Consider the following 57,349-nt stretch of genomic DNA (forward strand, 5'->3'; position numbering starts at 1 on the left):
CCGACGTCCGCGTCCTAGGCCGCCCCAGGGAAGAGGGAGCGCCGCCCCGCCCGCTCGACACCGTCCGCGCGTGGAGGAGTTGCTGCGCCGCCGGCGCGGTGGCGCGTTCGCCGGCCGGCGAGGGCGGCCGGCCCGGGGCCCTGGACGACCCGGGCGACGGCGCCGTCGAGCCGCCGCCACCTGGACCAGGCGGCACCGCCACCCCGGTGAATTACCCGCCAGGACACGGCGCCGCCGCCCCCTGTTCGCGGCCCGGTACCGCCCTTGATGATGAACTCCACTGAGAAACAGGTGAGTTACTGAGCCCTTTGGGGGAGATGTGGCGCGCAGCGGCGGGCGGGCACGGGTCAGGACCGGCGCGGCGGCGGCCGCGGCGCTGGGTGTGCTGGGCGGCGCGCTGGCCGGCGCCACCGGCGCGCGGGCCGACAGCGGCGGCATGCCGTACGACCGGGTGGAGCGCCTCGCGCACGGCGTGAGCTACGGCGAGTTCACCGTCACCGCGCACGGTGCCGCCGTGCACGGCGACGTGCTCACCGTGGACCTGCGCGACCCACGGGTCGGCGTGGACCTGCTGACGCCCGGCGCGGTCGCGGCCCGCGCGACGGTCTCGGGGATGGCCGACGCGCGGCACGCGGTGGGCGCGGTCAACGGCGACTTCTTCAACATCAGCGAGGAGCACCCGGGGGTCGCGCCCACCGGCTCCTCCGACGGCCCCGAGATCTCCTCCGGCCGGGCCCTGAAGGCCGCGGTGCCGGACGCCCAGCGGTTCGGGCCGGCGATGCCGCCCGGGGGGAGCACCCAGGACGTCATCGGCGTCGGCGCCGACCGCAGGGCCCGGCTCGACCGCCTGGTGCTGCACGGCGTGCTCCGCACCGACCGGGGCAGCACCGCGCTGGGCGGCTTCAACCAGTACGCGCTGCCGGCCGGCGGCATCGGCGCCTACACCGCGGGCTGGGGCGCCGTCTCCCGCGAGCGCGCGGTGTGCGGCTCCGACACCTCGCGCGCCGCGCCGTGCAGCACCGACACGTACGAGGTCGCGGTGCGGCGCGGCCGGGTCGTCGCGGTCGCGGACGCCCCGGGCCAGGGGCCGATCGCGTCCGGCACCACCGTGCTCGTCGGCCGCGACGGCGGGGCCGACACCCTGCGGGCGCTGCACGTCGGCGACCGCGCCCTGGTCGGCGAGCGCCTCGCGCCGACCTCCAGCCGGGTTCCGTACGTCTTCGCCGCCGGCGGCTTCCCGGTGCTGCGCGACGGCGAACCGCTCCCGGGGCTCGACGCGAAGACCGCCGCGACCAGGACCGCGGCCGGCTTCGGCGACCACGGCCGCACCCTGTACCTGCTGGCGCTGGACGGCGCCGCGGAGACCGGGGCCGGCCTGACCGTCGCCGAACTCGCCGCCGTCATGCGGCAGATCGGCGCCGACGACGCGGTGAACCTGGACGGCGGCGGCTCCACCACGCTCGTCGCCCGCGCCCCCGGCGACCCGGCCGTGACGGTGCGCAACCACCCGTCGGGCGGCGCGGAGCGGCCGGTCGCCAACGCCGTCGGAGTGTTCGCCGGCGGCAGCTGAGCCGCCCACAGCCGTGTCACAGCAGCCCAACGGCCCCCTTCCGCTCCGCGCCTGGTCGGATATCGTGCTCGCCGAGAACGGGTTCGGATCGGGGGATGATCGAAGGGGACCGCTTTGACGGCTGTCTGGGGACGGGCGCAGCAGCAGGACTTCCGCAGCCGTGTCCGCGGTTGTCTGCTCGGTGGCGCGATCGGCGACGCCCTCGGCGCGGGCGTGGAGTTCGAGTCGCTTGAGGCGATCAGGACCGCCCACGGCGCGGAGGGCGTCACCGACTACGTTCCGGCGTACGGCCGGCGCGGCGTGATCACCGACGACACCCAGATGACGATGTTCACGGTGGAGGGGCTGATCCGCGCCCAGGTCCGCCGCGACACCGGCGCCTGGCACCCGCCGACCGACGTGCACCGCGCCTACCGCCGCTGGTCGGCCACCCAGACCGAGTGGGGGCCCGACGAGCGGCGCAAGGACAGCGGCTGGCTGGCCCGCGAGGAGTGGCTCTACGCGCGGAGGTCGCCCGGCGGCGCCTGCCTGAGCGGGCTGGCCGACGACACCATGGGCACCCTGGAGGCGCCGAAGAACCCGGGCTCCAAGGGCTGCGGCACCGTGATGCGCTCGGCGCCCTTCGGGCTGCTCGTCGGCTGGGAGCCCCAACTGGTCTTCCAGCTCGCCGTGGAGTGCGCCGCGCAGACCCACGGCCACCCCACCGGCCAGCTCGCCGCCGGAGCCTTCGCGGTCATCGTGCACGGGCTGGCCCGCGGCGAGGCGCTGGACGGCTCGGTGCAGCACGCGCTGGCGCTGCTCGGCGCCCGCCCCGGCCACCAGGAGACCACCGACGCGCTGCAGAGCGCCCTCGGCGCGGTACGGCAGGGGCTGCCGTCGCCGCAGCGGGTCGAGGCGCTCGGCGAGGGCTGGACCGCGGAGGAGGCCCTCGCCATCGGCGTCTACTGCGCGCTGGTCGCCGAGGACGTCCGGCACGGGCTGCTGCTCGCCGTCAACCACTCGGGGGACAGCGACTCCACCGGCTCGATCTGCGGCAATCTGCTGGGAGTCCAGCACGGCGAGACGGCGCTGCCGCCGGCGTGGATCGCCGAGCTGGAGGGCCGCGCCACCCTCCTGCAGCTCGCGGACGACTTCGCCATGGAGATGACCCAGGCGCCGGCCCTGCACGGCCCGGCCGGCGCGAGTCCGGCCTGGCTCGACCGCTACCCCGCGGCGTAGCGGCCACGACGCCGCAACACGCCGCGACGGCCGGGCGGCGGGCGCGTGCTGCCCGCTCCCGCCGCCCGGCTGGCTTCCTCCCGCCGCGGCTACTCCGCCGCCGAGGGCCGCAGCACCGCGTCCCCGGCCGCGGCCGGCTCCGGCAGCTCCACCGAGGCGGCGCCGGGGCCGGGGCCGTCGGAGTTGACCTTCGCGATCAGCGCGTCGCGCTCCGGGGTGTCCTCCGGCTTGATCCAGCCGATGACGATGTAGAGGAAGAGCGAGATCGCCACCGGCAGCGAGATCTGGTACTCCAGGTTGACCCCGCCCGAGATCGCGTCGTTGATCGGGTAGTTGAGCAGGTAGAAGGCGAGCAGGCCCATCGCCCAGCTGGTCAGCGCCGCGGTCGGGCCGGACTTGCGGAACCGCGGGATCAGGCCGAGCAGGAACGGGATGGCGATCGGGCCGACCAGTCCGGCCACCCACTTGATGACGATGGTGATGATGTCCTTGAACGTCGGCGAGTTGACCTGCGTGGCCACCGTCATCGACAGGCCCAGGAAGAGCAGCGTGGTGATCCGGGCCGCGATCAGGCCGATCCGGGCGCTCCAGGAGCGGGCCGTGCGCGAGAGCGCGGGCGCGATGTCGCGGGTGACGACGGCGGCGATCGCGTTGGCGTCGGAGGAGCACATCGCCATGGTGTGCGAGAAGAAGCCGACCACGACCAGGCCCAGCAGGCCGTGCGGCAGCAGCTGTTCGCTGAGCAGCGCGTACGAGTCCGACGCGTCGGGCTTCTTGGCGTGCACCAGCAGCGGGGCGATCCACATCGGGAAGAACAGCACCAGCGGCCAGACGAACCACAGCACGGAGGACAGCGTCGCGCTGCGCCGCGCCTCCTTGGCCGAGCCCGTCGCCATGTAGCGCTGGGCCTGGTTCCACATGCCGCCGTTGTACTCGAACGTCTTGATGAACAGGTAGGCCAGCAGGAAGATCGCGGTGTACGGGCCCGCGGTCGGGTGGTTGTGGTGCTGCAGTGCGGGCTCGTCCCACACGTTCCAGATGCTGCTGACGCCGCCCAGCTTGGACAGCGCGGCGACCAGCATGGCCAGCCCGGCCACCAACTGGATGACGAACTGGCCGAGTTCGGTCAGCGCGTCCGCCCACAGGCCGCCGACGGTGCAGTACAGCGCGGTGATCGCGCCGGTGATGATGATGCCCTGCGTGATGGTGATGCCGGTGAAGACCGACAACAGGGTCGCGATCGCCGCCCACTTGGCGCCCACGTCCACGATCTTGAGCAGGACGCCCGACCAGGCCAGCGCCTGCTGGGTGGGCAGGTTGTAGCGGTCCTTCAGGTACTCCAGCGGCGAGGCCACCTGGAGCCGCGAGCGCATCCGGTTCAGCCGCGGTGCGAAGAGCTTGGCGCCCAGCCCCACGCCGACGGCGATCGGGAACGCCCAGGTGAAGTAGGAGGTGACGCCGTAGGTGTAGGAGATGCCCGCGTAACCGGTGAACAGCACGGCGCTGTAGCCCGACATGTGGTGCGAGATGCCGGACAGCCACCACGGCATCCTGCCGCCGGCGGTGAAGTAGTCGCCGACGTCGTCGACGCGCTTGTGGGACCAGACGCCGATCGCGACCATCACGCCGAAGTACGCGATGAGCACGGTCCAGTCGAGACCATTCATGTCCCCTCCAGGGGGTCCGCCTTGTGAACGTGGGCGCACTTCGCTGTGACGCTCCATCGGGCGGTCGTCCCCGCGCGGGAGTGGGGACTTCCCGGGGATTGAACCCTGTCGCTCGGGAGTGGTCAAGGCCTCATCGTTCAAGAGTCTGAACTCGAATCAGAAAGCAGAACGATTTTACTTGCTCTTTACTGGACTTGGCATTGTGATGACCCGAGCCGCGACCCCACCATGAGCGGGCACTTCGCTGGACGTCCGTCCATCGCACGGGCACGACGAACGGCCGTACGGGATGCGGGATTCCGTACGGCCGTCATGAGGAGGAGCAAGGGACACCGAGGAGCGGGCGCGTGGCCGCCCGGCGCCGTCAGCCGAAGATCCGCGACAGGCGGACCAGCCCCTCCGCGATCTCCTCTGGCGTGTGCGTGGTGAAGGACATCCGCAGCGCCGCCCGGTCCGGGTCAGCCGCGAAGAAGGGCGCGCCCGGCACGTACGCCACATCGTGGCGGACCGCCTCGGGCAGCAGCGCGGTCGCGTCATGGCCGTCCGGCAGCCGCACCCACACGAACATGCCGCCCTGCGGGCGGTTCCACGAACTGCCCGCGGGCAGCGCCGAGTCCAGCCCTTCGACGAGCGCGTCGCGGCGGGCCCGGTAGGCGCCGCGCACCTTGGCCAGGTGCGCGTCCAGGTCGTTGTCGGCGAGGTAGCGGGCCGCCGCGGCCTGGTCCACCGTCGAGGTGTGCAGATCCGCCGCCTGCTTGGCGATCACGCACGCGCGCCGCAGCGCCGCCGGCGCCCGCAGCCAGCCCAGCCGCATGCCCGGCGCCATCACCTTGGAGAAACTGCCCAGCAGCGCCGTCCGGTCGGCGGCCTCCGCCAGCCCGGCGATCCACGGCTGCGGCTCGCCCTCGAAGCGCAACTCGCCGTACGGGTCGTCCTCGGCGATCCACAGCCCGTGCCGGCCGGCCACCGCGGCCACCGTGCGACGGCGCTCCAGCGGCAGCGTACGGCCGGTCGGGTTCTGGAAGTCGGGCACCAGATAGAGGAGCTTCGGCCGCTCCCGCAGCACCAGCTCCTCCAGCGCCGACGGGATCACGCCGTCCGCGTCGGTCGGCACCGGCACCACCCGAGCGCCCGCGAAGCCGAAGCACTGCAACGCCGCCAGATAGGTCGGGTTCTCCACCAGGACGGTGTCCCCCGGTTCGAGCAGCGCGGTCGCCAGCAGCGCCAGGCCCTGCTGCGAACCGCCGGTCACCAGCAGGCTGTCCGGGTCGGTCGGCAGACCGCGCACGGTCAGCCGGCCCGCCACCGCGGCCCGCAGCCCGGGATCGCCCTCGGTCGTCGAGTACTGCAGCGCGGTGCGCGGCTGCTCGGCGAGCACCCGGTCGTACGCGGCCCGGATGCCCGCGGCGTCGAACAGCTCGGGCGCCGGCAGCCCGCCGGCGAAGGAGATCACCTCGGGCCGTGCGGTCAGCGCGAGGATCTCGCGCACCGGCGAGGCGCCGACACTGCGCGCACGGGCGGCCAGCGGCGGCAGCGCCGCGAGGACCGGCGGCTCGGAAGCGGCCGGGGACGTCGTCGTCATGGACGCAGCCTACGGAGAATCGTTGCAGTGTCCAGGTACTTTTCACGATACGGGCGGCGAGCGGCGGAAGCGGGCAGCAGTGAGCCCCCTCGGCAGGGACGGCGGCCGGTCGAGAGGGCTTCTGCGTGCGGGCGGGGAGGCCGGTCAGCGCAGGTCGAACGCGCCGTGCTCCACACCGGTGACGAAGTCGGACCACGCCTCGGGGGAAAAGCTCAGGACAGGACCGTGCGGGTCCTTCGAGTCGCGGACGACCACCGACGCGAGGGCCGGGGACTTCACTTCCACGCAGGCGCCGTTGCCCGTGGACCGTGAGGACTTCTTCCACATCGGGGTGCTGCCCAGCTTGATTGCCATCTCTGCTCCGGTCTGTGCTGGTGGCTGCGGCGCACTCGGCGGGCTGCCCGGCGGCCGGTGGCGATGCCACGTGACCGTCCGACATGCGCCCATGCACCCTTGACTGAACGCCTCGACGCTACTCGCCAACATCACGTACCGGAGCGCCACTTCACCCAAGTGGATGGCATATTCCTTACCGCCCTTCCCTGTTCGACAGGGCGAGGTGTACTCTCCCGCCCGCACGCTGCGCCGGGCGGGCAGGATCGGGTGGGCCGGTTCGGGGCCCTACCGGATCAGACGTAGCGGTCGGCGGCCTCCTCGATGAAGTGCCGGGTCAGCTCCGCGCTCAGCGCCTGCGCGCGCAGGTGCTCGTACATCACGCTGTACGCCTGCACGTCGGTGTCCTTCTCCAGGTAGAGGTCGCTGTTGACACCCTCCAGGTACACCACCGTCGCGTCCGTGGCGTCGGTGAACTCCAGCACCGCGAACTGCCCGCTCAGACCCGGGTGCGCGCCCGCCTCGAACGGCAGCACCTGAACGGTGACGTGCGGAAGATGGCTCAACTCGACCAGATGCAGCAGCTGTTCGCGCATGATCTGGTTGTCGCCGACCTTGCGGCACAGCGCGGCCTCGTCGATCACCGCCCACATCCGCAGCGGGCCGTCCTGGTCGGTGATCCGCTCCTGGCGGCGCATCCGCACGCTCACCCGCTTGTCGACCTGCTCGGTGGTCGCCTCCGGCAGATTGCCCGCGATCACCGCGCCGGCGTACCCCGGCGTCTGCAACAGGCCCGGCACCACCTGGGGTTCGAAGACCCGCAGGCTCGCCGCCTCGGTCTCCAGACCGATGTAGACGCTGTACGGGATGTCGCCGAAGGCGTGCCACCAGCCCTGCTGCCGGGACTCCTTGGCCATCTGCATCAGCGAGTCGACGATCCGCACGTCCTCCACGCCGTAGACCCCGCACAGGTCGCGCACGTCGCGCTGGCTGATGCTGCGGCGGCCGTTCTCCAACCGGCTGATCTTCGACTGTGAGACCAGCAGTCGCGCCGCGACCTCTTCGGCCGTCATGCCCTTCTGCTCGCGGAGCTTGCGCAGCTCCGACCCCAACCGGCGCCGCCTGACGGTGGGGTTGACGTTGGCGACCACAGGAAGACCTCCACGCTGAACCGTACTGATGGTCAGCAGCCTGCCACCACCGGTCATCGCCGCGCTGGCGAATGAACGGAACAAGCTTGCCCGGGACGGGAAGTGTCGCCCCGGCCGCCGCGGCCCGGCCGACCCGGCCCGGAATGCGCGACGCGCGGAGCGCCGGCCCCGGCGGAGGATCTCCGCCGGAGTCTTCGCCCCGCGCGCCGCAGCGGCTCCCGGAGGGAACTCGTCGGGACGGACACCGCCGCGGCACCCTGTCCCTGCCGACGGGTGCCGCAGCGTCGTGCCGCCCGCTGCTCGTGTTGCTTGTCCTGCTTGCCTTCTCTGTCTCCTACGCGGTGCCTCTGTGTGCGATCTCTTTCCCGCACCGTGCGTCCGGCCCACCCTCAGGCGGCGCCGGGCACGGCCTACCGCACGCCCGCGCGCGCCATCGTGCCGTGGCCCGCCGGACCCTGCTGTGCCGGGACCGGTGGGCGTTTCGGCTGCGCCGCCACCCCGTTCTGCACGTCCATCACGGCGTGCGCGACGAGGCCGCCCATCGGGTCGTACCGGATCAGGTCACGCAGGCGCGATCGCGAGGACCGGCCCTCGTTGCCCGGGTACAGGTGCTTGCCGAGACCCACGGCGTGGGCGAGCGCGGCGAGCGCCGCGGTCCGCGGGTCCGGCGGAACGCCGGTGCGGATCGCACTGTCCAGCCGGGTCCTGATCTCCCGGCTGACGGCGCTGTCGGTCGCCTGATACCGCGTCGTCGGCAGCACCCCGCACATCTGGCCCGGCACGGCATGCACCATGCCGCACCGCTCCAGGTGCGCGAGATACGTCTGGCGCAGCCCCAGCCGGGGCCCGCCGATCCAGTGGACGGCGCGGACCGGGCTGCCACGGCGGCGCAGCAGCTCGAGCGCGGAGTCCAGAGTCGGATCTCCAGTCGGCCGTGGGTGCACCACGGCGATACGATCCCCGTCAGGGGCTATCCGTCCGGCCAGGGCCAGCTCGACGAGCTGCGCCCCGGCGAGGCCGAGGTCGAGCGACTGCGGTTGCGCCGTGGTCCCGGTGGTCGGGTCCAGAGCGAGCAGCAGCAGCTCTTCCGGAATTGTTCTGCGGCTCTTGCCCATCCATGCCTCCCCGCGTGGATGAATGACAGGGTGACGCCTCTCACACCGGCCTGTCGAGAGCGCCTTCTCCATATCGGCGGGAACCGGGTGGTATGTCGTTCTCGTCTACGGGGTGGGTGGGGTGTCGCAGACGGGCCGCGGGCCTGTCGCGGGACACTTGCCAGTGTCCGTGAGGACGGGTAGAGGTGCCATTCGGCCGCGGCCCTCACCATGTGTGCACGATCGTTGACGATGTGTGGAGGAGGTCTGCGTGGCGGGCGAGTCCCCCGGCAGGGAGCAGCAGCACGAGACGTCGGGGGAGGTGGCCGACCGTATGGCCCCCGATCCGAGGCTGGGGGTGTTCCGGGCCACCACCGGGACGCGTGAGGCGCCTGAGGCGCGCCTGACGGCCGATACGCGGGAGGAGCACGCGGGGCCTGCCGCGGCGCCCTCCGATCTCTCGCCCACGGCGGCGGCGCTGGTGGAAGACGGTGCGGCGGGCTCGTCCGCCCGCCCTCATCCGTCTCCTCCTGTCACGCATCCGTCCGAGTCCGCTACGTCCGGTGACGTGGACGGCGTGGACGCCGACCCCGAATCCGCTACGCCTGATGGCCCGCCGGGCCCCCGCGCCCCCTCGGCCGGCAACCGGAAAACGGAATCGAATCGTGACCGGGAAGAAGCGCCGGAGGAAGCCCCTGCGGCGCGCGACGCCGATGCCGATGACGGGGCGAAAGCGGTTTCCGGGGAGGAGCCGGACGAGTCGGTGGAGCGGGACGAGCCGGGCGTCGCGGACGAGCCGGGCGTCGCGGACGAGCCGGGCGGCGACGCCGGACCGGCCGAGCCGGACGCGGTAGCCGCCCCCGACTCCGCCGCCACCCCTTCGGCCGAAGGGGGTGACCGGACGGGCGACGGCCAGGACGGTACGGATCGTGAGGCCGCCGGGGAGATCGAGGCCGCGCCTAAGGACGCCGCGCCGGCGGCTGAGGACGCCGCGCCAGAGAAGGCCGCGCCTGAGGACGCCGCGCCGGCGCCTGAGGACGCCGCGCCCGCGGGCCCGAGCACCGGCGCCGGCGGTGGCGCGACGAAGGACCGCCTCCTACGCCCGCTCGTCTCCGACATCCCCGAGCCGCGGGTGACGTACGGGACCCCCGGGACGCCCACGAAGGCCGACACGGGCCCGCAGGCGCCCGCGCGGCGGGAGTCCTCCACCGCGGCGTCCAGGGCCGCCACCGCGCCGCGCAAGCCCGCCGCGGCCGCCGTGCCGCTGCCGCCCGAGGCGCGGCCCGCGCAGGACACCGGCGAAGGCGAGGCCCTCGGTCCCGAGGGGACGCGCGCGATGCCCGTCCCGCCGGTGGCCGACAGGCAGCCGCTGACGCTGCTCGCCGAGCTGACGAACACCCCGCCCCCGCCGCAGACGCCACTGCGCAGCATCGTCCGCCGGTTCAAGATCTGGACGCCGCTGGTCCTGCTGCTGGCGATCGTCTTCGTGATCGTGCAGGCGCTGCGGCCGCTGCCGTCGCCCACGCTGGAGTCGACCGCGGCCGCCACGTTCACCTTCGACGGCGCGGCGCTGCCGCAGTCGATGCCATGGCCCACGGAGGGCCAGTCCGTGGCCGAGGTGGAGGGCCTGGGCTCGCTCGGCGTGCACGGCGCGCAGACACCGGTGCCGATCGCGAGCGTCACCAAGGTGATGACCGCCTACGTGATCCTCCAGGACCACCCGCTGAGCGGAAAGCAGGAGGGCCCGGTGATCCGCGTCGACAAGCAGGCCGCGCAGGAGGCCGGTTCGGAAAACGAGTCGACCGCGCCGGTCCAGGAGAACCAGAAGTTCACCGAGCGGCAGATGCTCCAGCTGCTGCTCATCCCGTCCGGCAACAACATCGCCCGGCTGCTGGCCCGTTGGGACTCCGGCACGCAGGAGGCGTTCGTCGCCAAGATGCAGGCGACGGCGGTGCGGCTCGGCATGGCGCAGACCACGTACACCGGCGCGAGCGGCTTCGAGTCGACCACCAGGAGCACCGCGGTCGACCTGCTCAAGCTGGACCGGGTCGTGATGAAGAACGACGTCTTCCGCTGGGTCGTCGCCCAGCCGAACGTCACGCTGCCCGGCGTCGGCCGCATCTTCAACAACAACCAGGACCTGGTCCACCCGGGCGTCATCGGCGTCAAGACCGGTTCGAGCACCCCGGCGGGCGGCGCCCTGATGTGGGCGGCGCAGAAGAAGGTCGGCGGCAAGGAGCAGCTGATCCTGGGCGTCACCCTGCAGCAGCACGGCGGCAGCACCGTCAACGACAGCCTCAAGGCGGCGCTGGACCGCAGCCTGGCGCTGATGCGGTCCGTCCAGGGCGGCCTGACCACGGCGACGATAGTGCGCAAGGGCGAGGTCGTCGGCCGCGTCGACGACGGTCTCGGCGGCACCACCCCGGTGGTCGCGTCGAAGGACCTCACCGCGATCGGCTGGCCCGGCATGAGGACCGGCCTGTCCCTCGACCCGATCGCCTCCGGCGTGCCGCACAGCGGCAAGGCCGGCGCCCAGGTCGGCACGCTCAGCTTCGGCACCGGCTCGGCCCGCACCTCGGTGCCGGTGGTGCTGCAGTCCGCCCTGAGCGAGCCGTCGTTCGGCACGAAGCTCACCCGCCTGGGCTGAGCGGCGCGGCCGCGGGCGCTCAGTCCGCGGCCAGTTCGCGCTCCAGGGGCGTACGGAACCGCGGAGTGATCCGTACGCCCCCGAGCCGCGTGGTCAGTTCGGCCGCCTCGCGCTCCACCGCCCGCGCCGCGTCGTCGCCGCGGTCCGCCAACTGCCGCCAGACGACGGTCCCGTCGGCCCGCTGCCCCCAGCCGCCGATGACCTCGCCGCCCCACCACACGGTGGGCCCGACGTTTCCGGTGCCGTCGAAGAGCGCGGCCCGGTGCTCCTGCGGCAGGTACCAGTCCCGGTACCGCCAGCCCATCGGCGCGGGGTCGAGCGCCGGCAGCAACGCCGCCGCGGGCGCCCGCTCCGGCACCGGCTCCGCGCCGCCGGGCAGCACCAGCCCGGGGCCCTCCGGCAGCGGCACGCTCTGCGCGCCCACCGCCGCCAGCGCCTTCCTGACCTCCGCGAGCGTCCAGCCGGTCCACCACTTCACGTCCGCCTCGGTGCCGGGTCCGTAGGCGCCCAGCCACGCCCGCACCACCGCCGCCCGCGCCTGCGCGACCGGCACCTGCGGCAGCGGCTCGCCCTTCGCCCACCGGAACTGGCTGCTCGTCCACGACCCGGCCGGCCTGCGCCGCTCGATCAGGTTCTCGGCGGCCATCACCCGGATCACCCGGCTCGCCACGTTCTGCGTCGCCTCGTACGGCTTGCCGCGGGCGACCGTCACCTGCTCGCGCAACTGCGGCACCAGCCGCGAGAGTTCGGCGCCGCTTCGGTCACCGTGCGCGGCCAGCGCGTCCTGCACCGCGGCCTCCGCGCCGGCCAGCCACCCCGCGTCCCAGCCGCCGCCCTCGGCGAGGTACGCCAGCAGCTTCTGCCGCTCCTTCGCCGCGATCTGCTGCCCTGCCGCCGCACGGAACACAGCGGCGTCCCGCCGCGGCACCACGAACATCGTGCGCCGCATCGCCAGCATCCGCACGAGGCTCCGGCCCTCCCCGTACAGCGCCTCCTCCACCCCCGCCACCGTCTGCCCCGGCTCCGCCAACCGCGCCCCGACCGAAAGGAACACCGTCGCCGGATCCGTCGCATGCAGCGCCACCAGCCCCTCCACCACCCGGGCCGCATCCCCGGCCCCCCGCCCCACCAGCCCCGCCACCCGCCGCCGCCGCTCCTCCAGCCACCTCATCCCGCCATCCTCACACCCCCACCGACGCGCGCGCGGGGCGCGCGCCGCGCGCGGTTGCTGTGACGGCGCGGCCGACGCCGCCGGGGGCTGGCCTGCGTGCGCGCGTCAGCGGGTACCGCTGCGCGGGGCGTGGGGGCCGGGCAGGCGAGGGCAGTTGGGGGCGCACACCTGGCCGTGCGGGGCGGGAGCGGCGCCGGGGCAGGCGCGTGGGGGCGCTGCGGTGTCGCCAGCTCGCGCGGGCGGTCGGCGTTGCGGCCGGGCCGAGGGGTCGGCAGGTGCCGCCGGGCGGGGGCCGCGGCCGCAGGGCGGTCGGCGGCGCTCACGGGGCCGACCCCGGGTGGCGCGCCGGCGTGCCCGCGGAGCGGTTCGCGTCAGTGCGGCAGAGCCGCGAACGTGCGCAGCCGGAGGCTGTTGGCGACGACGAAGAGGGACGAGAAGGCCATCGCGGCGCCCGCGATCATCGGGTCGAGGAGGCCGGCCGCGGCCAGCGGAATGGCGGCGACGTTGTAGGCGAACGCCCAGAAGAGGTTGGCCCGGATGGTGCGCAACGTGCGCCGCGCCAGGCGGATCGCGTCGGCAGCGGCGCGCAGGTCGCCGCGGACGAGCGTCAGGTCGCCCGCCTCGATCGCGGCGTCCGCGCCGGCCCCCATGGCCAGGCCGAGGTCGGCCGCGGCGAGCGCCGCCGCGTCGTTGACGCCGTCGCCGACCATCGCGACCACCCGGCCGCGCGCCTGGAGCGCCCGCACCACGGCGACCTTGTCCTCGGGAAGGACCTCGGCGTGCACGTCCTGCGCCGCGATGCCGACTTGGGCGGCGACGGCGGCGGCCACCGCCGCGTTGTCGCCGGTGAGCAGCACCGGCCGCAACCCGAGCGCGCGCAGCCGCCGTACGGCCTCCGCGCTCGTCGGCCTCACCGCGTCGGAGACGACGAGGACCGCGCGGGCCGCGCCGTCCCAGCCGGCCACGACAGCCGTGCCGCCGCGCGCTTCGGCCGCGGCCTTCGCCTCGGCCAGCGCGGCGGGCAGCGGCATCCCCGCCTCGCGCAGCAGCTGCTCGCGCCCGGCGAGGACGTCGTGTCCGTCGACCGTGCCGCGCACGCCGAGCCCCGGGAGGTTCACGAAGTCCGCCTCGACCGGGGGAAGTTCGCCGCCGAGACGGTCCGCCGCCGCGGCGGCGACAGCCCGCGCGACCGGGTGCTCCGAGGCGTGCTCCAACGCGCCCGCGAGCCGCAGCACCTGCTCCTCGGTGGCGTCGGGCCCGGCCGCGGCGCCGCCGCCGGCAAGGATCACCTCGGTGAGCGTCATCGTCCCGCTCGTGACCGTGCCGGTCTTGTCCAGCACCACCGTGTCGACGGCCCGCGTCGACTCCAGGACCTCAGGCCCCTTGATGAGGATGCCCAGTTGGGCGCCGCGCCCGGTGCCGACCAGCAGCGCGGTGGGCGTGGCCAGGCCCAGCGCGCACGGGCACGCGATGATCAGCACGGCGACCGCCGCGCTGAACGCCGTGCTCGCGCCCCCGCCGAGCGCCAGCCACACGCCGAGCGTGCCGAGCGACAGGCCGATGACGATCGGCACGAACACCGCCGAGACCCGGTCGGCGAGCCGCTGCACCGCCGCCTTGCCGTTCTGCGCGTCCTCCACCAGGCCTGCGATGCGGGCGAGTTGGGTGTCCGCGCCGACACTCACCGCCTCGACGACGATCCGGCCGCCCGCGTTGACGGTGGCGCCGGTGACGTGCGAGCCGGGCGCGACCTCGACCGGCACCGACTCGCCGGTCAGCAGCGACGCGTCCACCGCGGAACCGCCTTCCCGCACCACCCCGTCGGTGGCGATCTTCTCCCCGGGACGTACGACGAAGCGGTCGCCGACTGCCAACCGCCCCACCGGCACGCGGACTTCACGGCCGTCGGGGCCGAGTACCGCGACGTCCTTCGCGCCCAGTTCCATCAGCGCGCGCAGCGCCGCCCCGGCCCGCCGCTTGGCACGCGCCTCGAAGTACCGCCCGGCCAGGATGAAGGCCGTGACGCCCGCCGCGGCCTCCAGATAGATGTCGCCGCTCGCGTCGCCGCGGGAGACGGCGAAGGAGAAGGAGTGCTTCATGCCGGGCATGCCGGCCGTGCCGAAGAACAGCGCCCACAGCGACCAGCCGAAGGCGGCGAGCGTGCCGACCGAGATGAGCGTGTCCATGGTCGCGGCGCCGTGCCGGGCGTTCGCCCAGGCGGCGCGGTGGAACGGCCACCCGGCGTAGCCGACCACCGGCGCGGCGAGCGCGAGCGACAGCCACTGCCAGTCGGTGAACTGCAGCGCCGGGATCATCGACATCGCCACCACCGGCAGGGCCAGGACGACGGCGACGGTCAGCCGCCGGCGCAGCGCGGCCGTCCCGTGGTCGGCGGGGGCACGGGTCCCCTCGCCGGGCCCGGCCTGCGCCGGACCGGCGCCGGCCGGGGGAGCGGGCACGGCGGGCGCGTCGGCGACGGGTGCCGCGGCGGGCTCGGGCAGCGCGGCGCTGTAACCGGTCGCCTCCACCGTCGCGATGAGGTCGCCGACCGCGACGACCCCTCCGTAGGCCACCTTCGCCTTCTCCGTCGCGTAGTTGACGGTGGCGCTGACGCCGTCCATGCGGTTGAGCTTCTTCTCGACGCGCGCGGCGCAGGACGCGCACGTCATCCCGCCGATCGCCAGCTCGACCTGCCGCTGCCCGACCGCGCCTTCCGTGTGCGTCGTCATCGCGCCGCACCCGCTTCCGTCTCCTCCACCGCGTTCCCCTCTGCTCTGCCCGTCAGCCTCTCCCGCTCAGCCTGGCCCCGCTCAGCCTCTCCCGGTCGGTCTCGGTCCGACGGTCAGGCCGGGCCGACCAGTTCGTAGCCCGCCTCGTCCACCGCCACGCGCAGCGACTCCTCGTCCAGCGGTGCCTCGGACGCGACGGTCAGCAGACCGGTCTTCGCGACGGCGGTCACGGAGGTGACGCCGGGGATGGCGGTGACCTCCTTGGTGACCGCGGACTCGCAGTGACCGCAGCTCATGCCGCTGACGGAGTAGACGGCCTCGCTCATGGTGCGCTCCTCGTCGATTGCCCTGCCGAAGGGGACGGCTTCCCCCTCACCTCACGTCAACCTTATACCCCTAGGGGGTATTCCCACGCGGAGGCGCGGGTTCACCGTGCCGCTTGCCGGGTCAGCGCATAGCCCACTCGGCGGTACGGCTACGGCTACGGGTGCGCGTAGGGCCGACGGGGCCGGACGCCGCGCCGGCGGGCGCGCCGTTCAACCGTCGGCGGCCAACCGGTCCAGCAGCACCGCGGCCAGCCGGAGCACCTCGCGCTCGGTGTCGTTGAGTTCCGCGTCCATCCGCTCGCGCAGCCACGCGTCGCTGTGCGCCACGTCCCGCGCCATCGCCTCGAACCCCGACCGCGTCAGCTCCACCCGCTGCTGCCGCCGGTCCGCGGTGTCCCGCACCCGGACCACCAGCCCGTCCTGCTCCAGGGCGGCCAGCGTCCGGGTCAGCGACTGCGGCTGTACGTGCAAGGCCGCCGCCATGGCCCCGGGAGTGCCGGGGCCCGAACGGTAGAGGTGGCTGAGCGCCGCGAGCTTCCCGGTCGGCAGACCGTCCGGCAGCCGCTCGGCGCGCATCCGTCGGCTCAGCCGATGGACCGCTCGTCGGATCACCGCGGCGGAGTCGAGGGGCGGGGGAGGAAACATAGCTGCCATTTTCTAAGGAAGGCGTACTATCGGAGAACTGATAGACGTACGTATGCGGGCAGAAAGCGTTCCGCCGCACCGATAGTCGTACGCAAGGCGTATGACGATCGCACCGCTCATCGAACGATCACAACGACGGGGAGTGCAAGGGTGGCCGTGGCGGGGCGAGAACACGGTGAACGCCGGGCGGCGGCATCCCGCCGGCCGGACGACCTGGTGATCGGACTGCGCCGGCTCGACCCCGGTCGGGTGAGGCTGCACGCCGCCGTTCGTACGATCGTCGCCGCCGCGCTGGCCCTGCTCGCCTCGGACGCGGTATGCCGATCCGCTGATCTGCCCGGCGGCATGGTGGTGATCGCCACCGTCGTGGCCGTCCTCGTCTCCCGCTCCCTGCACGCCACCAGCCTCGCCCATCGCCTCTCCGCACTCCTCTACGTCCCCGCGATCGGCGTCGCCGCCGCCTTCGTCGGCCGCACCATGCTGCACCACCCGTGGCTCGGCTCGGCGCTCTTCGTCGCCGGGGTCGGGACCTCGCGCTATCTGATGCGGTTCGGCGGGAAGGTGCGCCGCTACGGCCGGCTCGCGCTCACCCCGCTGATCTCGGTGCTCGTCGTCCCCGTGCCGTCCAGCGCCGCCCAGGCGACCGGGCCGCTGTGGGGCGGCGTCGCTGGGCTGATCGCGGTGACCTGCGTCGTCGTGGTGCAGGCCGCGCTGCCCGTACGCCCGGCGCGGCAGGCAGCCGCCGCCGCGGTGGACTTCACCCGGGCCGCCGCCCGGCCGGCCGCGCTCCCCCCGCACGCGCCCGCCCGCACCGCGGCCGCCCGGACCCTGCACCGCATCGCCCTGACCGTCGAAGACCGGCTCGACGCCGCCCGCCTTCCCGGCTCCGCCCCGCGCACCGCCCTCGACGCACTGGCCGACGCCGTCCTCAAAGCCGAGGTCCTGGCCACCACCACACCCACCAGGACACCCACCACGACCCCCGCCCCGACCGCCGGCGAGACTCCCGCCCACACCGCCGCCGGGGCCGACCCGCTGGCCGTCGCGCTCACCGAGGTGCGCCGGCAGGCCGCCGCCGTTCGCCGGCTCCCTGCGGCCGAACGTCCGACTCCCGACGTGCCCGCCCCCGAGCGCCGCGCCCGCGGCCGCTTCGACCCGCAGCCGCAGACCCGGCTGGCCGTGCAGCTCGCCGTCGCGATGGCCGCCGCCTTCGCGGTCGGGCACCTGCTCTTCCCGCGGCACTGGGCGTGGACGGTGATCACCGCGTTCGTGGTGTGCAGCGCCGCGCGCAGCCGCGGCGACGTGGTGCACCGCAGCGGGCTGCGCATCCTCGGCGCCTTCGTCGGGGCGCTGTCCGGCACCCTGATCGCGCACACCGTGGCCGGCCATGCCGCCGTGGCCGTCCCCCTCATCTTCTGCTATTTGCTGCTGGGCCTGTGGCTGCGCGATCTGACCTACGCCGCCTGGGCGTTCTGCGTCACCGGCCTGCTGTCCGTGCTCTACGGCCTGAACGGCGAACGCGGCTCCGCGCTGCTCCTCCAGCGGCCGGAGGGCATCCTGGCCGGTTCGGCCTGCGCCGTCGCGGCCGCCTGCTTCGTCCTGCCGCTGCGCACCGAGACGCTGCTGCGCGGCAGGACCGCCCGCGCCCTGCGGGTGCTCCAGGACCTGCTCGCTGCCGCCCGCGCACCCGAACCCCGCCCGACCGCCCTCCGCCGGCTGTCCCGCCGCTTCGACCAGGCCGTCCGCGACCTGACCGACGCCGCCGCACCCGCCCGCGCGCACCGCATGCTGCTCCGCGCGGCCGCCCGCCGGAAGGCCGCCCCGCACACCGCGGACTGGCCGGACTCCGTCGCCGCGTGCGCCGACGCCGCCCGCGCGCTGGCGGCCGCCGACACCGCGGACCTGGTCGCCGCCGGGCGCCCGCTCGGCCTGACCGCGCTGAACCTCGGGCAGGTCCGCCGCCGTCTCGGCCACCGCCCCGACGCCGCGCCGCCCCGGCTCTCCGGCGCCGGCCCCGCCGCCCTGATCCAGCTCAACGCCGTACTGGCCCGGCTCTACGAGGAACTGCCCGCTCCCTCCCCCTCCGCTCCCAGCCCGGCGCCGCCCGCACCGCCCGGACCCCCCGTATCGGAGGCCCCGGCGCCGGCGGCCGGCTGAGATCTTCCGCACTCCCTGCCGCCCGCCGGTTCCACCTCGCGGCGCCGGCCCTACCCTGGACGCGTCGGCGCGTACCCCTCAGGGACGCGACCAGCTGATCCGCAGGAGGCGGCAGAGTGCTGCGCACCATGTTCAAGTCCAAGATCCACCGGGCCACCGTGACCCAGGCCGATCTGCACTATGTGGGCTCCGTGACCGTCGACGCCGACCTGATGGACGCCGCCGACCTGCTGCCGGGAGAACTCGTCCACATCGTCGACATCACCAACGGCGCCCGCCTGGAGACGTACGTCATCGAGGGCGAGCGCGGCTCCGGAGTGATCGGCATCAACGGCGCCGCCGCCCACCTCGTCCACCCCGGCGACCTGGTCATCCTGATCAGCTACGCCCAGGTCGACGACGCCGAGGCCCGTGCGCTGCGTCCGGCGGTCGTGCACGTCGACGCCGCCAACCGGATCACCGCACTCGGCGACGACAACGCCGAGCCCGCCCCGGGTTCGGACGCCGTCCGCCCGCCGCACGCGGCGACCCGCGCGACCGCCCACGTCTGATTCCCACCGCCCGCAGGCCGTAGCCGGCCCGGGGCCGGCCGGTGGCCACTGCCGCGCCGGCCGTGGACTGCCGGCCGCGGGCCACCCGCTGCGGGCCGGCGGCCGCGAACCGCCGGTCGGAAACAGCGAAGGCCGTGCCCGGCAGGGCACGGCCTGGGACTCACTCGTCCCTTCAAGCGGCCGCCACCACCGCCGAACCCGTCACCGGGCCGGAAGCCGTCCCGGGCACAGGGCGTATCTCCACGCGCACACCGCGGGCAGCTGCAGTCCACTGGGCGCGCAGCCGCGCCAGCTCCGTGAGCTCCTCGGCCGTCCACGGCCGGTCGCCGTGCTCCTGCACATATGTGCGCAGAGCCGCGTTCGCCTGATCGAGATCTCCCCCAAACATGTGAACCACACTAGACGGCGCCACTGACAATCCCGAATCGGTAACGGCACGGCGTGTGCACGCCCCACCACGCGCGGAGAACGCCCCGGACCAGCCACGACCCGCATCCGGACGGCGATTGTCGGTACCGGCTGCCATGCTGAGTGTGAGGGAGGACACAGCGCGCGAATCCGGCAGACCACACAACTCGCGCACAGCTCCCGCCCGCCCCAGGCCCACCTCGCACCCCAGTTCCCGGAGGACGGCACCATGCTCACCAACGACTACGTGCCCGGCGCGCCCGACTGGATCGACCTCGGCAGCCGTGACACCGCCGCCGCGGCGGCGTACTACAAGGAACTCTTCGGCTGGGAGTTCGTCTCCGCGGGCCCGGACGCCGGCGGATACGGCCTCTTCCAGCTCGCCGGCCAGACCGTCGCCGCGCTCGGCCCGCTGCAGGACGACAACGCCAAGCCGGGCTGGACCGTGTACTTCGAGACCGCCGACGCCGAGGCCACCGGCAAGGCCGTCGAGCAGGCCGGCGGCAGCGTGCGCTTCCCCCCGATGGACGTCTTCGACCAGGGCCGCCTCGCCGGATACACCGACCCGGGAGGCGCGGAGTTCGCCGTCTGGCAGCCGGGCACCAACAAGGGCCTGGACCGCGTCGGCGCCGGCGGGCTGTGCTGGACCGAGCTGTACACGACGGACGCCGAGCAGGCGAAGACCTTCTACACCACGGTGTTCGGCTGGGACACCGAAGGCATGCCGCTGCCCGGCGACTCCGGCACCTACACCGTCGTCTCCCGCGCCGGCGGCGGCCAGGAGGGCTCCCACGGCGGCATCATGCAGCTCGGCGCCGACATGCTGCCCGACGGCGTCGGCTACTGGCAGCCGTACTTCGCGGTCGCCGACTGCGACGCGGTGGCCGCCAAGGCCGCGGCGCACGGCGGCAGCACCGTGATGCCCCCCACCGACATGGCGGGCGTCGGCCGCATCGCCCTCTTCAAGGACCCCGAAGGCGCCTACTTCGCCCTGCTCACGCCCGAGGAGTCGATGGCCTGACCTCCCCCGACGCCCCCGACCACGCCGCCAGCTCGCGGGCGCTCTCCCAGCGCACCGTGCGCCCGGTCAGCGGATCGGTGAACTCCATTGCGCGCGCGAGCAGTTGCAGCGGCCGCCCGAAGTCGTCCGCGGGCGCCTCGGGCAGCAGCAGCGGATACACGGGATCGTTCAGCAGCGGCAGCCCCAGCGCGTTCATGTGGACGCGCAGCTGGTGGGTCCTGCCGGTCGCGGGCAGCAGCCGGTAGCGGGCCAGGCCGGCGCGGTGCGCCAGCAGTTCGACACGGCTCTCGGCGTTCACCGGCCCCGGCGCCTCCCGCGCCGCGATCACCCCGCGGTCCTTGACGATCCGGCTGCGCACGACCCGCGGCAGCTCCACCCCCGGATCGTGCCGCGCCACGCCCTCGTACTCCTTGCGGACCCGGCGGTCCCGGAAGAGCGTCTGGTACGCGCCGCGGTCCTGCGGACGTACGACGAAGAGCACCAGCCCGGCGGTCAGCCGGTCCAGCCGGTGCGCCGCGGACAGCTGCGGCACCCCCAGCTCGCGCCGCAGCCTGGCCAGCGCGGTCTCGGTGATGTGCCGGCCGCGCGGCACGCTCGCCAGGAAGTGCGGCTTGTCGGCGACCACGATCCGCTCGTCCCGGTGCACGATCCGCAGCGCGAACGGCACCGGCTGCTCGGCGGCGAAATCCCGGTGGAACCAGACCCAGCCGCCGCCCTCGTACGGCGTCCCCGCCCGCACCGGGCCGTCCGCGGTGACGAACCGGCCGGCCGCGAGCATCGCCTCGACCCGCTCCGCGCCGATCGCGGCGCCGTACCGATCGTGCAGGAAGGCGCCGACCGTGGCCCACGCGCCGTCGCCCGGCAGCCGCACCCGCACCGGGTCGACGCCCTCGCGCTGCCCGAGCGGCGCGGACGGCGCCTTGCGTCCGGGCCTGCGCGCCACCGTCTCCGCCGCCTTCCCTCGCCCCGCCCGGCCCGCCCCGGGCCTCCCCGAAGGCTACGCGGCGCAGCCCCACCGCCACCGCGCCACAGCGGACGCCGCCCGCGACCGCACCGTGCCCCCGCAGGGCGGCTAGGCTGCCCGCCGGGGAGGGGGCGGGCATGGGGATGTCGCTGCTGTACGAGGTGCTGGAACCGCTGCCGGACGCGCACGCCGCGCTGGCCCGCGCCCGCGGCCTGCTCGCCGAGTTCGCCGACTACGCGGAACCGCCCTACAGCCCCGACCTGGGGCCGGTGGTGACGGCCGACCAGTTCCGCCACTCGCTGCGGTACTTCAGCCGGGGATGGTTCACGCCGCGCTCGGGCGGGCCCTTCCCGCCCGAGGGGCTGCCCGAGTTCTGGGCGCTGCTCCACCGCACGAACACGCTGCTCGGCGGCGACACGTACGCCGTCGAGGTCGCACTGCACCCCGACATGGCCGACCTGTGGCCCCTGATCGAGGCATGGGAGCTGGAACTGCAACTGCCGTTCGCCGTCACCCCGCCCTTCGCGCGTACGACGGAGGACGGCTGCACCGAGGAGGAACTCGACGCGATGGTCGCCGCCCTCGGTCCCCTCGGGTTCGACGTCGCCTGGTACGCGGACCTGCGCGGACTGCCCTCGACGAAACTCTGCGGCGTCCACCTGGCCCTGAACAGCGCCTGGACCTCCCAGTGCACCGAGCCCGCCCCGGGAAGCCACGCCGTCTACCTCTCCGTCGGCACCCGCAACCACGCCACCCAGGACGCCTGGCTCGCCGCCACCGGCCTCCGCCTCGGCCCACCCCTCACCGGCTGGTAGCAGCACACCATTGCGCGCCCTGAGGGCGGCCGATACAACGTTCGGGTGAGAAGCACTTCTTCGTCGAACGTGCGGTGGACCAAGGACAGGCTCGGCGCCTACCTGGCCGCCACCACCGGTTTCCTCTTCGCTCTGCCGCCCGCCTTCGAGACGGCGAGACGGCTGGTCCCGGACCACGCCCACACGCTTGCGGCACTCGTCGGCTTCGCAGTCGCGGCCCTTGCCCACCGGCTGGGACTGCGCGTGATGAGGAGGCTCCCGTGACGGACCGGGCCGCTGAACGGGATGGACCGGCTGACAGCTCCTCGGCAGGATGCGCGGTATGGGGAACACACAGGCGTGGCCGCTGATGCGGACCACGGACGTGAGCGAGGCCTTCGATCTGGCGGAGCGGCTGCTCGCGGTCGCCAGCTGGTACGACCCGACGTGGTGCAACCTGGAAGCCTGGGCTCGCAGCAGCGACGTCCTGGAGCGCTTGGCCGACGGCTTCCCCGAGGCGAGGGCCCAGCCCTACGGGGAGGGCGTCGGCGGGCTTCCTGTGAGCCTGTCGCTGCGCGTCGCCTCCGTCGTCGAGGCCCGCGAGACCCTGACGGCCTGGGCGGACATCACGAGGTGCTACGTCCTGTGGCACAACCTGAAGTGGCCGGCGCTGCCCGAACTCGGGTGGGAGCACGAGGAGTACAAATACGCCGAGTTGCAGATCGCCTGCAACAGCGGCGACATCCACTGCTCCGAGTGGACCGCGGAGCACACCGTCTTCGTCCACGCCAGACCCGGTGACGAAGCGCGCCCCGCGTGGCTCGCCGCCCAGGTCGGCGCCGGCATCGTCGGCCCTCCGGAGCCCGGCTGGTGACGGACGCGGACGCGAGGAAGGGCCGGTTCGCGGGGGCATCCCCGTGAGCCGGCCCTTTGCGTGCGCACCGGCCGTTTGCGTGCGCGGAAGGCTGGTCGTGCTGTGTGCCCCAGGCAGGATTCGAACCTGCGACACCGGCTTTAGGAGAGCCGTGCTCTATCCCCTGAGCTACTGGGGCGCTGGGCAGCTGGGCCGCGCCACCGCACAGTGTAGCGGCTGGTGCGGGGCGGTTCCGCTCGCCCGCGCGACGGAGGCGGGCGGGCGGACGGCGGCGGGACGCCGCTTGAGGTGGCGGGCGTGGCGTCCTGCGCCCTGGCGCTCCACCGGGCGGCGTAGTCGCGGGCGGTGGCCCGGTGGCGGGTGGCGTCCGTGGCGTTGCCCGCGGCCGTCGTGACGGGGCCGTCGCCCGCCGAGACAGCCGACGGCGGGCTCCCGCACGTGCCCGACGGACAGCACCGCCGAGCGCGCCGTGCCGTGCACGCTGCCGTGGTCGACGGTGGAAGGCGAACACCGGCCAGCGATCGCTGATCGCCCGCCGCCGCCCGGCGTCCGTCCGAACCGGGGACTCGCTCCTGCGACCACCCGATCTTCGTACCGGAGGTGCCGTGCGCCCACTCACCCGAGATGTCGACATACAGCGCCACGTCGTGCGCTGCCCCGTCGACGCTGCGCACATCCGCGGGGATGTACGGCAGCGGCATCGACTTTGGCGCAGGTCGCCCGGCTCGACCGGCGACAGGAACGTCAGCGTCAACGCCACGCCCCCGCCGTCCAGAACGACCTGCGAGCGCGTCGCGGTCAACCGCAGGGCGCGCTGGACCAGGCCGCGCGGCAGCGGGTGGTCGGGCACGTTCGGCGCGCCCATGAAGAGGTGGTTGACGCCGTCGATCCGCGCGATGCCCGTCATCGCCGTGGTGCGGCCGGTCCAGAACGTCGGCCAGTGGCCGGCGAGCAGGTCGGCGGGCAGCCAGGTGCTCAGATGCAGCGAGCGCACCGCCAGCAGGACGGCGAGCGGCCGGATCGGGTCGGCCTTCGGCGGGCGGCGGCCCGGCTCCGGCGCTCGCCCACCTCGGATGACAACGTTGGAAAGCACCGGAATGACAGCGCGCTCCCAGCGGGTTGCCCACCCCTCCGGCGCGTACTGCCGCCTCCATGGCACCGGTGCGGCTGCTCCGCCCAGGGGTGCCACGGTCGCCGCTCGAGTTCACCCGTCTGCGGGTTTATCCGTACCGCGACGCAAGACCGACGCCGTTGCGGTGGGGCAGGCGCCTTCGGTCGCCGTCTCGCCCGCGGCCTCCTGGGGCGATCCGCGGACGCGCGCTCCTTGACAGCAGTGTCGGCGCGGAGTCACTGTCTTGTACAACGTTAGAAAGCGGTGCGATGCCCGGTCGCCCCAGGGATGGCGAAACGGTTTTCCTCCGGTCGTGAGGACCATGGACGCCGCTCGGCTCCCCGGCGGCCGGGCGCCGCACTCGTGCCGCGGCAGGTTCCGGCCCGCTCACGGGGGGTGGGCCGGACCGCCGCGGCCGTACGTCCTCACGGCAGCGCGCGAGCCCGTCAGCGCTGCGACGCTTCAGCGCAGGCGGCTGCTCTCGCGTACGACGACGCGGTAGCCGGGCGTCATCAGCCGGCTCGGGCCCGTGTGGCCGCCCGCGGCGCGCTCCAGTAGGCAGTTGACGGCGAGTTCGGCGATCTTCCGCTTGTCCGGCGCGACGGTGGTCAGCGACGGGATCGCGTACTCCGCCTCCTGCACGTCGTCGAACCCGGCCAACGCGATGTCCCCGGGGATGCTCAGGCCCGCCTCGTGCGCGGCGCGCATGGCGCCGAGCGCGAGGAGGTCGTTGAAGCAGAAGACCGCGTCGGGCCGCTCGGGGAGCGTGAGCAGCCGGCGCATTGCCGCGGCGCCGTCCGGCCGGAAGTAGGCGTTCACCGGGGGCAGCAGCTCGTGGTCGACGGGGCGGCCGGCGGCCTGGAGCGCCTCGGAGTAGCCCTGTAGGCGTTGCAGCGCCGTGGCCCGGGGGGACGGGTCCTGCCAGCCGATGGCGGCGATCCGCCGGTAGCCCTGGTCGATGAGGTGCCTGGTGACGTCGCGCGCGGCTGAGACGTTGTCGATGTGCACCCGGTCGGCGACCGGGCCGAGGTCCGCCTCGCCCAGCAGCACCAGCGGAATCCGGTGCTCGCGGGCCAGCAGCCCGGCCTGGTCGAGGCCGAGGGGGCTGAGGATCACACCGTCGATCATCGGGTTCCCGAGGCCGGAGGCGATCCGCAGCTCGGCGTCGGGATCGCCGCCGGTGTCGTCCATCAGCACCGTGCAGCCGTGCCGGCGCGCCGCCGCGATCACCTCGAGCGCCAGCTCGGCGAAGTACGGCGAGGGCAGTTCGGGAAAGGCCAGCGCGATCACACCGCTGCGGCCGGTGCGCAGCTGGCGGGCGGTGGCGTTGGGGCGGTAGCCGAGGGCGTCGATCGCCTGCTGGACGCGGGTGCGGGTCTTCTCGGAGACGGGTACGGCGCCGGTGACCACGTTCGAGACGGTCTTCACCGACACGCCGGCCGCGGCTGCCACGTCCTTCAGGCGCGGCGCCTGAGGACCCTCGCTGTGTGTGATCACGGACATCCCCCTTCTCCCGCCGGGGCCCGGCCCCCGGTCCGTGCCCGGACGTGTCGGCCCGGTGCCGGCTGCCGGGCCTCGTGCTCGATGCCGGGCGTCGAAGGGCGAACGCGTCCGTTCGTTGCCGGGCGCCGCGGTTCGTGCCGGGGCCCGATTACATCGTGAGAATAGCGGCGATGTCGCCCGGTTCCACGCGGGGGAGGGCCGGGGAATAGGGTCGGCCCGCGGAATGTTCGAGTGGTTGAACAATCAACCAAATGGGATGGTGGGAGCGATGCAGTTCGGGATCTTCACGGTCGGCGACGTCACGACGGATCCGACGACGGGACGGACGCCGAGCGAGCACGAGCGGATCAAGGCGATGGTGACCATCGCGCAGAAGGCGGAGGAGGTCGGACTCGACGTCTTCGCCACCGGCGAGCACCACAATCCGCCTTTCGTACCGTCTTCTCCTACGACCATGCTCGGATACGTCGCCGCGCGGACCGATCATCTGATCCTCTCCACGTCGACCACGCTGATCACCACGAACGACCCGGTGAAGATCGCCGAGGACTTCGCGATGCTCCAGCACCTGGCCGACGGCCGCGTCGATCTGATGATGGGACGAGGCAACACCGGTCCCGTCTATCCCTGGTTCGGCAAGGACATCCGGGAGGGCATCCCGCTGGCCGTCGAGAACTACGCGCTGCTGCACAAGCTGTGGCGCGAGGACACCGTGGACTGGGCGGGCAGGTTCCGCACCCCTCTGCAGTCGTTCACCTCGACGCCCCGGCCGCTGGACGGCGTGCCGCCGTTCGTCTGGCACGGCTCGATCCGCAGCCCGGAGATCGCCGAACAGGCCGCCTACTACGGCGACGGCTTCTTCGCCAACAACATCTTCTGGCCCAAGGAGCACTTCAAGCGCCTGATCAGCCTCTACCGCGAGCGCTACGCCCACTACGGCCACGGCACGCCCGAACAGGCGATCGTCGGGCTCGGCGGCCAGGTGTTCATGCGGAAGAACTCCCAGGACGCCGTGCGCGAGTTCCGGCCGTACTTCGACAACGCGCCGGTGTACGGGCACGGCCCGTCGCTGGAGGAGTTCACCGAGCAGACGCCGCTGACCGTGGGCTCGCCGCAGGAGGTCATCGACAAGACGCTGGCCTTCCGCGCGTCCTTCGGCGACTACCAGCGGCAGCTGTTCCTGATGGACCACGCGGGACTGCCGCTGAAGACGGTCCTCGAACAGCTCGACATCCTCGGCGAGGAGGTCGTGCCGGTGCTGCGCGAGGAGTTCGCCAAGGGACGGCCCGCGCAGGTCCCGGAGGGCCCCACCCACAAGGCGCTGGTCGCGCGCCGCGACGCCGACCTCGCCGCACTGCAGGAGAGTGACGCATGACGAGGAAACTGGTGGCCGTCACCGCAGGACTCAGCCGTCCCTCCTCGACCCGGCTGCTGGCCGACCGCCTCGCGGCGGCCACCGCCCGGCGCGTAGGAGGAGGCGGCGGCGAGCGGGCCGACGTCCAGGTGATCGAGCTGCGCGAGCTGGCCAACGAGATCGCCCAGAACATGGTGACCGGCTTCCCCGGCCCGCGGCTGCGCGAGGCCGTCGACGCGGTCACCGGCGCGGACGGCCTGATAGCCGTCACCCCGGTCTTCACAGGCTCCTACAGCGGCCTGTTCAAGTCCTTCTTCGACATCATCGACAAGGACGCGCTGACCGGCACTCCGGTGCTGGTCGCCGCGACCGGCGGCACCGCCCGGCACTCCCTGGTGCTGGAGCACGCGATGCGACCGCTGTTCGCGTACCTGCGGGCCGTGGTCGTGCCGACGGCCGTCTACGCGGCCTCCGAGGACTGGGGCGCGGCCGGCGAGGGCGCGCTCGACGTGCGGGTCGACCGTGCGGCCGGTGAACTGGCCGCCCTCGTCGCCGCGCGGCCGACCGGTCCCGCCGTCGAGGAGGCGGTCGTGCCGTTCGCCGAGCAGCTCGCTGCCCTGGCGGCCACCGAACAGTGAGCCGCGGGGCGCGACGTCGACACGGGTGGAGGGGTGGCGCGCGCGGTCCTCGCGGGCTGCGGCCTCACCCCTTCGCCGGCGGCGACGCGGGCTCGTGCGGCCCTGGCGGCCCGGGCGGCCCTGGCGGGCGCCTCCCGTCGTCGACGAACTCGACGACCGCGAGCACCGCCAGGGTCACCACCGCGATCAGGATGATGACCAGCCCGGTCGGATAGGACCACACCACCAGGACGACGGCGGCCGCGGCGGCGACGCACCACTGCAGCAGCGTCCGGTGCCGGTGCACCCAGGCGCCGACCGCCCCCGTCGACCTGATCCCGGCGGCCTCACGGACGCCCGCGATGGCCGACTCCCACGCCCTCCTGACGCGCAGCGCCCAGCGCCCGCGACCGCTGAGCCAGGCACCGAGGGCGACGACGACACCCAGGGCGACCACCATGCGGATGGTCGCCCACAGAAAACGTACGAGCTGGTCATAGACCTCACCGGCGGCCCGTTCGTCGGTCTTCGCGGGCAGATGATCGAGATAGATGATCCGGAAGAGCGACAGTCCGATTCCGAGCACCACGATGCCCGCGGCGATGGCCAGCGCCGCCGTCACCAGGGCGCGCCGCCGCCGCGCCGCCAGCAGGACGCCCGCCGCGGCGAGGACCACCGTGACGACGGGCAGCCAGTTCCCGGCCAGCTGGAGGGCGCGGAACCCGGTTCTGACCCTGCGAACGTCGTGCGACTTCACCAGGACGAAGTCGGTGTGCACCCGGGGGATGTGGGCCGCGACGCCCAGGCCCTGGTCCACCAGCCGCTGCTTGACCTGGTCGACGACCGGCGCGAGGTCGATGACCACCTCGTCGCCGTTCACCTTCACCGCGGTGTCGCTGTCGCCCGTCAGCGCGCCGGTGAACGCCGTGTGCGCCTGCCGGTTCAGCTGCACCCACAGCCGCTCGAACGCGGCGCTGGCGACGAACTTCGCCACCACCGCCTGCACGACATCCCTGACCCCCGAGGTGATGGGCCCGCTGAGGGTGCCGAGCGCCGACTCAAGAGCGGGCCGCTGACTGGGCTTCACGCTGGACAGCAGGGCGTCGAGGTCGACCTTCTTCATGATGGCGTCGGTCACCCGGCCGCTCACCGCCGCCTGGACGTCGGGATGGCGGGCGAGCGGAGCGACCGTCGCCACGTAGCGGTCGGTGTCGCTCATCTCGTCCGCGACCCACACGGCCACCGCGCTGAGCGGCGTCAGCACCGCGGCCAGCGTGATGAGCAGCGCCGACAGGGCCGAGCGCCACCACCGGCGGCCGGCGTACCGGCGGCGCAGCGCGACCAGTTCCGCCCGCTCGTCGTCGGCGAGCGGGCGCGACCCGGGAGCGTCGCCGCCCGCGTCCGCGCCGCTCGCAATCGTCGCCACCGGAAGCACTCCCTCACCCGCGCAGTCCGACTCTCTGATCATCAGAGAACGTCCACTGCGGCGGCGCCGCGCGCAGTGTTAGTGCGTACGAGGCAGGTGGGCGCTACGTGGCGGGCGGCCGTCGGGGCGGCGTCGTGCTGCTGCGTCGGGCTGGGCGCCGTCGTGCCGGGTGCGGTCACCCGACCGTGTACACCGCGGTGGGGTCATCCGCTCATCGGGTCACGCCAAACAGGTGACGGGGAGTTAGTCCTATCGAATGGGCGGTTACTCATAGTCGTGTCCGAGTCGCCCAGCCGGCGGCCGAACACGCCGTGACCGTCATCGCCACCAGGGACGGTCGTCCGATGGCGGTCGCGGTTGGTTTCTCCCGTTCATCGGACCATCGGCCGGTGCGGGACCAGGAGACGGAGGAGCTGCCGCTGTGCCCGGTTCGGGGACCGGATCACGGGCAGCTCCTCGGCCCGATCGCGGCCCGCGACACGGCACGGACTCCGTACGCCCCCGGTACGGCCTCGTCGCGGCACCACGCCCCGCCGGCCGCCGCCGATGGGGCGCGATCCGGCCGCTTCCGGCATCGTTCCGAGGCACCCCCAGCCTGCCGTCGCCCGCGTGGCGGGTCCGCTGACCTGCACCTAGCGTGGGAGAGGCGGGGGGAAGCGCTGTCTCGCGCCGAGGAGAGCCACATCATGGCCCGTAGCACCCAGGACAGCTCCACGCCCGGGCAGGCCGGCGGCGACACCCGGCCCACCCGCGGCGACGACGCCTCCTCCCACCGGTGGTGGGTGCTCGGCGTCATCGCGCTCGCCCAGCTCATGGTGGTGCTCGACGCCACGATCGTGAACATCGCACTGCCCTCCGCGCAGCAGGCCCTCGGCTTCAGCGACGGCAACCGGCAGTGGATCGTCACCGCCTACGCCCTCGCCTTCGGATCGCTGCTGCTGCTCGGCGGGCGCCTCGCGGACCTGATCGGCCGTAAGACGACCTTCCTGATCGGGCTGATCGGCTTCGCGGTCGCCTCTGCCATCGGCGGCGCCGCCCCGAGCTTCGAGGTGCTGGTCGGCGCCCGCGCCCTGCAGGGCATGTTCGGCGCGCTGCTGGCGCCGGCCGCGCTGTCCCTGCTGACGACCACTTTCACCGTCCCGAAGGAACGGGCCAAGGCGTTCGGCATCTACGGCGCCGTGGCCGGCGCGGGCGGCGCGGTCGGCCTGCTGCTCGGCGGCATCCTCACCGAGTACCTGAACTGGCGCTGGTGTCTGTACGTCAATCTGCTCTTCGCGACTGTGGCGTTCCTCGGCGGTCTGCGCCTGCTGCAGTCGGGATCGCCCAAGAACCGCCCCGACCTCGACCTGCCCGGCGCGGCCCTCGTCTCCGGCGGCCTCTTCTGCATCGTCTACGGCTTCTCCAACGCCGAGCGCCACCAGTGGGGCGCGCCCAGCACATGGGGCTTCCTGCTGGTCGGAGGACTGCTCCTGATCGCGTTCGTCCTGTGGCAGCGGCGCGCCAAGCACCCTCTGCTGCCGATGCGCGTGGTGGCGGACCGCGACCGCGGGGCGTCGTTTCTTGCGATGTTCATCTCGGGGGCCGGCATGTTCGGTGTGTTCCTGTTCCTGACGTACTACCTGCAACGCACCTTGTCGTACTCGCCGGTCATGACCGGCCTCGCCTTCCTGCCGATGGTGGTGGTCATCATGATCACCTCGGTGACGACGACCAACGTGCTGGTGCCCCGCTACGGCGCGAAACCCATCGTGCCCACCGGAATGCTGCTGTCGGCGGGGGCCATGGCCTGGCTGACCGCGCTGAACGCCCACAGCACCTTCGCCGCCCACGTCCTGCCCCCGCTGCTGCTGCTCGGTCTCGGCCTGGGCGCCATCTTCGCCACCGGCATGAACCTCGCCACCGCCGGCGTCCAGAGCCGCGACGCAGGGGTGGCTTCGGCGATGGTCAACACCTCGCAGCAGGTCGGCGGCTCGGTCGGCACCTCGCTTCTCAACACCCTGGCGATCAGTGCCGCCTCGCACTACGCGAGCAGCAGGAAGCCGTCACCCGCGGTCGCCGCCCAGGCGCAGCTGCACAGTTACTCGGTCGCCTACTGGTGGTCGGCCGGGTTCTTCGCCGTCGGCTTCCTGGTCACCCTGCTGCTGTACCGGCGCGGCGTCCCCAAGAGCCTGTCCGATCCCAGCCCGGAGGGTGCAGGCGTCCCCATGTGAGCCTCCCGCCGCGGGGCGCCGGGAGGCGCCCACATGGCGGAACGCCGCACAGGGAAGATGGCGGATGCAGCTATCGTCGCGCCATGGCAGCCAACGGTACGGGCGCCCCGGGCGCCGACGGCGCCGCGCGGGTCGTCGCGGCGCTGGACGCGGCGAGTGTGCGGCGTTACACCACGGGACAGGTCATCCTCGACGAGATCACCTGGTCGGTGCGCTCCGGCGAGCACTGGGCGCTGCTCGGCGCCAACGGCGCCGGTAAGACGACCGTACTTCGGCTCATCGGTGCGCTCATGCACCCGACGACCGGGACCGTCGAGGTGCTCGGCCACCGCCTCGGCCGTGTGGACATGCGCGAACTGCGCGCCCACATCGGGCTGGTGTCCTCCGCCCAGAAGGTCCCGCAGGACGCCACCGCGCATACCGTCGTACTGACCGGTCATACCGGCACGGTGCAGCCGCTGTGGCGGCGGTACGACACCGAGGTGCGCGAGCGGGCCCACGCGCTGCTGGCGGAGCTGGAGATCAAGGAGCTCGCGGACCGCCCCTACGGGGTGTGCTCCGGCGGCCAGCGTGCCCGCATCCTGGTGGCGCGCGCCCTGATGGCCGACCCCTCGCTCCTGCTTCTCGACGAGCCCTTCAACGCGCTCGACCTGCCGTCGCGTGAGGATCTGATCGACGCCATGCACCGGCTCGCGGTCAACCGCTCCGGCCTCGCGACGATCACCGTCACCCACCACCTGGAGGAGCTGTCGCCCGCGATCGGGCACGTCCTGCTCCTCAAGGAGGGCCGGGTGCTGACCTCGGGCCCTGCTGCCGAGGTGCTGAACGGCGCCTGCATGACCGAGTGCTTCGGACGCCCCATCGAGGTCAGCAGGCACCAGGGGCGCTGGCTGGCCAGGTCGGGGCGCGCCTGAGTCCCTCCGCGCGCCGCCCGCGGTGCGCCGACCGCTCCCGCCGCCGCTTCCCTCAGCGAAGCCAGGGCACGTCGGCGCCGGCCGGCTGGTGCAGCCCGTCGGCGATGACCTGCGAGATCTCGGCGAGCTGGGCGGTCTGCTCCGCGCTGAGCCGGTCGAAGATCGCCGCACGCACGGCCTCCACATGCCCGGGAGCGGTCTGCACCAGCTTGTCGTACCCGGTGTCCGTCAGTACGACGATCTGCCCGCGCCGGTCCGACGGACAGCTCTCGCGCCGAAGCCAGCCGTCGCCCTCCAGGCGGGCGACCGCGTGGGAGAGCCGGGATCGGGTGATCTTGACACGTTCGGCCAGCTCGGTCATCCGCATCCGACGGGCGGGGGTCTCCGACAATGTGCTCAGCAGTGCGTAGTACATGTGCGGCATGCCCGCGTCGCGCTGCAGCTGACGGTCGAGGTAGTCCTCCAGCAGCGTCGTGGCCTGCAGAAAGGAGCGCCACGCCGTCTGCTCGTCCGCCGTCAGCCATTCCATGTGTTCATGGTACCGGCACTTCTTGAACCTTCAATAAAGGGCTCGTCGGATGATGTGATACAGGTCACACGTGACAGAGAAATATCCGGGGATGGTCTCCCCGTTTACTCCGATCGAAGGAAACGGGGACTTAGTCTCCGCTTCACCGCCCACAGGACGCCGCACGGGGAACGACCGCAGGAAGGAGCCGGCCGTGGCCATGGACGTCGCCGGCACGGGTGTCGCGAGTGCCGCCCGACCGCACACGGCGCGGCTGCGCGCGGACGCCTCACGCAACCGCGAACGGATCGTCGCCGCGGCCCGCGAGGCGATCGTCGAGTTCGGCCCCGACGTCGCGCTGGACGAGGTGGCCCGCAGGGCCGGCGTCGGCAACGCCACCCTGTACCGCCACTTCACCGACCGCGCCGAGCTCGTCAGGCAGGTCGCCCTGTCGGTGATGGCCGGCGCCGCCCAGCGGGCCGAGGACGCCCTCATGGAGGAGGCCGACGCCTTCGGCGCCCTGCACCGGTTCGTCTTCGAGGCGGTCCAGGAACGTATCGGTGCCCTGTGCCCCATGCTCTCCGAAGCGTTCGACCGCGAGGACCCCGACGTCGCCGCCCAGGCGCAACGTATGGAGCGGTCGATCAACGCGCTCCTGGACCGCGCCCAGCGGGCCGGCCAACTGCGTGGTGACATTGCTGTCGGAGATCTGATGGTCGCACTGACGCAGCTCACCCGGCCGCTTCCGGGCACCGGCTGCGCCGGCTTCGACCGCTTCGTCCACCGACACCTGCAACTCTTCCTCGACGGGCTGCGCGCACCGGCGCGCTCGGTGCTCGTGGGGACCGCTGCAACCCTGGAGGATCTGAAAGGCTGCAAATAACAAGTCGCACATCACAACTGTCCGGTTGTAGCGTTGCCGAGTTCGCCCTGGCGATGATGCGGGTGAGCGCGCAGCGCGGCGTATCGCAGCACCCGTCGACGTCATCGGCCTCACGCCTCGTGAAGCTGTGACTGTCAGTGCCGTCGTCCACAATCTCCAGACGTGAGAGAAGCCCGCTCGTCCTCCGGGACGCCGGCACCGCAGCCGGGCGCCGCTCCACGCCCGCAAGGCGATCGCTGACACTTTCGCTGACAAACGTCCCCACGTCCTGTCACTCCGCACCTTTAGTGAGACCCGTCATGCCAGAAGCACCTCTGCCAGATCCGAAGCGCTGGACAGCGCTGATCTTCATCGCGATAGCCCAGCTGATGGTCGTGCTCGACGCGACCGTCGTGAACATCGCACTGCCGTCCGCCCAGGCCGACCTCGGCATCTCCGACGGCAACCGCCAGTGGGTCGTCACCGCCTACACCCTCGCCTTCGGCGGACTTCTGCTCTTCGGCGGCCGTGTCGCTGACCTGTGGGGACGTAAGAACACCTTCGTCGTGGGCCTGCTCGGCTTCGCCGCCGCGTCGGCCGTCGGCGGCGCCGCGGTCAACACCGAGATGCTGCTCGGCGCCCGCGCCCTCCAGGGCGTCTTCGGCGCCCTGCTGGCGCCGGCCGCCCTGTCGCTGCTCGCGGTGATGTTCACCGACGCCAAGGAGCGCGCCAAGGCGTTCGGCATCTACGGCGCCATCGCGGGCGCCGGCGCGGCCGTCGGCCTGATCCTGGGCGGCGTCCTCACCGAGTACCTGAACTGGCGCTGGGCGCTGTTCGTCAACATCGCCTTCGCGGTCACCGCCGTCATCGGCGCGGCCACGGTCATCCGTGAGCCCGACCACGGACGCAACCCCAACCGGCTCGACGTCCCCGGTGTCATCCTCGCCAGCGCCGGCCTGGTCGCGCTCGTCTACGGCTTCAGCCGCGCGGAGAGCGACGGCTGGACCGCGAGCATCACCCTCGGCCTGTTCGTCGCCTCCGCGGTCCTGCTGGCGGTCTTCGTGATCGTCGAGAGCCGGGTCAAGGCCCCGCTCCTGCCGCTCCGTGTCATCACCGAGCGCAACCGCGGCGGCGTCTACCTGTCGCTGGGCCTGGCCGTCATCGGCATGTTCGGCCTGTTCCTCTTCCTGACCTACTACCTGCAGCAGGTCATGGGCTACTCGGCGCTGAAGTCCGGGTTCGCCTTCCTGCCGATGGTCGGCGGCATGATCGTGGGCTCCACCCAGATCGGCGCCCGGCTCATGCTGCGGGTCCGCCCGCGGCTGCTGATGGCGCCCGGCTTCCTGGTCGCCTCGATCGGCATGCTGATCCTGGCCCAGATCAAGGTCGACTCCAGCTACGCCGTGGTCCTGCTGCCCGGCCTGATCCTCATGGGCCTCGGCATGGGCACCGCGTTCATGCCGGCCATGAGCATGGCCACCCACGGGGTGCGCCCGGAGGACGCCGGCGTCGCGTCCGCCATGGTCAACACCTCCCAGCAGGTCGGCGGCTCCATCGGCACCGCCCTGCTGAACACCCTGGCGGCCAGTGCCACCACCGCGTGGGTCGCGTCCCACAAGACGAGCCCGGCGGACCTGAAGAACGCCCTGTTCGTCAACGAGAGCGCCGTACACGGCTACTCCGTCGCCATCTACTGGGCGTTCGCCATCCTGCTGCTCTCGGCGGTCCTGGCGTTCGTCCTCGTCGACGCCGAGGTCCAGAACACCGGCGAGCACGCGGACGGCGAGGCCGTCGAGGACTTCGCGGTCCCGGTCGTCGCGCACTGATCGTCGCGACCGACCCCGGTGCGCCGAGCCCGGTCCGCTGACCCGGGCGCGCGGCGCACGCACACAGGCGCCCTGCCTCCTCCGCATCGGAGGAGGCAGGGCGCCTGTCGTTCGAGCAGCGCGAACCGCTCCGGCTGTTCGGGCTACAGCCCTTCCGGCCAGTTGTACGAGGCCGGTACGTGCACCGTCCCGGCGGCCGGGCCGTAGACGATCGCGATCTCGTCGTGAGCGCCCAGCCTCACCGCCGCGGGGTCGCCGGACTGCTCCTTGCCGTTGACGTAGACGTGCAGCGCCATGCCGCCGCCGGTCTTCAGCGGGCCGAGCGCGACCTTGCTGACCGGCACGCTCCACTCGGTCATGAACTGCCCGAGGGTGAAGTCCGCCTTCACCGGCGACTCGATGTGCACCACCCCCGACGTGTCGTGCGTGTGCAGCGGGCTGATCTGCTGCTTCGCCTCGTCGATGCCGATCTCGGCGGGGACGGTCACGGTCTTGCCGTCCACGAAGACGTCCAGGTGGCTGTGGATGTGCAGCACCTGCCCCTCCTGCCCGAGCATCGGCAGGCCGGCCGCCTTCACCTGCGTGGAGGCGTCGGTGGGCGCCGGCCACGAGACCGGCGAGGCCGCCGGCTTGTCGTCGGCGGGCGCGGACGCGGAAGCGGAACCCGCCGGGCCCTTGCCAGCCGAGTCCTTGCCGTCCGAGCCGCAGGCCGTCAGCGCCAGGGCGCCGGCGAGTGCTGCCACGCCGAGGGCGACGTGTCGTTTCTGCATGAGATCGGTGTCTTCCTGTTCAGCCGAGCTGGATGGAACGCTTGGCCAGCCCCATCCAGAAGCCGTCGATGATGCTGCGCTGACTACCGAGATCCGACTCGGCCGCGCCGAGCGTAACGAACAGCGGCGCGAAGTGCTCGGTACGCGGATGCGCCAGCCGTCCTGCCGGGGCGGCGTGCTCGAAGTCCAGCAGAGCGTCCACGTCCTGCGCGTCCAGCGCCCGCTGCCCCCAGTCGTCGAACTCCGCCGACCAGCTCGGCGGCCCGTCCCCGGCGTGTCGCAGCGCCGCCAGATTGTGCGTGAAGAAGCCGCTGCCCACGATGAGCACGCCCTCGTCGCGCAACGGCGCCAGCCTGCGGCCGATCTCGAAGAGCGCACCGGGTTCCAGCGTCGGCAGCGACACCTGGAGCACCGGGACGTCCGCGGCCGGGAACATCTCCACCAGGGGGACGTACGCCCCGTGATCGAGCCCGCGGTCCGGCACGTCCTGCACCGGGTGGCCCGCGGCGCGCAACAGTTTGCGCACGTCCTCGGCGAGCGCCGGCGCACCCGGCGCCTCGTAGGTCACCTGGTAGTAGTGCTCGGGGAAGCCCCAGAAGTCGTAGACCAGCGGAAGCGTCGTGGTCGCGCCGATCGCCAGCGGGGCCTCCTCCCAGTGTGCCGAGACGACCAGGATGGCCTTGGGGTGGGGGAGGGCGGACGCCCAGGCCGCCAGTTCGCCCGGCCACACGGGGTCGTCGGCGAGCGGCGGCGCACCGTGCGAGAGGTACAGGGCGGGCATGCGCCCGTCGGTCGGTGTGGCCATCGCCAGCCTCCTTGAAACTTCAAGCTTACGCAACGACAGTAGCCGTACATGCTTGAAGCTTCAAACAAGCTTCGGCGCTCGGCTCGCCGATCGGGTCGTACGCCCGGATCCCGGCGGTCACTCCAGGCGCTTCTCGAACCACGCGACATCGTGGTAGACGCCGAATTTGCGCCCCACCTCCCGGTACACCCCGACTCGCTCGAAGCCGAAGCGCTCGTGGAGCCGTATCGACGCCTCATTGGGCAGGGTGACCCCGGCATAGGCGCGGTGGACGTCCTCGCTCCGCAGTGCTGCGAAGAGCCGCTCGTACAGCAGGGTGCCGACGCCCCGGCCGCCCGCGCCCGGCGCCAGATAGATGCTGGTCTCCACGGACGTGGCGTACGCGGCCTTCGGCCGGAACGGGCTACTCGTCGCATAACCGAGGATTCCGTCGCCCGTACGCGTGTCCCGGGCAACCAAGAGGCGGTGCGGGCCGTCTTCCGGGTGGGCGAGCAGCCACGGGCGGCGCTCGCCGAGGGTGACGGGCGTCACGTCGAAGGTGATGGCGGTCGCGCGGACGTAGTGGTTGTAGATATCGGTGAGCGCGGCCAGATCGGCCTCGTCACCGGGGCTGACCTGGACTTCCATACGAGCGGGCACGTCTCGACCTCTCCGGGCGGCGGCACAGGGTACTGCATGATCATAAAAAACAGGTGACGACATGGGAATTGTGTCCGGATTCCAGTCGTTATCCCGATCGGAAGGGGCAGCCGCAAGGCAGGAGCCGCAACATGGCGCAAGCCAGCGGCGCGGCCCCGTTCCGACCGAGACCGACCGCACTTTCGTAAGGGAGCTCGCATGGCAACCCGTGCCGTCGCCCGTCGTCACGCAGGCGGGACCAGCAGTGTTCGCGCCGCAGGCGGGGAAGTCGCCGACCGCGACCTCGTCGGCATGTACCTGGACGAGATCGCGCGCACCCCGCTGCTCGATGCCGCGAAGGAGGTCGAACTCTCGCGGGACATCGAGGCGGGCGTCTACGCCGAACGGATCCTGGCCGCAGACATCGACCTGCCCGCCGGAGCGGGAGGCGAAGCCGCGCGCGAGGAGCTCGAGGCGCTCGTCCTCGCCGGTGAGCGTGCCAAGGACGTCTTCATCCGCTCCAACCTCCGCCTCGTCGTGGCCGTCGCCCGCCGCTACCCGCGCAGCGGGCTGCCGCTCCTGGACCTGATCCAGGAGGGCAACGCGGGCCTGGTCCGCGCGGTGGAGAAGTTCGACTACGCCAAGGGCTTCAAGTTCTCGACGTACGCCACGTGGTGGATCCGCCAGGCCATCACCCGGTCCATCGCCGACCAGTCGCGCACGATCCGGCTGCCCGTCCACCTCGTCGAGGAACTCGGCCGCATCCGGCGCGTGCAGCGCGAGTTCAACCGCGAGAACGGCCGCGACGCCGAGCCCGCGGAGATCGCCGCCGAGCTGGACTCCACTCCGGAGCGCGTCGCCGACGTCCTGGACTGGGCCCGCGACCCGGTGTCCCTCAACATGTCCGTCGACGCTGAGGGCGAGACCGAGTTCGGCGACCTGGTGGAAGACGGAGCGGCGCCCTCCCCGGAGGACTCCGTGCTCGTCATGCTCCGCCGCGAGGAGCTCGACGGCCTGATCGACCGCCTCGACGACCGCACCGCGTCCATCATCCGTGCCCGCTACGGCATCGTGGACGGCCGCGAACGCACTCTCACCGAGGTCGGCAAGGAACACGGCCTCACCCGCGAGCGCATCCGGCAGATCGAGAAGCACGCCCTCGCCGACCTCAAGCGCATGGCGCGCGCGACCGGCCTGGACTACGAAGCAGCCTGACCCACAACGGACCGTCAAAGGTCCCCCACAGACCCGGGCCCCGGCGCATCCCCCCCGCGTCGGGGTCCGGCCTGTCCGCACCGGCCGACCGGCGTCGGATGAGACCCTGCACCCATGGACGACGACACGGCCGGCCCGCATCCGGGGGAGCCTCATCACGACGGGCTCGGCACCCGCCTGAACTGGTTGCGCGCCGCCGTGCTCGGAGCCAACGACGGCATCGTCTCCACCGCCGGCCTGGTCGTCGGCGTCGCCGGAGCCACCGACTCGCGTTCCGCGCTGCTCACCGCCGGCCTCGCGGGACTGCTCGCCGGCTCGCTGTCGATGGCGGCAGGCGAATACGTCTCCGTGAGCACTCAACGCGACTCCGAGCAGGCCGCCCTCGCCCTGGAACGCGAAGAGCTCGCCACCACCCCGCAAGCCGAACTCGACGAGCTCACCGGCCTGCTCGAGGAACGCGGCATCACCCATGACCTGGCACGCGAGGTCGCAGAACAGCTCACCGCCCGCGACGCTCTGGGCGCCCACGCCCGAGTCGAACTCGGCATCGACCCCGACGAACTCGCCAACCCCTGGCACGCCGCCTGGGCGAGTTTCATCTCCTTCACCGCGGGAGCCCTGCTGCCGCTGCTCGCGATCGTGCTGCCCCCGCCTGGCTGGCGGCTGACCGTCACTGTCGTGTCCGTGCTGCTGGCTCTCGTCGGCTGCGGCTGGGGCAGCGCCCGTCTCGGCGGAGCCCCCGTGCGGCCGGCGATCATCCGCAACGCCGCCGGAGGCGCCATCGCGATGGCCGTCACCTACGCCGTCGGGGCACTGATCGGCGCCAGCGGCGTCTGACCCCGGCCGGGCCCGTCACTTCGACGCCCTCGCCGACTGCCACACCCCCACCACCACGGCCGCCGCGCAGACCAGCCCCGACCACAGCACCGCGTGAGAGCCGGTCACCGTGCACACCAGGACCAGCACCGCAGAGACAGGCAGGGTGAGTTGCTGCGCCAGGCCGCGCTTGTAGTGCCGGGAGTGCAGCAGCCACACCGTGAACAGGAACACCGCCGACGGCAGCGTCACCGCGGCCGACGCCGCTCTGGTCGAGATCTCCGCTTCACCCGTGGCCTGCCGGACCGCGATCTCCAGTCCTGCACCGATCGCCGCCGCCGAGGTGAACACGGCGAAATGGCCGTACCCCCACAAGAACGCCTGCTGGTTGGAGGCCAGATGGTCGTGAATGGGCACTGCGAAGTAGATCCACCACGCGGCGAAGACGATCAGCAGTCCGCCCGCCGCGATGGGCAGCAGCTTCGCCGTCGACGCCTGCGAGTCCACTGCGGACTGCACGGCGACCGTCGCCGCCGACACCGACTCCCCGAGCACGATGATCGTGAACAGACCGTAGCGCTCGGCGATATGGCGCGGATGCCACGACGTGGGCGCGTGGCGTTCCGCCAGTGGCGGGACCGCCATCTCGGCCACTGCGAGCAGCGCGAACACCCACACCGGCGGCGCCCCGTGCGGAACCAGCAGGATCACCCAGCCGACCTGGCAGACCGTCACCCCGACCGCGTACGACAGTGCCGTCGCTCGCTCCTCGACCGCCCCGTTCCGGTGCGCCGACCGTGCCGCACGCAACCACTGCGTGACCAGCGCCAGTCGCATGACCACGTATCCGATCGCAGTCAGCCGGAAGTCCCCGTCGTCGAATCCTCGCGGCACGCCGGCCGCGAGGATCAGCACGCCCACGATCTGCACGAGCGTGGTCACGCGGTACAGCACGTCGTCCGTGTCGTAAGCCGAGGCGAACCAGGAGAAGTTCATCCAGGCCCACCAGATGGCGAAGAAAACCGTCAGATAGCCGACCACGCCGTGCCCGGGATGCCCGTCGCCCACGGCGTGCACCAGGCGCCCCCCGGCCTGGGCCACGGCAACGACGAAGCACAGGTCGAAGAACAGCTCCAGTGGGGTGGACGCCCGGTGCTCCTCCGTACGGCTGCGCGGCGTCATCCTGCGCACGGCCTGGACCGCCGGCGACCCGGGCCCTGCCGGAGCGGATGGCGTCGTGGGATCGCTCATGAGCAACACCCTGGGCCATACGTCCTCACGTGCGCAGCCCAACGCGCCCTCAGCCGCGCTCCTCAGGCTCCGGTCCGTCCAGGATCCCGGACCGCAGGAACCGCTCCAGCCGCTCCACGTACGGGCCGATCTCGATCCCCTGCTCCGCCAGCCAGCCGTCCGAGTAGTACTTCTCCACGTACCGCTCGCCGGGGTCGCAGATCAGCCCCACGACGCTGCCACGGCGACCGGACTCACGCATCTCCGAGATGATCCGGAACGCCGCCCACAGGCCGGTCCCGGTCGACGCCCCCGCGCGGCGCCCGAGGAGGCGCTCCAGCACGCGGACGGCTGCGATCGACGCGGCGTCCGGAACCCGCATCATCCGGTCGATCGCGCCCGGCACGAAGCTCGGCTCCACCCGCTGGCGGCCGATCCCCTCGATCCTGGAGCCGGTCCCTGTCCTCACCGACGGGTCGCCGTCCCGCCAGCCCGGGAAGAACGCCGAGTTCTCCGGATCGGCCACGCAGACTCCGGTGGTCGCCTGCGCGAAGCGGACGTAGCGGGCCAGGGTCGCCGATGTACCGCCGGTCCCAGCCGTCGCCACGATCCAGTCCGGCACCGGATGCCGCTCCGCGGCCAGTTGCCGGAAGATCGACTCCGCGATGTTGTTGTTGCCTCGCCAGTCGGTCGCCCGTTCCGCGTACGTGAACTGGTCCATGTAGTGGCCGCCCGTCTCCCTGGCCAGCCGCGCTGCCGTCTCGTAGACCTCGCAGGGGTCCTCCACCAGATGGCATCGGCCGCCGTGGAACTGGATCAGCTCCACCTTCGCCCGTACCGTCCCACGCGCCATCACGGCCACAAAGGGGACACCGATCAGCCGGGCGAAGTACGCCTCCGAAACGGCCGTAGACCCGCTGGACGCCTCGATCACCGGGCGGTCGGGGCGGATCCACCCGTTGCACAGGGCGTACAGGAACAGGGACCTGGCCAGGCGGTGCTTGAGCGAGCCGGTCGGATGCGTCGACTCGTCCTTCAGATAGAGGTCGACGCCCCAGTCCGCCGGGAGCGGAACTGACAGCAAATGGGTATCGGCGGACCGGTTCGCGTCGGCATGGACCTTCGCCACAGCCTCGCTCAACCAGCGGCGGTACGCGGGGTCGCTTCGGTCGATGTCCAGCTCCCCCGCGTACCCCGCCGCGGGAGCCGGCACGGGGGGCTGGGGTGGCCGCTGGACCGGCTTGGGTGTCTCCATGGGGCCAGGTATATCCGGATGACTGCCTCAAACGGACACTTGGGGTATCCCCGTACAACGCCTTGGGCCGGAACGGTTCCCTCGGGTCCTCGCCTGCGCCGTACTCTGGGGGCATGAGCGCAGTCGACGACCACGGACGGGAGTCCCGCAGCGGCGGAGCAGGCGAGCGAGCCGGCGCAGCTGAAGGTGCAGGCGCCGCGGACGGCGTCGGCGGCGCAGGGGCCTCCGGAGCCGCGGATTCTCCTTCCGCATCCCCCGCGTCGAGGCCCTCGGCGGTGGCGTCCTCGCCAGTGACGCCCACCGGCTCGGGGCTGGTCTTCGACGACCCGCTGAGCCGTCCGTCGGCCGACGACTCGGACCGAGGCTGGGGAGACCCGGCCGGGACCTCCGTCTCCGCTGACGACGACTTCACCAGGTTCCTCAACGAGAAGCCGCCCCACCACCTCTGAATCCGCTTGCCTGCCTCCTGCAGGCGAGCCCGCACCTCGGCTGCGACCGCCGAGGCCTTCTGCGCGATCGGATGCTGCGCGATCTCGCTCAAGGGGGACCGATTCAGCACAGCGCCACCCCCAGCGGTGACGAGGCAGCAGCTCCGGAGAGCGCTGCCGCGGTGTGACGCGGAACGTTCAGGACGACGAGCACCCCGCCGGGCGCCATCCCTGCGCGACCGACTGCCACAGCCGGGTCGGTCTCGGGCCCGTCCGATGTCATCGGGACGACGGGCACCGCAGCCACGGCGACATTCGTGGCGACCAGCCGCGAAGCGGCCAGCACGTCCACGCGGTCGCCCGGGTGCAGAAGGCCGACCGCCGCCGCGTCGGCGATCCTGACGGGCGCACGTACCAGGGTGTCGCCGGGTGGCTGCTGCAAGGCTCCCGGCGCTGGACGTGGTGGTGGGGCCGTTGCCCGTACCGGTGCGGCCGCGCCGTGCGCTGCCGAGACGGCGAGCACCGCGGAGGTCACCGAGAAGCCCACCGCGACCATCCGCCAGCGTCGCCGTACCGCTCGCGGCAGCAGGCTCGCGCCGCCGCGCCCGCCGGCGCGGATGGGTTCGAACTGCGGGACCTCGCAGCGCGGCGGCAGATGCGGAGCGGGCACGGTGGGTGTGGGGGAGAGGCAGAGCAGGTCCGATTTCACTGCGCGCTGGGGCGGACGCGGAGGGTGAGCAAGGATGGGCGTACGGCTGGAGGGAAACATGAGCGGGTACCGCCTGACGTAGGTGAACGCCGACCGCGAACCGGCCGACGCACCTACTTTCGCGCAGCGGGCCGACGTCGTGCTCAGGCGCCTGTGGACAACTCCACGGGCTGTGGAAAACTCCGCCGCCCGCAAGGGTGAACGCTGCCCGGAGTCGGCGCCCCGATGCCCCTGCCTGCCGCTACGGCAGCGTGATTCCCGGCTCCTGGCCACCCAGCGGGTTGACGCACAGGCAGTCCCTGGAGTCGTTGGCGGGAAGTGTTCCGATCACGTCGAAGAGCACGTCGCGCATCCGTCCGACGTTTGCGGCGAAGACTTCGAGTACCTCCTCGTGGGAGACTCCCTCGCCGGTGTCCGCACCGGCGTCCAGGTCGGTCACCAGGGTCAACGACGTGTAGCAGAGGCCGAGCTCACGAGCCAGCACAGCCTCGGGGTGGCCCGTCATGCCGACCACCGACCAGCCCTGGGCCGCGTGCCACAGCGACTCCGCACGGGTGGAGAAACGCGGCCCTTCCACGACGACGAGGGTCCCGCCGTCCACGGCCTCCCACCCCCCGGCTCTCGCGGTGTCGATCGCCGCCTGCCGGCCGACCGGGCAGTAGGGGTCGGCGAAGGTCACGTGGACGACGTTGGGCACCTCGCCGTCGAGCCGGGCCATCCCGTCGAAGTAGGACTGGGCGCGCGACTTGGTGCGGTCGATCAGCTGGTCGGGGACCAGCAGGGTGCCGGGACCGTACTGCGCGCGCAGTCCGCCGACCGCGCAGGGCCCGAGCACCTGCCGCGCGCCGACCGAGGCCAGAGCCCAGAGGTTCGCCCGGTAGTTGATCTTGTGGGGCGGCAGGTGGTGCTTGCGGCCGTGCCGCGGCAGGAACGCCACCCGCCGGCCCGCCACCTCGCCGATGAACAGCGAGTCACTCGGGGGCCCGTAGGGAGTCTCGACGGTGACTTCCATCACATCGTCGAGGAACGAGTAGAAACCCGATCCTCCGATGACGCCGATCTCGACCTGCGGCTGCGTACCGCTGCTGCTCTCCACCATGGCCGCCACCCTAATCGGCCTGCTCGGGCAGCACGAAACCCCGCCGCGGCGACGACGGGGGATCGTAAGAACTACTGCCGTCCCGAAAGGCGGCGACCTCGGCTCAGGCGGCCGAGGTACTGCTCGACGACGAGGAGGACGAGGAGGACGACGACTTCGAGCCGGAGGACGACGAGGAATCCCCCGCCGACGTGCTGCTGGACGACTTACCGTCCGAGCCGCCGCTCTTGGCCGCCGGGCTGCTGCTCGTCGACGAGCCCCGACTGTCGGTCCGGTAGAAACCGGACCCCTTGAAGACAACGCCCACTGCCGAGAAGACCTTGCGCAGGCGTCCGCCGCAGTTGGGGCACTCGGTCAGCGCGTCATCGCTGAACTTCTGCACCGCCTCGAGGGCTTCGCCGCACTCGGTGCACTGGTACTGGTACGTCGGCACTTGATCCTCCTGGCACTCTCACTCGTTGAGTGCTAACGACGCTCAATAGTGCAGTATTTCCCGCCGTCAGTCCACCGAGACCGGCGTACGGTGACCGATCACACCAGCTACCACGACGGCGCGCGTCGGCGGAACCATCCGCCCGCGCAGCCACAGGAGCACCGCGAGGGCCACGGTGGTGCCCGCCAGCGGCACCGTGAAACCGGCACGCGAACCGGCGTGGTCCACCAGCAGCCCCGCCACGGTGACCGCCGCCGCCTGACCGAGTGCGACCGCTCCAGTCAGCCATGTGAAGGCCTCCGTACGGGTGGCCGGCTGCACCAGCGTGTCGACCAGCGTGTACCCGGTGATGAGCGCGGGTGCGATGCACAGGCCCACAAGGAGGCCGAGCACACCCAGGAGCACCGGGGAGTGCGCCATCCACAGCGGGACGCAGGCGACCGCAAGAGCGGCATAGGCCGCCAGCAGCCGTGTACGCGGCTGCACACGCCAGGAGACAGCCCCGTAGACCACTCCCGCGAGCATGTTTCCCGCAGCGAAAGTGCCGTACAGGATGCCGTTGACGCCGGGACGGCCGATCTCGTGGGTGAATGCGGCGAGCGACACCTGCATGCCGCCGAAGACCGCCCCGATGCCGAGGAACGCCACGGCGAGCGCGCGCACTCCCGGAGAGGCCAGCGCCGAGGCGTGGCCCCCGCCACGGCCGGCGCCCGAGGGGTGCGGCGACGGGGCGGACCGACTCTGGAGAGCGAAGAGGGCGCCTCCGGCCAGCGTCAGGGTCGCTTCCGTCATCAGACCCGCGGCCGGATGGACCGAGGTGCACAGGGCAGTGGCGAGCACCGGGCCGACCACGAACGTGAACTCGTCCGTCACTGACTCAAACGCCGCGGCCGCCGCCCTGAGGGGCGGAGCAGAACCGTTCAGCGCCACCGCCCAGCGTGAACGCACCATGGGTCCGACCTGGGGGACCGTCGCACCTGCGGGCACCGCCGCGATCAGGAGCGCCCAGGACGGCGCGTGGGCGAGCGCGAGCGTCACCAGGACGCCGACCGACGCCGCGTGCAGGACGACGCCCGGCAGCAGTACGGCCCGCTGCCCGTACCGATCTGCGAGCCGGCCGCCTCGGGGGGCGCACAGTGCCATCGAGACGCCGGTGACGGCAGCCGCCGCGCCGGCCGTCCCGTAGGAGCCGGTGGTGTGCTGGACCAGCAGCACGAGGCTGATCGTGAGCATCGCGAACGGCTGCCGCGCGGCGAAGCCCGGGACCAGGAAACTCCACGCGTGAGGGGTGCGCAGCAGCTGCCGGTAACCGGGAGTGCGGTCGCCGGTCGCCCCGCGCGCAGAGGAAGAGGAGGAGGTGGGCACCTTGGATGCCACGATTCGGACTTTCTGCCGCCTGGTAGCGCGCGGGCGGATGGTCCGCACCTGCGCGCCGAGGACCGTCCGCTCAGCGTGGAAATCCCACGCCGGTCCTGCGTCAGGCAGAGGTTGTACTCGACAAATACCTGCTCATCATACGTAACTCTTCGGGTGATCGTTCGTGACGCGTTGCCTTCTCGGGTGTGCGGTCGACGGTGGCCGCCCTCAGACGTCGCCGAGCCAACCGGCCAGCTTGCCCCCTCGTCCGACGGCACGCAGGCGGTCTTCGGCGGCGTCACGCACCGGGTCGGTGGTGACGACGAGAAGCTCGTCGCCGCGCTGTAGCACGGTCGTGGGCAGCGGCACGAAGCTGGCACCGGCGCGCACCACCAGGGTGACTGCGGCTCCGTGGGGAAGCCGCAGCTCGTCGACCTCCACGCCGTGCATGCGGGACCGCTGCGGAATGGCGACGGAGAGCAGATGCCCCTGGAGTCGCTCCAGGGGCGCCGACTCGATGCCGAGATCTGCCGCCCCGCTGTCGTCGCCCTCCTCCAGATGCAGGTGCCGCGCCACCCATGGCAGGGTCGGGCCCTGCACCAGCGTGTAGACGATCACAAGGACGAAGACGATATTGAAGATCCTCCGACTGTCGTCCACGCCGGCCACCATCGGAATGGTCGCGAGCACGATCGGCACCGCTCCGCGCAGTCCGGCCCATGACATGAGCGCCTGGTCGCGCCAGGGGATACCGAACGGCCGCAGGCTCACCACCACCGACGCGGGTCGGGCCACGATCGTCAGGAACAGGCCGATGACGATAGCGGGGATGATGTCATCGCCCAGTTCGTGCGGGGTGACGAGCAGGCCGAGCAGGACGAAGAGGCCGATCTGGGCCACCCAGCCGAGGCCTTCGGCGAAGCCGCGCGTGGCAGGGCGGTGCGGAAGTCTCGCGTTGCCGAGCACCAGGGACGCGACGTACACGGCGAGGAAGCCCGAGCCGTGCACGAGCGCGCCGAGAGCGTAGGCGCCCACGGCGATCGCCAGAACCGCGATCGGATACAGGCCCGAGGCCGGCAGCGCCACCCTCTTGAGGGCGTACGCCCCGATCCATCCGACGGCGATGCCGATCGCGGCGCCGATCGCCAGCTCCAGGGCGATCTCGCCGATCAGCTCGTACCAGTGCTCGACCGGGCCGGCCGCGGAGAACGCGACGACGAGGATGACGACCGGTGCGTCGTTGAAGCCGGACTCGGCCTCCAGGACGCCGGTCACGCGCTGGGGGAGGGAGACATTGCGCAGTACGGAGAAGACGGCGGCGGCGTCCGTCGAGGACACCACCGCGCCGATGATCAGTGCTTGACGCCAGTCCAGGCCCACGAGGTAGTGCGCTGCCGTGCCGGTGATGAAGACGCTCACCAGCAAACCCACCGTCGACAGCACGGCGGCGGCGGGGACCACCGGCCGGATCTCGTGCCACTTCGTCCCCAGTCCGCCCTCGGCGAGGATCACCACCAGCGCCGCATAGCCCAGCACCTGGGTGAGTTGCACGTTGTCGAAGGTGAAGCCGAACAGGCCGTCCTGGCCGATCACGACGCCGATGCCGAGGTACACGAGCAGGGTCGGCAGTCCGCTGCGAGAGGCGAGCCGCACGGCGACGACGGCGACCAGCAGCACCGCGGCGCCGATCAGGAGGATCTCGTTGAGGTGGTGGACAGTCAGGGGCCTGGTCCTTTCAACTTCATTGCCTTACCTAATATTTTACCCTCCCTTGACGATGCAAGGTCCACCGGATGGGTCACTCGGACGCCGTGTCCTTGGGCCAAAGGACTTACGCCTATGGTTGCCCTTGCACAACGAGCACGTGATCACCCGGTCCGCCCTGCCCCTTGAAGGACAGCGATGCCCGCACGGAAGAAGACCCGCCGCCTCCGCCTCATCGTGATCGTGATGGCGTTGCTGCTGGTGGCGGGGATCGGCTACGGGTCGTACTGGAGCGTCGGCACGGTGCACGCCTCCTTCCCGCAGACGACCGGCTCCCTGAAGCTCAAGGGGCTGTCCGCGCCCGTCGATGTCAAGCGCGACACGAACGGCATCCCGCAGATCTACGCCGACACCCCCGAGGACCTCTTCCGCGCGCAGGGGTATGTGCAGGCGCAGGACCGTTTCTACGAGATGGATGTGCGCCGCCACCTCACTTCCGGGCGGCTGTCGGAGATGTTCGGCAAGGGCCAGGTCGAGACCGACGCCTTCCTGCGCACCCTCGACTGGCACGGCGTCGCGCAGCAGGAGTACGACACCAAGCTCAGTCCCACCACCAAGAAGTACCTGCAGTCGTACAGCGACGGTGTCAACGCCTATCTGCAGGACCACAGTGGCGCCGGCCTGTCCGTGGAGTACGCGGCACTGTCGCTCGTCAACAACTACAAGCCGGAGCCGTGGACGCCGGTCGACTCGGTGGCCTGGCTCAAGGCGATGGCCTGGGACCTGCGCGGCAACATGCAGGACGAGATCGACCGCGCCCTCATGACGAGCCGGCTCAGCCAGGCGCAGATAAAGCAGCTTTATCCGGCTTATCCCTATGATCGCAATCGTCCGATCGTCGACGCCGGTGCCGTCGATCCGATCACCGGAACATACAAGCCCGCCGGGTCGAACGGCCCGCAGGGACTGAACTCCACCGTGGACGGCCAGCTCGCCGGCATCTCCCAGATCATCGACCAGATGCCCGCCCTGCTCGGCCCCTCCGGCACCGGCATCGGATCCAACTCGTGGGTGGTGTCCGGCACCTACACGACGACCGGCAAGCCGCTTCTGGCCAACGATCCGCACCTGGCGCCCCAGCTGCCGTCGCTCTGGTACCAGATGGGCCTCCACTGCCGCAGGGTCGGTGCGGCCTGCCCGTACGACGTCGCCGGATACACCTTCTCCGGCATGCCTGGTGTGATCATCGGCCACAACCAGGACATCGCCTGGGGTATGACGAATCTGGGCGCCGATGTCACCGACCTGTACCTGGAGAAGGTCACCGCCGGCACCTATCTCTACAACGGCGAGCAGGTGCCGTTCGCGACCCGCAAGGAGACCATCAAGGTCGCCGGCGGCAAGCCCCGTACCATCATCGTCCGGGGGACCAGGAACGGCCCGCTCATCTCCGACCGCAGCGACGAACTCACCACCGTGGGCAAGACCGCTCCGGTCACCGACCCGCCGGGCGGGGTCAACAGCGGATACGCGGTCGCGCTGAAATGGACGGCGCTCACCCCCTCCAAGACCATGGACGCGGTCTTCGAGCTCGACCGGGCGACGAAGTTCAGCGACTTCCGGACGGCCGCTCATGACTTCGCCGTACCGTCGCAGAATCTGATCTACGCCGACACCAGCGGCAACATCGGCTACCAGGCGCCCGGCAGTATCCCGATCCGCCCGCCGGGCGACAACGGCACCTACCCGCAGCCCGGCTGGAGCTCGCGCTACAGCTGGACGAACAAGTACATCCCGTTCCAGTCCATGCCGTACGAGTACAACCCGGCCCGCGGCTACATCGTCACTGCGAACCAGGCGGTGATCGACCAGAGCAAGTACCCGTTCCTGCTGACCGAGGACTGGGACTACGGCACGCGCAGCCAGCGGATCAACGACCTCATCGCGTCGAAGATCAAGGACGGCGGCAAGATCTCCATGGACGACATGCAGTCCGTGCAGAACGACGACAGCAGCGAGATCGCCAAGCTGCTCGTGCCCCTCTTGACGAAGATCAACATCACCGGCGACAAGGGTGACTACGTAGGGAAAGCACAACAGCTGCTGGTCGGATGGGACTACAACCAGGATTCCGACTCCGCTGCGGCCGCGTACTTCAACGCCGTCTGGCGCAACGTCCTCAAGCTCGCCTTCGGCAACAAGCTGCCCAAGGAGCTGCGGCCCAAGGGCCAGTGCCTGCGGGTGCCGCCGGCCGGGCAGACCGGACCCGTCGACAACCTGGACGGCAAGAGCAACACCGTCGAGGAGTGCGGCGAGCGCGACGCCGACGAGGCGCAGCCTGACGGTGGCGACCGCTGGTTCGAGGTGGTGCGCGACATCATCAACCAGCCCGACAACCAGTGGTGGACGATGTCGACCACCGCGTTCTTCGGCACCGACCAGAACAAGGCCCACCGCAGCGACCGCGACCAACTCCTCCAGCAGGCCATGAAGGACGCCCGCTACGAGCTGACCGCCAAGCTCGGCAAGGACATCGACACCTGGAGCTGGGGGCGGCTGCACAAGCTGAACCTGAAGAACCAGACCCTGGGCACCGACGGCCCCGGTGTCGTCAAGTGGCTCCTCAACCGCGGCCCCTGGCAGCTGAGCGGCGGCGAGGCCGCCGTGGACGCCACCGGATGGGACGCGGCCGGCGGGTACGACGTGGTATGGGTGCCGTCGATGCGCATGATCGTCAACCTTCAGGACTTCGACAAGTCCCGCTGGATCAACCTCACCGGCGCCTCGGGCCACGCGTACAACCCGCATTACACCGACCAGACCGACAAGTGGGCGAACGGCGAGCTGCTGCCTTGGTACTTCTCCGACGCACAGGTCGACAGGGCCGCCAAGGCGAAGATGGCGCTCACCCCGTAGCCGCCTCGGCGGCGCCAGGCGACGGCGCGCCTTCTTGGCGTCGCGGTCACGCCGAAACGCCGGGGAAGCGAAGTACGCCCTCAGGGGTGACGGCCGCGTCCACGAGGTGGTCGTGCGGTTCCCTCGGGACCGCGTCGACCACCTCGTGCGCGTACAGCAGGACGACGAGCGAGGGGTGCGCGTCCGCCTCGGCCAGGCGGGCCAGGGCCCGGTCGTACGAGCCACCGCCGCGTCCCAGGCGCACACCGAGGGCGTCCACGGCGAGACCGGGCAGCAGGACGGCCTGAGCGCCCGTGACAGCCCGTGGGCCCAGCCGGGGACCGCAGGGCTCCAGCAGGCCCCGCCGGGCGGGTTCCAGGGTCTCGCGGCCGCGGTACTCGGCCCAGTCGAGGTCGTCGTCGTCGAGCAGCACCGGCAGCAGCACGCGGACGCCGCCCTCACGCAGGGCGTCGATCAGCTCGAGGGTGCCGGGTTCGGTGCCCGTCGACACATAGGCCGCCACAGTGGCCGCGGCCGCCACCTGAGGGAGGTCGCGTACTCTCGACGCCAATGCGACGGCGGCCGCCTGCCGTTGCGCCGGGCTCAGATCGCGCCTGGCCCTCAGCAGCCGCGCCCGCAGGCCCTTCTTGAGGTCGCGGGACCCGCTCATATCATGCACAACGCCGCCTATCAGCCGCAATGAATCGCTTCTTCATCTTCCACACATACGTGCCCGCTATGGTGCACGGCATGACGCACATGGATGCCCGGATCACGAAGGCTGTTATTCCTGCGGCGGGTCTGGGGACCCGGTTTCTGCCGGCGACGAAGGCGACGCCGAAGGAGATGTTGCCGGTGGTGGACAAGCCGGCGATTCAGTATGTGGTGGAGGAGGCGGTGGCGGCGGGGTTGTCGGATGTGCTGATGGTGACGGGTCGGAACAAGCGTCCGTTGGAGGATCACTTCGATCGGAACTATGAGTTGGAGGAGGCGCTGGCGCGGAAGGGGGATGCGTCGCGGTTGGCGCGGGTGCGGGAGTCCAGTGATCTGGCGACGATGCATTATGTGCGGCAGGGGGATCCGCGGGGGTTGGGTCATGCGGTGTTGTGTGCGGAGCCGCATGTGGGGGATCAGCCGTTCGCGGTGTTGCTGGGTGATGATCTGATCGATCCGCGGGATCCGTTGTTGGCGCGGATGATCGCGGTGCGGGCGCGGTACGGGGGCAGTGTGGTGGCGTTGATGGAGGTGGATCCGGGGCAGATCCATTTGTACGGGTCGGCGGCGATAGTGCCGACGGGTGAGGGGGATGTGGTGCGGGTGACGGGGTTGGTGGAGAAGCCGGAGGTGGGGCAGGCGCCGTCGTCGTTCGCGGTGATCGGGCGGTATGTGCTGGATCCGGCGGTGTTCGGGGTGTTGGCGAAGACCGGGCCGGGGCGGGGTGGGGAGATCCAGTTGACCGATGCGTTGCGGGAGTTGGCGCAGCGTGAGGGTGAGGGGGGTCCGGTGCACGGGGTGGTGTTCACCGGGCGGCGTTATGACACCGGGGACCGTGCGGACTATCTGCGGGCGATCGTGCGGCTGGCCTGCGAACGTGAGGACCTCGGACCCGACTTCCGCACCTGGCTGCGCACCTACGTCGCGACCGAGATGGAAGCCTGAGCCGGCGCCCGCGATCGGGCCGGGGCGCGGGCCGGAGCATCAACCCGGGCGCGGGCGGCGCCGAGACGCCGCCCGTGCCGGAGCGCCGCCGTCAGTGGCGGTGCCGCCAGCCCTCCCACGCGGAGGTCACCATCTGCTCCAGGTCGAAGCGGGCGGTCCAGCCCAGCTCCTTGCCGATCAGCTCGGCCGAGGCGACCACGCGCGCGGGGTCGCCGGCCCGGCGGGCCACCACCTCGGGCGCCAGGTCGCTGTGGCCGGTCACCCGGCGGATCGTGTCGATGACCTCGGCCACCGAGACGCCCTCGCCGCTGCCGATGTTCAGCACCAGCCGGGCCTGCGGGTCGGCGACCAGCCGGCGGGCCGCGGCCAGGTGCGCCGAGGCGATGTCGGCGACGTGGATGTAGTCGCGGACGCAGGTGCCGTCGGGCGTGGGGTAGTCGTCGCCGAAGATCCGCGGGGCCTGGCCGGCCTCCAGCCGCTCGAAGACCATCGGGATGAGGTTGAACACCCCGGGGTCGCCCAGCTCGGGGGCGGCGGCGCCGGCCACGTTGAAGTACCGCAGCGACGCGGTGGCCATGCCGTGCGCCTGGCCGGCGGCCGCCACCAGCCACTCCCCCGCCAGCTTGGTCTCGCCGTACGGGCTCATCGGCAGGCACGGGGTCTGCTCGGTGACGAGGTCCACGTCGGGCATGCCGTACACCGAGGCGGAGGAGGAGAACAGGAACCGCAGCACCCCGGCGGCCACCGCGGCCTCCAGTACGGTGCGCAGCCCGTCGAGGTTCTCCCGGTAGTAGTACAGCGGGCGCTCGACGGACTCGCCGACCTGCTTCTTGGCCGCGATGTGCAGCACGCCGGTCACGCCGTGGCGGCGCAGCACGTCCTCGACGAACGGCCCGTCCAGCACCGAGCCGCGCTCCAGGACGACGCCCTCGGGCAGCCGGGAGGCGTCACCGGTGCTGAGGTCGTCGAGCACGACCACCGGCTCGCCGCCGCCGACCAGCTCCCTGGCCACATGTGAACCGATGTATCCCGCACCGCCGGTGATCAACCACGTCATGCCGGCCATCGTACCCAAGCGCCCCGCCGCCCCCGGGACGGGCTCGTCGCACGCCTGAACGAGGTGTGACCGGCTCCTGAACGGGCGGTGACAGCACATGAGATAAGCTATGCAGTCATCGCAGACCGTAATTTCGACCAGAGGTGGCTGTGTCAAGAATGACCAACGCGGCTGAGGAGGTGTCCGGCACCACTCCGGACATCAGCGTTGTCGTTATCGTGTACAACGACGCGGCCCGACTTCCGACCGCGGTCCGGTCGGTGCTCGACCAGTCACTGCGCAATGTCGAGGTCGTCATCGCCGACGACTGCTCGACCGACGACTCCTTCCAGGTCGCCCAGCGGCTGGCGGAGGCGGACCCGGACCGGGTGCGCGCGATCCGGCTCGCCGAGAACAGCGGCGGCTGCGGCGAACCGCGCAACCAGGGGATCAAGGTGGCCCGCGGTCGCTACGTGATGTTCCTGGACAGCGACGACATCCTCGATCCGCACGCCTGCCGGAACATGCTGGAGGCCGCCGACCGCACCGGCGCCGACCTGGTGTCGGGCAAGTGCGTCCGGGTGCACGTCGACCACCGCAACAACAAGCGGGTCGACTGGTACCCGTGGCTGTACCGCACCACGCGGACCTTCGACAGCATCGCGGAACTCCCCGACCTGTTCGTCTTCGACACCCTTTCGACGAACAAGTGCTATCGCCGTGAATTCCTCCAGGAGAAAGAACTCACTTTCCCCCGCGGAATTCACTACGAGGACCTGCTCTTCTCCGCGCAGGCCTATCTCGCGGCCGAGCGCATCACGCTGATTCCGCAGACGGTCTACCACTGGAACGTGGTGGAGAAGACCGAGGCGAAATCCATCAGCAACAGGCGCCACGAGATCAACAACTTCGCGGACCGGCTGGAGATCCACCGCAGGGTCGACGCGATCCTGAAGCGGCGCGGTCTGGAGGACCTGCGGCTGCACAAGGACGTCAAGTTCCTGAAGCACGACCTGGTGCTCTATCTGCGGGACCTGCCGTTCCTCGACGACGACTACCGGCACCGCTTCGCCGAGATGGCCAACGAGTACACCCGCGACTTTCCGCGCGGGGCCTTCGACTCGCTGGACCCGATCCACGCGATCTGCGCCTTCCTCCTGCTCAAGGAGGACTGGCCGAACCTGATGCCGGCCATCGACACCCTGATCAACCGGAACAAGGTGTCCTCGCCGCTGGCCGAGGTCGGCGGCCGGGTGTACTGGTGCGCCGACCACCTCGACGACCCGCACGCCCGGGACATACTCGACGTCACCGACCGCGGCTACCACAGCACCCCGCTGGACCGGCTCAACCTGCGCAACCAGCTGACCGGCTACCAGGAGAGCGCCACCGGCGTCGTCCTGGACGGCCAGATCGTCAACCCGCTGGGCGTGGTCCCGCCCGGCGCCTCGATGAAGGCCGAGCTGGAGTTCAAGGCCCGCCGCCGCTCGCTGCGTTCGTACCGGGTCCCGGTGCAGGAGCTGCGGCACGACGGCGAGTGGCTGAGCTGGCACGCGGAGGTGCCGCTGCGTCAGACGCTGCGCCCGCTGGGCATCATCGACGAGGTGTGGGACATCCGGCTGCGGCTGACCGTGGACGGCAGGACCACCGCCGGCAAGATCACCGCGGGCAACACCGACCTGGAGGAGACCGGCGCCATCGTGGTGCGCCCGATGCTCACCCGGGCCACCGCGGACCGCCTCAAGCCCGAGGTGTCGGCCAAGGGCCACCTCGCCTTCGTGCTGACCCAGCACGGCAGGGCCGCGCAGGTCGGCCGGGCCCTGGTGCAGCGCAACCTGCAGGGGCCGCCGGCCCGCGCCGCCAAGACGGTGCTGCGCAAGGCGCGCGACGCCCGCCGCCGGCTGGACTCCGGCCCGCGCAAGATTCAGGGCTACCACCAGATGGTCAAGGTGCTGCCGGTCCGCAAGGGCACCGTCGTCTTCGAGAGCCACCTCGGCAAGCAGTACAGCGACAGCCCGCGGGCGATCTTCGAGGAGCTGCGCCGCCGCGGCGCCCCGATCACCGCGATCTGGTCGTACGAGGGCAAGAACCCGCCGAAGGACTACCCGCAGGGTGTGGAGCTGGTCCAGCGCTGGTCGTGGAAGTACCTGCGGGCGCTGGCCCAGGCCGAGTTCTGGATCGACAACCAGGGCTTCCCGCTGAAGCTGGCCAAGCGGCCCGAGACCACGTACATCCAGACCTGGCACGGCTCGGCGCTCAAGCGGATGGGCTTCGACGAGCCGAAGTACCGGATCATGGCGGAGAACGAGCAGCAGGACTACCAGAAGGCGCTGGACCGCTTCGACCACTTCGTGGTGCGCACCGAGCACGACGTGCGCACGCTGGCCCGCGCCTACCGGCTGCCGGAGGAGAGGCTGCTGCGCGTCGGCTACCCGCGCAACGACGCGCTGGTGCAGGCCCGCGGCGCCGCCGAGCCGCCGGCCGCGGCCCGCGAGCTGGCCGCGCAGCTGGGCCTTCGCCCGGACCTTCCGGTGGTGCTCTACGCGCCGACCTTCCGGGCCGCGGCCGACGGCCGCGTGCAGTCCTTCGAGGCGCCCTTCGACGTGGACGCCTTCGCCGACCGGTTCGGCGACCGCTTCACGCTGCTGGTGCGCTCGCACTACCTGAACAAGGTGACGCTGCCGCCGTCGGTGGCGGGCCGGATCGTGGACGTCACCGGTGTCCCGGACATCACGCCGCTGCTGCTGCTGGCCGACGCACTGGTCACCGACTACTCCTCGGTGATGTTCGACTACGCCCTCACCGAGCGGCCGATCGTCTTCTACGCCTATGACTGGGAGGAGTACGCGCACGACATCCGCGGCACGTACTTCAACCTGCTGGAGGAGGCCCCGGGTCCGGTCGCGCGGACCGAGGAGGAGCTCCTCTCGACGCTTTCCGACCTCGACGCGGTACGCGCCAAGTACAGCGACCAGGTCAAGGACTTCGTGGCCAGATACGGCGAGTACGACCGCGGCGACGCGGCGGCCCGGATCGCGGACCGCTTCTTCGGCCCGGCAGGGGGAACGACCCGATGAGCAACCGGCAGCGCGACATCTTCTTCGTCGCCAACGAGGTGAACGAACTCGGCGGCGTGGCCCGCTGGCAGGCCCAGCTGGCCGGTCTGCTGGCCGACCGCGGCCACCGGGTGACCATCGTCGGCATCGCGCCGCCCGAGGTCCCGATGGACCTCGGCGAGAACCCGCCGTTCGACACCGTGACCCTCTACCAGGTGCGGCCGCCCGGCAAGTGGCGGCCCAAGGGCCTGCTGGACCGGGCCAACGTGGCCGCCCGGCGGCAGGAGTCGGCCCGGGACAAGGGCGTCAGGCGCAGCACCGAGAAGCTGTCCGCGCTCTTCCGCGCGGCACGCCCCGGCGCCATGATCGTCGTCACCCAGGTGTGGGCGATGGAGTGGGTGGCGCTCGCGGACACCGCGGGGCACCCGGTGATCGGCATGAGCCACGAGTCGTACGAGTACTCCAAGCAGTCCTCGCGGTTCCAGCGGGTGGAGAAGTTCTACAAGGACGTGGACCGGCTGCTGCTGCTGACGCAGGAGGACGCCGACCTGTGGGCCGGCCGCGGCCTGAACAACGTCGGCTTCATGCCGAACCCGCTGCCGATGATGCCGGAGGTGGCCTCGCCGCGGACCGAGAAGGTCGTCGCGAGCGTCGGCCGGCTCAGCCACCAGAAGGGCATCGACATGCTGCTCGACGCCTGGGCGGAGGCCGCGCCGCGGCAGCCCGGGTGGCGGCTGAAGATCTACGGCGCGGGCGAGCTGGAGGCACCGCTGAAGGCGCAGTGCACCGAGCTGGGCCTGGACGACTCGGTGGAGTGGGCCGGGCAGACCTCGGACGTGCCGGGGGCGCTGCGCGGCGCCTCGGTGTTCATCCAGTCCTCGCGCGGTGAGGGCTTCCCGCTGGCGCTGCTGGAGGCGATGGCGTGCGGGCTGCCGTGCGCGGCGTTCGACTGCGCGCCGGGCGTGCACGAGATCATCGAGGACGGCGTGGACGGCCTGCTGGCCCGGCCGGGGAACACCTCGGAGCTGGCCC

The 57,349-nt window shown here is 71.9% G+C and carries 48 protein-coding genes and 1 tRNA gene (1 of these 49 cut by a window edge); 22 read left to right on the forward strand and 27 right to left on the reverse strand.

The annotated features are described in order from the left end of the window. The first annotated feature begins 319 nt into the window (after positions 1-319). A complete protein-coding gene (locus V2S66_RS29360; RefSeq protein WP_330799767.1) occupies positions 320-1,570 on the forward strand; it encodes a phosphodiester glycosidase family protein in 1,251 nt (416 codons plus the stop codon). A 114-nt stretch (positions 1,571-1,684) separates the two neighbouring features. Continuing rightward, positions 1,685-2,788 carry an ADP-ribosylglycohydrolase family protein gene (locus V2S66_RS29365; RefSeq protein ID WP_330799768.1) on the forward strand — a complete coding sequence of 368 codons (1,104 nt, stop codon included), beginning with the start codon at positions 1,685-1,687 and terminating at the stop codon, positions 2,786-2,788. An 89-nt stretch (positions 2,789-2,877) separates the two neighbouring features. On the opposite strand, the gene V2S66_RS29370 is transcribed toward V2S66_RS29365, so the two are convergent. The 5 genes from V2S66_RS29370 to V2S66_RS29390 form a co-directional block, all read right to left on the reverse strand. Continuing rightward, positions 2,878-4,455, reverse strand: a complete 1,578-nt coding sequence (locus V2S66_RS29370) for a sodium:solute symporter family protein (protein WP_330799769.1) — start codon at positions 4,453-4,455, stop codon at positions 2,878-2,880. 364 nt (positions 4,456-4,819) lie between these two features. Further along, positions 4,820-6,037 (reverse strand): aminotransferase-like domain-containing protein, encoded by a 1,218-nt coding sequence (locus V2S66_RS29375; RefSeq protein ID WP_330799770.1) that lies wholly within the window; start codon positions 6,035-6,037, stop codon positions 4,820-4,822. A 144-nt stretch (positions 6,038-6,181) separates the two neighbouring features. Then, positions 6,182-6,391 carry a DUF397 domain-containing protein gene (locus V2S66_RS29380; protein WP_330799771.1) on the reverse strand — a complete coding sequence of 70 codons (210 nt, stop codon included), beginning with the start codon at positions 6,389-6,391 and terminating at the stop codon, positions 6,182-6,184. Positions 6,392-6,666: 275 nt separating this feature from the next. Next, positions 6,667-7,521: a helix-turn-helix domain-containing protein gene (locus tag V2S66_RS29385; RefSeq protein ID WP_330799772.1), complete on the reverse strand. Its 855-nt coding sequence runs from the start codon at positions 7,519-7,521 to the stop codon at positions 6,667-6,669. Between the two features lie 410 nt (positions 7,522-7,931). After that, entirely contained in the window at positions 7,932-8,636 is a 705-nt protein-coding gene (locus V2S66_RS29390; RefSeq protein ID WP_330799773.1) for a GOLPH3/VPS74 family protein, read from the reverse strand. 742 nt (positions 8,637-9,378) lie between these two features. On the opposite strand from V2S66_RS29390, the gene V2S66_RS29395 reads away from it, so the two are divergent. Further along, positions 9,379-11,262 carry a D-alanyl-D-alanine carboxypeptidase family protein gene (locus tag V2S66_RS29395; RefSeq protein WP_330799774.1) on the forward strand — a complete coding sequence of 628 codons (1,884 nt, stop codon included), beginning with the start codon at positions 9,379-9,381 and terminating at the stop codon, positions 11,260-11,262. Between the two features lie 19 nt (positions 11,263-11,281). Here the strand turns inward: V2S66_RS29395 and V2S66_RS29400 are convergent, their stop codons facing one another. From V2S66_RS29400 to V2S66_RS29415, 4 genes are all read right to left on the reverse strand, one after another. After that, the gene (locus tag V2S66_RS29400; RefSeq protein ID WP_330799775.1) at positions 11,282-12,433 is read right to left on the reverse strand and encodes a winged helix DNA-binding domain-containing protein; all 1,152 of its coding nucleotides are present in this window, start codon (positions 12,431-12,433) and stop codon (positions 11,282-11,284) included. Positions 12,434-12,804: 371 nt separating this feature from the next. Next, entirely contained in the window at positions 12,805-15,162 is a 2,358-nt protein-coding gene (locus tag V2S66_RS29405) for a heavy metal translocating P-type ATPase (protein WP_330799776.1), read from the reverse strand. 113 nt (positions 15,163-15,275) lie between these two features. Next, positions 15,276-15,488 carry a heavy-metal-associated domain-containing protein gene (locus V2S66_RS29410; RefSeq protein ID WP_330799777.1) on the reverse strand — a complete coding sequence of 71 codons (213 nt, stop codon included), beginning with the start codon at positions 15,486-15,488 and terminating at the stop codon, positions 15,276-15,278. Positions 15,489-15,698: 210 nt separating this feature from the next. Further along, complete coding sequence (locus tag V2S66_RS29415) at positions 15,699-16,133, reverse strand: MarR family winged helix-turn-helix transcriptional regulator (RefSeq protein ID WP_330799778.1); 435 nt, start codon at positions 16,131-16,133, stop codon at positions 15,699-15,701. Between the two features lie 216 nt (positions 16,134-16,349). On the opposite strand from V2S66_RS29415, the gene V2S66_RS29420 reads away from it, so the two are divergent. The 3 genes from V2S66_RS29420 (at position 16,350) to V2S66_RS29430 (ending at position 20,270) form a co-directional block, all read left to right on the forward strand. Continuing rightward, positions 16,350-18,290, forward strand: a complete 1,941-nt coding sequence (locus tag V2S66_RS29420; RefSeq protein WP_330799779.1) for an FUSC family protein — start codon at positions 16,350-16,352, stop codon at positions 18,288-18,290. A gap of 116 nt (positions 18,291-18,406) precedes the next feature. Then, the gene (gene panD, locus V2S66_RS29425; protein ID WP_330799780.1) at positions 18,407-18,841 is read left to right on the forward strand and encodes an aspartate 1-decarboxylase; all 435 of its coding nucleotides are present in this window, start codon (positions 18,407-18,409) and stop codon (positions 18,839-18,841) included. Positions 18,842-19,478: 637 nt separating this feature from the next. Continuing rightward, entirely contained in the window at positions 19,479-20,270 is a 792-nt protein-coding gene (locus tag V2S66_RS29430; protein ID WP_330799781.1) for a VOC family protein, read from the forward strand. On the opposite strand, the gene V2S66_RS29435 is transcribed toward V2S66_RS29430, so the two are convergent. Then, complete coding sequence (locus V2S66_RS29435) at positions 20,245-21,213, reverse strand: pseudouridine synthase (protein ID WP_330799782.1); 969 nt, start codon at positions 21,211-21,213, stop codon at positions 20,245-20,247. The two genes, V2S66_RS29430 and V2S66_RS29435, sit on opposite strands and share 26 nt — an antisense overlap. 158 nt (positions 21,214-21,371) lie before the next feature. Here V2S66_RS29435 and V2S66_RS29440 point away from each other — a divergent pair, with 158 nt between their 5' ends. The 3 genes from V2S66_RS29440 to V2S66_RS29450 are packed head-to-tail and all read left to right on the forward strand — an operon-like array spanning position 21,372 to position 22,902. Beyond that, entirely contained in the window at positions 21,372-22,049 is a 678-nt protein-coding gene (locus V2S66_RS29440; RefSeq protein WP_330799783.1) for a hypothetical protein, read from the forward strand. 45 nt (positions 22,050-22,094) lie between these two features. Continuing rightward, entirely contained in the window at positions 22,095-22,313 is a 219-nt protein-coding gene (locus tag V2S66_RS29445; RefSeq protein ID WP_330799784.1) for a hypothetical protein, read from the forward strand. Positions 22,314-22,371: 58 nt separating this feature from the next. Continuing rightward, complete coding sequence (locus V2S66_RS29450) at positions 22,372-22,902, forward strand: hypothetical protein (protein ID WP_330799785.1); 531 nt, start codon at positions 22,372-22,374, stop codon at positions 22,900-22,902. Between the two features lie 105 nt (positions 22,903-23,007). Here V2S66_RS29450 and V2S66_RS29455 read toward each other — a convergent pair. The 3 genes from V2S66_RS29455 to V2S66_RS29465 all read right to left on the reverse strand — a co-directional run bounded on the left by V2S66_RS29455 (position 23,008) and on the right by V2S66_RS29465 (position 25,510). Further along, positions 23,008-23,080 (reverse strand) — tRNA-Arg (locus tag V2S66_RS29455). Beyond that, a complete protein-coding gene (locus V2S66_RS29460; RefSeq protein WP_330799816.1) occupies positions 23,043-24,056 on the reverse strand; it encodes a DUF5127 domain-containing protein in 1,014 nt (337 codons plus the stop codon). Before V2S66_RS29460 ends, V2S66_RS29455 begins: the two co-directional genes overlap by 38 nt. A gap of 419 nt (positions 24,057-24,475) precedes the next feature. Then, a complete protein-coding gene (locus V2S66_RS29465) occupies positions 24,476-25,510 on the reverse strand; it encodes a LacI family DNA-binding transcriptional regulator (RefSeq protein WP_330799786.1) in 1,035 nt (344 codons plus the stop codon). A 274-nt stretch (positions 25,511-25,784) separates the two neighbouring features. Here V2S66_RS29465 and V2S66_RS29470 point away from each other — a divergent pair, with 274 nt between their 5' ends. Then, a complete protein-coding gene (locus V2S66_RS29470; protein ID WP_330799787.1) occupies positions 25,785-26,891 on the forward strand; it encodes an LLM class flavin-dependent oxidoreductase in 1,107 nt (368 codons plus the stop codon). Further along, positions 26,888-27,508 carry an FMN reductase gene (locus V2S66_RS29475; RefSeq protein WP_330799788.1) on the forward strand — a complete coding sequence of 207 codons (621 nt, stop codon included), beginning with the start codon at positions 26,888-26,890 and terminating at the stop codon, positions 27,506-27,508. The genes V2S66_RS29470 and V2S66_RS29475 overlap by 4 nt, the downstream gene beginning before the upstream one ends. Before the next feature lie 64 nt (positions 27,509-27,572). Here V2S66_RS29475 and V2S66_RS29480 read toward each other — a convergent pair whose 3' ends face one another. Further along, entirely contained in the window at positions 27,573-28,913 is a 1,341-nt protein-coding gene (locus V2S66_RS29480) for a hypothetical protein (protein ID WP_330799789.1), read from the reverse strand. A gap of 686 nt (positions 28,914-29,599) precedes the next feature. On the opposite strand from V2S66_RS29480, the gene V2S66_RS29485 reads away from it, so the two are divergent. Both V2S66_RS29485 and V2S66_RS29490 read left to right on the forward strand, forming a co-directional pair. Next, positions 29,600-31,123 carry an MFS transporter gene (locus V2S66_RS29485; RefSeq protein ID WP_330799790.1) on the forward strand — a complete coding sequence of 508 codons (1,524 nt, stop codon included), beginning with the start codon at positions 29,600-29,602 and terminating at the stop codon, positions 31,121-31,123. Positions 31,124-31,206: 83 nt separating this feature from the next. Continuing rightward, positions 31,207-32,037: an ABC transporter ATP-binding protein gene (locus tag V2S66_RS29490; RefSeq protein ID WP_330799791.1), complete on the forward strand. Its 831-nt coding sequence runs from the start codon at positions 31,207-31,209 to the stop codon at positions 32,035-32,037. A 52-nt stretch (positions 32,038-32,089) separates the two neighbouring features. On the opposite strand, the gene V2S66_RS29495 is transcribed toward V2S66_RS29490, so the two are convergent. Then, complete coding sequence (locus tag V2S66_RS29495; protein WP_330799792.1) at positions 32,090-32,566, reverse strand: MarR family winged helix-turn-helix transcriptional regulator; 477 nt, start codon at positions 32,564-32,566, stop codon at positions 32,090-32,092. Positions 32,567-32,765: 199 nt separating this feature from the next. On the opposite strand from V2S66_RS29495, the gene V2S66_RS29500 reads away from it, so the two are divergent. Both V2S66_RS29500 and V2S66_RS29505 read left to right on the forward strand, forming a co-directional pair. After that, positions 32,766-33,428, forward strand: a complete 663-nt coding sequence (locus V2S66_RS29500) for a TetR/AcrR family transcriptional regulator (RefSeq protein ID WP_330799817.1) — start codon at positions 32,766-32,768, stop codon at positions 33,426-33,428. A 299-nt stretch (positions 33,429-33,727) separates the two neighbouring features. Continuing rightward, positions 33,728-35,233, forward strand: a complete 1,506-nt coding sequence (locus V2S66_RS29505) for an MFS transporter (protein ID WP_330799793.1) — start codon at positions 33,728-33,730, stop codon at positions 35,231-35,233. 143 nt (positions 35,234-35,376) lie between these two features. Here V2S66_RS29505 and V2S66_RS29510 read toward each other — a convergent pair whose 3' ends face one another. The 3 genes from V2S66_RS29510 to V2S66_RS29520 all read right to left on the reverse strand — a co-directional run bounded on the left by V2S66_RS29510 (position 35,377) and on the right by V2S66_RS29520 (position 37,435). Next, entirely contained in the window at positions 35,377-36,003 is a 627-nt protein-coding gene (locus V2S66_RS29510; RefSeq protein WP_330799794.1) for a hypothetical protein, read from the reverse strand. Between the two features lie 19 nt (positions 36,004-36,022). Then, positions 36,023-36,808, reverse strand: coding sequence for a dioxygenase family protein (locus V2S66_RS29515; protein ID WP_330799795.1), 786 nt, complete (start codon positions 36,806-36,808; stop codon positions 36,023-36,025). 117 nt (positions 36,809-36,925) lie between these two features. Beyond that, entirely contained in the window at positions 36,926-37,435 is a 510-nt protein-coding gene (locus V2S66_RS29520; protein WP_330799818.1) for a GNAT family N-acetyltransferase, read from the reverse strand. Positions 37,436-37,645: 210 nt separating this feature from the next. On the opposite strand from V2S66_RS29520, the gene V2S66_RS29525 reads away from it, so the two are divergent. Both V2S66_RS29525 and V2S66_RS29530 read left to right on the forward strand, forming a co-directional pair. Then, complete coding sequence (locus V2S66_RS29525) at positions 37,646-38,641, forward strand: sigma-70 family RNA polymerase sigma factor (protein ID WP_330799796.1); 996 nt, start codon at positions 37,646-37,648, stop codon at positions 38,639-38,641. Positions 38,642-38,755: 114 nt separating this feature from the next. Beyond that, on the forward strand, positions 38,756-39,478 hold the full coding sequence (locus V2S66_RS29530; RefSeq protein WP_330799797.1) for a VIT1/CCC1 transporter family protein: 723 nt from the start codon (positions 38,756-38,758) through the stop codon (positions 39,476-39,478). A 15-nt stretch (positions 39,479-39,493) separates the two neighbouring features. Here V2S66_RS29530 and V2S66_RS29535 read toward each other — a convergent pair whose 3' ends face one another. Together V2S66_RS29535 and V2S66_RS29540 are read right to left on the reverse strand one after the other, a co-directional pair. Further along, entirely contained in the window at positions 39,494-40,708 is a 1,215-nt protein-coding gene (locus V2S66_RS29535; protein ID WP_330799798.1) for a low temperature requirement protein A, read from the reverse strand. Between the two features lie 49 nt (positions 40,709-40,757). Further along, positions 40,758-41,942 carry a PLP-dependent cysteine synthase family protein gene (locus V2S66_RS29540; RefSeq protein WP_330799799.1) on the reverse strand — a complete coding sequence of 395 codons (1,185 nt, stop codon included), beginning with the start codon at positions 41,940-41,942 and terminating at the stop codon, positions 40,758-40,760. A gap of 275 nt (positions 41,943-42,217) precedes the next feature. On the opposite strand from V2S66_RS29540, the gene V2S66_RS29545 reads away from it, so the two are divergent. Further along, positions 42,218-42,391, forward strand: a complete 174-nt coding sequence (locus tag V2S66_RS29545) for a hypothetical protein (RefSeq protein WP_330799800.1) — start codon at positions 42,218-42,220, stop codon at positions 42,389-42,391. Positions 42,392-42,494: 103 nt separating this feature from the next. On the opposite strand, the gene V2S66_RS29550 is transcribed toward V2S66_RS29545, so the two are convergent. The 5 genes from V2S66_RS29550 to V2S66_RS29570 form a co-directional block, all read right to left on the reverse strand. Further along, a complete protein-coding gene (locus V2S66_RS29550) occupies positions 42,495-43,139 on the reverse strand; it encodes a hypothetical protein (RefSeq protein ID WP_330799801.1) in 645 nt (214 codons plus the stop codon). A gap of 181 nt (positions 43,140-43,320) precedes the next feature. Further along, a complete protein-coding gene (locus V2S66_RS29555; RefSeq protein ID WP_330799802.1) occupies positions 43,321-44,178 on the reverse strand; it encodes an S-methyl-5'-thioadenosine phosphorylase in 858 nt (285 codons plus the stop codon). A gap of 103 nt (positions 44,179-44,281) precedes the next feature. Then, the gene (locus tag V2S66_RS29560; protein ID WP_330799803.1) at positions 44,282-44,611 is read right to left on the reverse strand and encodes an FmdB family zinc ribbon protein; all 330 of its coding nucleotides are present in this window, start codon (positions 44,609-44,611) and stop codon (positions 44,282-44,284) included. Positions 44,612-44,677: 66 nt separating this feature from the next. Then, positions 44,678-45,976, reverse strand: coding sequence for an MFS transporter (locus tag V2S66_RS29565; protein ID WP_330799819.1), 1,299 nt, complete (start codon positions 45,974-45,976; stop codon positions 44,678-44,680). A gap of 219 nt (positions 45,977-46,195) precedes the next feature. After that, entirely contained in the window at positions 46,196-47,689 is a 1,494-nt protein-coding gene (locus V2S66_RS29570; protein ID WP_330799820.1) for a potassium/proton antiporter, read from the reverse strand. 180 nt (positions 47,690-47,869) lie between these two features. Here V2S66_RS29570 and V2S66_RS29575 point away from each other — a divergent pair, with 180 nt between their 5' ends. After that, entirely contained in the window at positions 47,870-50,587 is a 2,718-nt protein-coding gene (locus tag V2S66_RS29575; RefSeq protein ID WP_330799804.1) for a penicillin acylase family protein, read from the forward strand. 46 nt (positions 50,588-50,633) lie between these two features. On the opposite strand, the gene V2S66_RS29580 is transcribed toward V2S66_RS29575, so the two are convergent. Then, entirely contained in the window at positions 50,634-51,236 is a 603-nt protein-coding gene (locus tag V2S66_RS29580) for a 5-formyltetrahydrofolate cyclo-ligase (RefSeq protein WP_330799805.1), read from the reverse strand. An 80-nt stretch (positions 51,237-51,316) separates the two neighbouring features. On the opposite strand from V2S66_RS29580, the gene galU reads away from it, so the two are divergent. Further along, positions 51,317-52,225, forward strand: coding sequence for a UTP--glucose-1-phosphate uridylyltransferase GalU (gene galU / locus V2S66_RS29585; RefSeq protein WP_330799806.1), 909 nt, complete (start codon positions 51,317-51,319; stop codon positions 52,223-52,225). A 91-nt stretch (positions 52,226-52,316) separates the two neighbouring features. Here galU and galE read toward each other — a convergent pair whose 3' ends face one another. After that, a complete protein-coding gene (gene galE / locus V2S66_RS29590) occupies positions 52,317-53,282 on the reverse strand; it encodes a UDP-glucose 4-epimerase GalE (RefSeq protein WP_330799807.1) in 966 nt (321 codons plus the stop codon). Positions 53,283-53,440: 158 nt separating this feature from the next. Here galE and V2S66_RS29595 point away from each other — a divergent pair, with 158 nt between their 5' ends. Together V2S66_RS29595 and V2S66_RS29600 are read left to right on the forward strand one after the other, a co-directional pair. Then, positions 53,441-56,338: a bifunctional glycosyltransferase/CDP-glycerol:glycerophosphate glycerophosphotransferase gene (locus V2S66_RS29595; protein WP_330799808.1), complete on the forward strand. Its 2,898-nt coding sequence runs from the start codon at positions 53,441-53,443 to the stop codon at positions 56,336-56,338. Further along, positions 56,335-57,349 carry the 5' portion of a glycosyltransferase family 4 protein gene (locus V2S66_RS29600; protein WP_330799809.1) on the forward strand. The gene runs 137 nt beyond the window's last position, so only the first 1,015 of its 1,152 coding nucleotides appear in the window; it begins with the start codon at positions 56,335-56,337; its stop codon lies off the right edge, out of view. Before V2S66_RS29595 ends, V2S66_RS29600 begins: the two co-directional genes overlap by 4 nt.

It is taken from the genome of Actinacidiphila polyblastidii, assembly GCF_036353415.1.
Taxonomy (GTDB): domain Bacteria; phylum Actinomycetota; class Actinomycetes; order Streptomycetales; family Streptomycetaceae; genus Actinacidiphila; species Actinacidiphila polyblastidii.

Bases quoted from the DNA above. Each gene is read 5' to 3' on its own strand.
- V2S66_RS29460 (WP_330799816.1), bottom strand. From the start codon at position 24,056: ATGGAGGCGGCAGTACGCGCCGGAGGGGTGGGCAACCCGCTGGGAGCG.
- V2S66_RS29505 (WP_330799793.1), top strand. From the start codon at position 33,728: ATGCCAGAAGCACCTCTGCCAGATCCGAAGCGCTGGACAGCGCTGATC.
- V2S66_RS29375 (WP_330799770.1), bottom strand. From the start codon at position 6,037: ATGACGACGACGTCCCCGGCCGCTTCCGAGCCGCCGGTCCTCGCGGCG.
- V2S66_RS29580 (WP_330799805.1), bottom strand. From the start codon at position 51,236: ATGAGCGGGTCCCGCGACCTCAAGAAGGGCCTGCGGGCGCGGCTGCTG.
- V2S66_RS29525 (WP_330799796.1), top strand. From the start codon at position 37,646: ATGGCAACCCGTGCCGTCGCCCGTCGTCACGCAGGCGGGACCAGCAGT.
- V2S66_RS29535 (WP_330799798.1), bottom strand. From the start codon at position 40,708: ATGAGCGATCCCACGACGCCATCCGCTCCGGCAGGGCCCGGGTCGCCG.
- V2S66_RS29415 (WP_330799778.1), bottom strand. From the start codon at position 16,133: ATGTTTCCTCCCCCGCCCCTCGACTCCGCCGCGGTGATCCGACGAGCG.
- V2S66_RS29485 (WP_330799790.1), top strand. From the start codon at position 29,600: ATGGCCCGTAGCACCCAGGACAGCTCCACGCCCGGGCAGGCCGGCGGC.
- V2S66_RS29520 (WP_330799818.1), bottom strand. From the start codon at position 37,435: ATGGAAGTCCAGGTCAGCCCCGGTGACGAGGCCGATCTGGCCGCGCTC.
- galU (WP_330799806.1), top strand. From the start codon at position 51,317: ATGACGCACATGGATGCCCGGATCACGAAGGCTGTTATTCCTGCGGCG.
- V2S66_RS29510 (WP_330799794.1), bottom strand. From the start codon at position 36,003: ATGCAGAAACGACACGTCGCCCTCGGCGTGGCAGCACTCGCCGGCGCC.
- V2S66_RS29555 (WP_330799802.1), bottom strand. From the start codon at position 44,178: ATGGTGGAGAGCAGCAGCGGTACGCAGCCGCAGGTCGAGATCGGCGTC.
- V2S66_RS29370 (WP_330799769.1), bottom strand. From the start codon at position 4,455: ATGAATGGTCTCGACTGGACCGTGCTCATCGCGTACTTCGGCGTGATG.
- V2S66_RS29440 (WP_330799783.1), top strand. From the start codon at position 21,372: ATGGGGATGTCGCTGCTGTACGAGGTGCTGGAACCGCTGCCGGACGCG.
- V2S66_RS29490 (WP_330799791.1), top strand. From the start codon at position 31,207: ATGGCAGCCAACGGTACGGGCGCCCCGGGCGCCGACGGCGCCGCGCGG.
- V2S66_RS29475 (WP_330799788.1), top strand. From the start codon at position 26,888: ATGACGAGGAAACTGGTGGCCGTCACCGCAGGACTCAGCCGTCCCTCC.
- V2S66_RS29390 (WP_330799773.1), bottom strand. From the start codon at position 8,636: ATGGGCAAGAGCCGCAGAACAATTCCGGAAGAGCTGCTGCTGCTCGCT.
- V2S66_RS29450 (WP_330799785.1), top strand. From the start codon at position 22,372: ATGGGGAACACACAGGCGTGGCCGCTGATGCGGACCACGGACGTGAGC.
- V2S66_RS29530 (WP_330799797.1), top strand. From the start codon at position 38,756: ATGGACGACGACACGGCCGGCCCGCATCCGGGGGAGCCTCATCACGAC.
- V2S66_RS29500 (WP_330799817.1), top strand. From the start codon at position 32,766: ATGGACGTCGCCGGCACGGGTGTCGCGAGTGCCGCCCGACCGCACACG.
- V2S66_RS29550 (WP_330799801.1), bottom strand. From the start codon at position 43,139: ATGTTTCCCTCCAGCCGTACGCCCATCCTTGCTCACCCTCCGCGTCCG.
- V2S66_RS29470 (WP_330799787.1), top strand. From the start codon at position 25,785: ATGCAGTTCGGGATCTTCACGGTCGGCGACGTCACGACGGATCCGACG.
- V2S66_RS29495 (WP_330799792.1), bottom strand. From the start codon at position 32,566: ATGGAATGGCTGACGGCGGACGAGCAGACGGCGTGGCGCTCCTTTCTG.
- V2S66_RS29540 (WP_330799799.1), bottom strand. From the start codon at position 41,942: ATGGAGACACCCAAGCCGGTCCAGCGGCCACCCCAGCCCCCCGTGCCG.
- V2S66_RS29595 (WP_330799808.1), top strand. From the start codon at position 53,441: ATGACCAACGCGGCTGAGGAGGTGTCCGGCACCACTCCGGACATCAGC.
- V2S66_RS29515 (WP_330799795.1), bottom strand. From the start codon at position 36,808: ATGGCCACACCGACCGACGGGCGCATGCCCGCCCTGTACCTCTCGCAC.
- V2S66_RS29400 (WP_330799775.1), bottom strand. From the start codon at position 12,433: ATGAGGTGGCTGGAGGAGCGGCGGCGGCGGGTGGCGGGGCTGGTGGGG.
- V2S66_RS29410 (WP_330799777.1), bottom strand. From the start codon at position 15,488: ATGAGCGAGGCCGTCTACTCCGTCAGCGGCATGAGCTGCGGTCACTGC.
- galE (WP_330799807.1), bottom strand. From the start codon at position 53,282: ATGACGTGGTTGATCACCGGCGGTGCGGGATACATCGGTTCACATGTG.
- V2S66_RS29405 (WP_330799776.1), bottom strand. From the start codon at position 15,162: ATGACGACGCACACGGAAGGCGCGGTCGGGCAGCGGCAGGTCGAGCTG.
- V2S66_RS29380 (WP_330799771.1), bottom strand. From the start codon at position 6,391: ATGGCAATCAAGCTGGGCAGCACCCCGATGTGGAAGAAGTCCTCACGG.
- V2S66_RS29575 (WP_330799804.1), top strand. From the start codon at position 47,870: ATGCCCGCACGGAAGAAGACCCGCCGCCTCCGCCTCATCGTGATCGTG.
- V2S66_RS29430 (WP_330799781.1), top strand. From the start codon at position 19,479: ATGCTCACCAACGACTACGTGCCCGGCGCGCCCGACTGGATCGACCTC.